46 protein-coding genes, 1 pseudogene and 1 riboswitch (1 of these 48 running past the window's edge) are annotated in these 57,671 nt (G+C 54.9%); of the genes and pseudogenes, 37 read left to right on the top strand and 10 right to left on the bottom strand.

Features of this window, described 5'->3' with window-relative positions:
• Positions 1-1,131: the 5' portion of an O-acetylhomoserine aminocarboxypropyltransferase/cysteine synthase gene (locus P1S59_07550; protein ID MDF1526106.1), read on the bottom strand. 201 nt of this gene lie to the left of the window's left edge; 1,131 of the gene's 1,332 nt are visible here — the first part of the coding sequence; it begins with the start codon at positions 1,129-1,131; the stop codon falls past the left edge of the window.
• 997 nt (positions 1,132-2,128) lie between these two features.
• Positions 2,129-2,398, top strand: a riboswitch (cobalamin riboswitch).
• A gap of 181 nt (positions 2,399-2,579) precedes the next feature.
• On the opposite strand from P1S59_07550, the gene P1S59_07545 reads away from it, so the two are divergent.
• From P1S59_07545 to P1S59_07525, 5 genes are all read left to right on the top strand, one after another.
• Complete coding sequence (locus P1S59_07545) at positions 2,580-4,493, top strand: TonB-dependent receptor (GenBank protein MDF1526105.1); 1,914 nt, start codon at positions 2,580-2,582, stop codon at positions 4,491-4,493.
• Between the two features lie 51 nt (positions 4,494-4,544).
• A complete protein-coding gene (locus P1S59_07540; GenBank protein ID MDF1526104.1) occupies positions 4,545-5,525 on the top strand; it encodes an energy transducer TonB in 981 nt (326 codons plus the stop codon).
• Positions 5,526-5,602: 77 nt separating this feature from the next.
• The gene (locus P1S59_07535; protein ID MDF1526103.1) at positions 5,603-6,529 is read left to right on the top strand and encodes a helical backbone metal receptor; all 927 of its coding nucleotides are present in this window, start codon (positions 5,603-5,605) and stop codon (positions 6,527-6,529) included.
• A gap of 589 nt (positions 6,530-7,118) precedes the next feature.
• The gene (locus P1S59_07530; GenBank protein MDF1526102.1) at positions 7,119-7,913 is read left to right on the top strand and encodes an ABC transporter ATP-binding protein; all 795 of its coding nucleotides are present in this window, start codon (positions 7,119-7,121) and stop codon (positions 7,911-7,913) included.
• Positions 7,910-8,911 carry an iron ABC transporter permease gene (locus P1S59_07525; protein ID MDF1526101.1) on the top strand — a complete coding sequence of 334 codons (1,002 nt, stop codon included), beginning with the start codon at positions 7,910-7,912 and terminating at the stop codon, positions 8,909-8,911. The genes P1S59_07530 and P1S59_07525 overlap by 4 nt, the downstream gene beginning before the upstream one ends.
• Positions 8,912-9,034: 123 nt before the next feature.
• On the opposite strand, the gene P1S59_07520 is transcribed toward P1S59_07525, so the two are convergent.
• Positions 9,035-10,903 (bottom strand): penicillin-binding protein activator, encoded by a 1,869-nt coding sequence (locus P1S59_07520; GenBank protein ID MDF1526100.1) that lies wholly within the window; start codon positions 10,901-10,903, stop codon positions 9,035-9,037.
• Between the two features lie 61 nt (positions 10,904-10,964).
• Between P1S59_07520 and P1S59_07515 the strand changes: the two genes are divergently transcribed.
• The 8 genes from P1S59_07515 to P1S59_07480 all read left to right on the top strand — a co-directional run bounded on the left by P1S59_07515 (position 10,965) and on the right by P1S59_07480 (position 20,636).
• Positions 10,965-11,315: a hypothetical protein gene (locus P1S59_07515; protein MDF1526099.1), complete on the top strand. Its 351-nt coding sequence runs from the start codon at positions 10,965-10,967 to the stop codon at positions 11,313-11,315.
• A gap of 107 nt (positions 11,316-11,422) precedes the next feature.
• Positions 11,423-12,238: a 16S rRNA (adenine(1518)-N(6)/adenine(1519)-N(6))-dimethyltransferase RsmA gene (gene rsmA / locus P1S59_07510; protein ID MDF1526098.1), complete on the top strand. Its 816-nt coding sequence runs from the start codon at positions 11,423-11,425 to the stop codon at positions 12,236-12,238.
• Positions 12,239-12,354: 116 nt separating this feature from the next.
• The gene (locus P1S59_07505; GenBank protein MDF1526097.1) at positions 12,355-14,010 is read left to right on the top strand and encodes a ribonuclease J; all 1,656 of its coding nucleotides are present in this window, start codon (positions 12,355-12,357) and stop codon (positions 14,008-14,010) included.
• Positions 14,011-14,151: 141 nt separating this feature from the next.
• Positions 14,152-14,925, top strand: coding sequence for an undecaprenyl-diphosphate phosphatase (locus tag P1S59_07500; GenBank protein ID MDF1526096.1), 774 nt, complete (start codon positions 14,152-14,154; stop codon positions 14,923-14,925).
• A gap of 126 nt (positions 14,926-15,051) precedes the next feature.
• Positions 15,052-17,238 (top strand): DNA translocase FtsK, encoded by a 2,187-nt coding sequence (locus P1S59_07495; protein MDF1526095.1) that lies wholly within the window; start codon positions 15,052-15,054, stop codon positions 17,236-17,238.
• 221 nt (positions 17,239-17,459) lie between these two features.
• On the top strand, positions 17,460-18,143 hold the full coding sequence (locus tag P1S59_07490; protein MDF1526094.1) for an outer membrane lipoprotein carrier protein LolA: 684 nt from the start codon (positions 17,460-17,462) through the stop codon (positions 18,141-18,143).
• Between the two features lie 256 nt (positions 18,144-18,399).
• A complete protein-coding gene (gene rimO, locus P1S59_07485) occupies positions 18,400-19,755 on the top strand; it encodes a 30S ribosomal protein S12 methylthiotransferase RimO (GenBank protein MDF1526093.1) in 1,356 nt (451 codons plus the stop codon).
• A gap of 176 nt (positions 19,756-19,931) precedes the next feature.
• A complete protein-coding gene (locus tag P1S59_07480; GenBank protein ID MDF1526092.1) occupies positions 19,932-20,636 on the top strand; it encodes a methyltransferase in 705 nt (234 codons plus the stop codon).
• A gap of 93 nt (positions 20,637-20,729) precedes the next feature.
• Here P1S59_07480 and P1S59_07475 read toward each other — a convergent pair whose 3' ends face one another.
• Entirely contained in the window at positions 20,730-21,059 is a 330-nt protein-coding gene (locus P1S59_07475) for a DUF721 domain-containing protein (GenBank protein ID MDF1526091.1), read from the bottom strand.
• 263 nt (positions 21,060-21,322) lie between these two features.
• On the opposite strand from P1S59_07475, the gene P1S59_07470 reads away from it, so the two are divergent.
• The 13 genes from P1S59_07470 to fdhD all read left to right on the top strand — a co-directional run bounded on the left by P1S59_07470 (position 21,323) and on the right by fdhD (position 40,705).
• Positions 21,323-21,997 carry a GntR family transcriptional regulator gene (locus tag P1S59_07470; protein MDF1526090.1) on the top strand — a complete coding sequence of 225 codons (675 nt, stop codon included), beginning with the start codon at positions 21,323-21,325 and terminating at the stop codon, positions 21,995-21,997.
• 39 nt (positions 21,998-22,036) lie between these two features.
• On the top strand, positions 22,037-22,732 hold the full coding sequence (locus tag P1S59_07465; GenBank protein MDF1526089.1) for a GntR family transcriptional regulator: 696 nt from the start codon (positions 22,037-22,039) through the stop codon (positions 22,730-22,732).
• Positions 22,733-23,109: 377 nt separating this feature from the next.
• Complete coding sequence (locus P1S59_07460) at positions 23,110-25,917, top strand: molybdopterin-dependent oxidoreductase (GenBank protein MDF1526088.1); 2,808 nt, start codon at positions 23,110-23,112, stop codon at positions 25,915-25,917.
• A 113-nt stretch (positions 25,918-26,030) separates the two neighbouring features.
• On the top strand, positions 26,031-26,951 hold the full coding sequence (locus P1S59_07455; protein ID MDF1526087.1) for a formate dehydrogenase accessory protein FdhE: 921 nt from the start codon (positions 26,031-26,033) through the stop codon (positions 26,949-26,951).
• A 503-nt stretch (positions 26,952-27,454) separates the two neighbouring features.
• Positions 27,455-30,556: a formate dehydrogenase-N subunit alpha gene (fdnG, locus tag P1S59_07450; GenBank protein ID MDF1526086.1), complete on the top strand. Its 3,102-nt coding sequence runs from the start codon at positions 27,455-27,457 to the stop codon at positions 30,554-30,556.
• Positions 30,557-30,572: 16 nt separating this feature from the next.
• A complete protein-coding gene (locus tag P1S59_07445) occupies positions 30,573-31,391 on the top strand; it encodes a 4Fe-4S dicluster domain-containing protein (GenBank protein MDF1526085.1) in 819 nt (272 codons plus the stop codon).
• The gene (locus P1S59_07440; protein MDF1526084.1) at positions 31,391-31,993 is read left to right on the top strand and encodes a formate dehydrogenase subunit gamma; all 603 of its coding nucleotides are present in this window, start codon (positions 31,391-31,393) and stop codon (positions 31,991-31,993) included. Before P1S59_07445 ends, P1S59_07440 begins: the two co-directional genes overlap by 1 nt.
• Before the next feature lie 271 nt (positions 31,994-32,264).
• A complete protein-coding gene (gene selA, locus P1S59_07435) occupies positions 32,265-33,683 on the top strand; it encodes an L-seryl-tRNA(Sec) selenium transferase (GenBank protein MDF1526083.1) in 1,419 nt (472 codons plus the stop codon).
• 319 nt (positions 33,684-34,002) lie between these two features.
• Positions 34,003-35,940, top strand: a complete 1,938-nt coding sequence (gene selB / locus P1S59_07430) for a selenocysteine-specific translation elongation factor (protein MDF1526082.1) — start codon at positions 34,003-34,005, stop codon at positions 35,938-35,940.
• 419 nt (positions 35,941-36,359) lie between these two features.
• Positions 36,360-37,598, top strand: a complete 1,239-nt coding sequence (locus P1S59_07425; protein MDF1526081.1) for a molybdopterin molybdotransferase MoeA — start codon at positions 36,360-36,362, stop codon at positions 37,596-37,598.
• 183 nt (positions 37,599-37,781) lie between these two features.
• On the top strand, positions 37,782-39,794 hold the full coding sequence (gene ligA, locus P1S59_07420) for an NAD-dependent DNA ligase LigA (protein ID MDF1526080.1): 2,013 nt from the start codon (positions 37,782-37,784) through the stop codon (positions 39,792-39,794).
• A gap of 13 nt (positions 39,795-39,807) precedes the next feature.
• Entirely contained in the window at positions 39,808-39,930 is a 123-nt protein-coding gene (locus P1S59_07415; GenBank protein ID MDF1526079.1) for a hypothetical protein, read from the top strand.
• Complete coding sequence (gene fdhD / locus P1S59_07410; protein MDF1526078.1) at positions 39,917-40,705, top strand: formate dehydrogenase accessory sulfurtransferase FdhD; 789 nt, start codon at positions 39,917-39,919, stop codon at positions 40,703-40,705. Before P1S59_07415 ends, fdhD begins: the two co-directional genes overlap by 14 nt.
• Positions 40,706-40,838: 133 nt before the next feature.
• Here fdhD and P1S59_07405 read toward each other — a convergent pair whose 3' ends face one another.
• The 4 genes from P1S59_07405 to P1S59_07390 all read right to left on the bottom strand — a co-directional run bounded on the left by P1S59_07405 (position 40,839) and on the right by P1S59_07390 (position 42,346).
• Positions 40,839-40,997, bottom strand: coding sequence for a hypothetical protein (locus P1S59_07405; GenBank protein ID MDF1526077.1), 159 nt, complete (start codon positions 40,995-40,997; stop codon positions 40,839-40,841).
• A gap of 112 nt (positions 40,998-41,109) precedes the next feature.
• On the bottom strand, positions 41,110-41,613 hold the full coding sequence (locus P1S59_07400; GenBank protein ID MDF1526076.1) for a hypothetical protein: 504 nt from the start codon (positions 41,611-41,613) through the stop codon (positions 41,110-41,112).
• A gap of 85 nt (positions 41,614-41,698) precedes the next feature.
• Positions 41,699-42,121, bottom strand: coding sequence for a type II toxin-antitoxin system VapC family toxin (locus P1S59_07395; protein ID MDF1526075.1), 423 nt, complete (start codon positions 42,119-42,121; stop codon positions 41,699-41,701).
• A 6-nt stretch (positions 42,122-42,127) separates the two neighbouring features.
• Positions 42,128-42,346: a hypothetical protein gene (locus P1S59_07390; GenBank protein ID MDF1526074.1), complete on the bottom strand. Its 219-nt coding sequence runs from the start codon at positions 42,344-42,346 to the stop codon at positions 42,128-42,130.
• Positions 42,347-42,521: 175 nt separating this feature from the next.
• On the opposite strand from P1S59_07390, the gene P1S59_07385 reads away from it, so the two are divergent.
• The 9 genes from P1S59_07385 (at position 42,522) to P1S59_07345 (ending at position 50,495) form a co-directional block, all read left to right on the top strand.
• Entirely contained in the window at positions 42,522-44,039 is a 1,518-nt protein-coding gene (locus tag P1S59_07385) for a hypothetical protein (GenBank protein ID MDF1526073.1), read from the top strand.
• A 174-nt stretch (positions 44,040-44,213) separates the two neighbouring features.
• On the top strand, positions 44,214-45,197 hold the full coding sequence (locus P1S59_07380; protein ID MDF1526072.1) for a hypothetical protein: 984 nt from the start codon (positions 44,214-44,216) through the stop codon (positions 45,195-45,197).
• Positions 45,198-45,521: 324 nt separating this feature from the next.
• Positions 45,522-45,965: a hypothetical protein gene (locus P1S59_07375; protein MDF1526071.1), complete on the top strand. Its 444-nt coding sequence runs from the start codon at positions 45,522-45,524 to the stop codon at positions 45,963-45,965.
• Positions 45,966-46,186: 221 nt separating this feature from the next.
• The gene (locus P1S59_07370) at positions 46,187-46,690 is read left to right on the top strand and encodes an RNA polymerase sigma factor (protein ID MDF1526070.1); all 504 of its coding nucleotides are present in this window, start codon (positions 46,187-46,189) and stop codon (positions 46,688-46,690) included.
• Positions 46,687-47,280: a hypothetical protein gene (locus P1S59_07365; GenBank protein MDF1526069.1), complete on the top strand. Its 594-nt coding sequence runs from the start codon at positions 46,687-46,689 to the stop codon at positions 47,278-47,280. Before P1S59_07370 ends, P1S59_07365 begins: the two co-directional genes overlap by 4 nt.
• A 1-nt stretch (position 47,281) precedes the next feature.
• A complete protein-coding gene (locus tag P1S59_07360) occupies positions 47,282-47,698 on the top strand; it encodes a hypothetical protein (protein MDF1526068.1) in 417 nt (138 codons plus the stop codon).
• A 41-nt stretch (positions 47,699-47,739) separates the two neighbouring features.
• Positions 47,740-48,681 (top strand): hypothetical protein, encoded by a 942-nt coding sequence (locus tag P1S59_07355; GenBank protein MDF1526067.1) that lies wholly within the window; start codon positions 47,740-47,742, stop codon positions 48,679-48,681.
• Between the two features lie 191 nt (positions 48,682-48,872).
• Positions 48,873-49,148, top strand: coding sequence for a hypothetical protein (locus P1S59_07350; protein MDF1526066.1), 276 nt, complete (start codon positions 48,873-48,875; stop codon positions 49,146-49,148).
• Between the two features lie 69 nt (positions 49,149-49,217).
• Positions 49,218-50,495 carry an HD domain-containing protein gene (locus P1S59_07345; GenBank protein ID MDF1526065.1) on the top strand — a complete coding sequence of 426 codons (1,278 nt, stop codon included), beginning with the start codon at positions 49,218-49,220 and terminating at the stop codon, positions 50,493-50,495.
• A 123-nt stretch (positions 50,496-50,618) separates the two neighbouring features.
• On the opposite strand, the gene P1S59_07340 is transcribed toward P1S59_07345, so the two are convergent.
• The gene (locus tag P1S59_07340) at positions 50,619-51,209 is read right to left on the bottom strand and encodes a DUF2179 domain-containing protein (GenBank protein ID MDF1526064.1); all 591 of its coding nucleotides are present in this window, start codon (positions 51,207-51,209) and stop codon (positions 50,619-50,621) included.
• 254 nt (positions 51,210-51,463) lie between these two features.
• Between P1S59_07340 and P1S59_07335 the strand changes: the two are divergent.
• Together P1S59_07335 and P1S59_07330 are read left to right on the top strand one after the other, a co-directional pair.
• Positions 51,464-52,456: pseudogene (locus P1S59_07335) on the top strand (aldo/keto reductase).
• Positions 52,457-52,550: 94 nt separating this feature from the next.
• Entirely contained in the window at positions 52,551-53,297 is a 747-nt protein-coding gene (locus P1S59_07330; GenBank protein ID MDF1526063.1) for an NAD(P)H-dependent oxidoreductase, read from the top strand.
• A gap of 308 nt (positions 53,298-53,605) precedes the next feature.
• Here the strand turns inward: P1S59_07330 and P1S59_07325 are convergent, their stop codons facing one another.
• Both P1S59_07325 and P1S59_07320 read right to left on the bottom strand, forming a co-directional pair.
• On the bottom strand, positions 53,606-55,627 hold the full coding sequence (locus P1S59_07325; protein ID MDF1526062.1) for a biotin attachment protein: 2,022 nt from the start codon (positions 55,625-55,627) through the stop codon (positions 53,606-53,608).
• 9 nt (positions 55,628-55,636) lie between these two features.
• Positions 55,637-57,034, bottom strand: coding sequence for a biotin carboxylase N-terminal domain-containing protein (locus tag P1S59_07320; protein MDF1526061.1), 1,398 nt, complete (start codon positions 57,032-57,034; stop codon positions 55,637-55,639).
• Between the last annotated feature and the right edge of the window lie 637 nt (positions 57,035-57,671).

The raw sequence follows: 57,671 nt of genomic DNA, 5'->3' as shown, positions 1-57,671 counted from the left end.
GATCACAAGGCTCTTGGCATCGCCAATGTTGGCAAGGTGGGACAGGAGTTTGAGGCTGTCGATAAATGTGATCCCTGCCTCCTTGCCTCCCCTGACCCCGAACCCGACAATGGCCCCGAAACCCTGGGGCAGATACTTTCGGGCGTTATCGTAGGTCGGGTGATCCTCCAACCCAGGGTAGGTCACCCATGTGACATCGGGATGCGTCTTCAGTCTCCTGGCGATTTCAAGGGCGTTGTCGCTGTGCTTTCGGATCCTCAGGGGCAGCGTTTCCAGCCCCTGAATGAAGAGAAAGGAGTTAAAGGGGCTGAGTGCCGGTCCGATGTCCCTCAAGAGCTGGACCCTGGCCTTGATAATGTAGGCCAGGTTCCCCAGCGCTTCGCTGTAAACCAGGCCGTGGTAGCTGGGGTCCGGTTCGGTGAACTCGGAAAACCGTCCCGAGGTCCAGTCGAAATTACCCGAGTCCACGATGGCCCCCCCGATGGAGGTCCCATGTCCGCCAATGAACTTGGTGGCGGAATAAACGATGATGTCGATCCCGTGGTCGAAAGGCCTGAAAAGTAACGGGCTTACCGTGTTGTCGAGGATAACCGGAAGCTTTTTCTCGTGGGCTACCTTTGCGATGGCCTCGAAATCAGGGACGTCAAGTTTGGGGTTCCCGATGCTCTCCAGAAACACGGCACGGGTCCGCTCGTTAATAGCTTTTCGGAAGTTCTCGGGATCGGATGGGTCCACAAAGCGAACCGTTATCCCCAGCTTTGCAAAGGTATATTTGAACAGGTTGTAGGTTCCCCCGTACAGGCTCGTGGCCGATACAATCTCGTCCCCGCTCCCGGCAAGGTTGAGAACGGCAAGGGTGATGGCTGACTGGCCGGACGCGACGCCCAGGGCTCCCACACCGCCGTCAAGCTGAGTGAGGCGCTGTTCGAATACGTCAGTTGTGGGGTTCATGATCCTTGTGTAGATGTTGCCGAACTCCTTGAGGGCGAAAAGGTTCGCGGCGTGTTCGGAATCCTTGAATAGGTAGGAAGTGGTCTGATAGATGGGGACAGCCCTGGCGAGAGTGGTTCCATCGGGCTCCTGGCCTCCATGCAGTGCGACAGTATCGGTTCTAAATCCGTTGCTGGACATTTTTATACTCCTTGATAGGTACCGCCAAAATAAACGACGGTGGACGTTCCCAGCCAAAAAACCGTGGAACGGGTTAAAAGGATCAGCGATCTGTTAAACGGGGTCGGTTCAGAAGATGCCCTAAGATCCGCGTAGCGGTCCTTAGAGCTTGATCATGGCACATGAGGTCATGTCCATGGCGCAACAGGCCGGATTGGAAGTATATCCGCAGGTTGCAGGTCGTTCGGTTCTGGAAGTGCTGTGAATTGCGTGAATTGTCATGGTTTAAAAGAATCCATTCCCTACTGTAGGGGTAAAGTTAGATTGGGAGTCTAGCCGAGCAATGTCTCAGAGTCAAGTATTATATAAATGTTGTATATAAATGCCGTGAATAGTGAACTGTGAACAGTGAATAGGGAAGAACGGAAAAGATACCAGACACGGAGGATCTTTAGATTTGGCGATGGAGCGACTGAGCGAAAGGGCAAGAGCAAGAGTTAACAGGGGTGAAGGGGTAGAGAGAAGGTGAAATAAACGCGATGACCCGTCGTCGCTCTAATGAGCTTCCGTCTTCGTTCTATGAACTTCGCCGTGACAAGTCGCCGTGGCAGGCAGACTAGGCAGGATTCCGGTTTAAGGCAGTCCCTGGTCCCTGGTTCATAGGTACAAAGTACTAGCCCGGACTATTCACGAGGTTCTTTTCCGTTCTGGCTGCGTTGCTGTGTCGTTCCCTTGTGCGGAATACTAAAGTATGCTTCCGCGCTCACTGGACAGTCGCCTTGCCGGAACGAAAAACTCCTCTCGTGACTATGTCCGGGCAACCCCGCATAATTCATGATGTTTATCGTGCCATTCCCATTTATCCATATTTGCCACACAGTTAGCTGACATCTCATCACCATCATGAATAATGCGGGCTAGGTCCTGGAAACTTTGTCTTTTTTATACCGCGCTCCACCTCTACACACTGCACTTTGCACTCTGCACTGTTCCCTTAGCTCATGGTGGCCCCAGGCTTTTGTTGACAGGCCAGATGGGTTGCCATATGCTAGGTCCACCATGGGCTAAGGGAAGACGGTGCGAATCCGTCGCGGACCCGCCGCTGTAACCGGGGACGAAAGCCGCAACAATCTGCCACTGACTTTGCGCGGCAAAGTCACCCTGAGCAAGTCCAGAGCTTATTGAGGACGCGTCGAATGGGTGGCCCAGCGCTTTTAAGAAGTCGGGAAGGCGCGGCGAGTAGGACGATCCGGAAGCCAGAAGACCTGCCCATGGAACCCATAGCGGGACGGACCCTCGAGGACAGGGTGTCTACGCGCGCCGGAGGATAAAAAACGGAATCCCCGGACCTTTCTACAGGTCCGGGGATTTTTCTTTTCTCCCCCGTCGGCGGCGCAAGGTGCTCTTTCCATTCCGTACCCGGAAACCGTACTTTGCATCCCCGAGGTGGGAGGAAAGGAAGAAGACCCATGAGAAAGGCCCTCGCAACCGTCACTATCTTTGCCGCGCTGTTTTTGTGCGGCATCGTCCATCCCGGTAGCGCCCTGTCCGAAACCCGCACCGATGAAGATATACCCCAGGTCGTGGTCACCGCCACACGCCTGGAAACTCCCGCGGACGAGGTTTCCGGTACGATCCTCGTCATCTCAGCCGAAGAGCTGGAAAAGAAACAGGCCCGCACCGTTGCCGATGTTCTCAAGGGCCTTCCGGGGATCGACCTGGTCAACCAGGGCGGGGCCGGGAAGGTCTCCTCGGTCCTCCTGCGGGGCGGCGACACCCGGTTCACACTGGTCCTGGTGGACGGCGTCGAGGTCAACGATCCAAGCAACCCGGAACGGACCTACGATTTCGCCCACATGAGTACCGAAGATATCGAACGCATCGAGGTCCTGTTCGGGCCCCAGAGCACCCTGTACGGGTCCGACGCCATCGGGGGCGTGATCCAGATCATCACCAAAAAAGGCACGGGAGATCCCCACGTGGACCTGTCGGTGGAAGGCGGTTTTTTCGGCACCCGCCACGGCAGCGTGTCCGCCCGGGGCAGCAGAGGCCGCACGGCCTGGTCCCTTTCCGCCTCGAAGATGGAGACGGACGGGATATCGGCTGCTGCGGAAGCGGACGGCAATACCGAGAGGGACGGCTACGGGAACGTCACCTTCTCGGGCCGCCTGGAACAGGAGATAGGGTCGGGAGGCAATCTCCAGCTGAACATCCGGTCGGTGGACGCGACCAACGAACTCGATCACTCAGGGGGTCCGGGGGGGGACGATCCCAACTACACCGGAGACGCCAGGCACCTGGTCCTGGATGCGCGGCTGGCATTGTTCCTGGCCGAGATGTGGGAATCCACCTTCTCGGTATCGAGGAGCGCCCACGACCGTCACGATCTCAACAGGCCCGACCCTGTACGCGATTTCCTCATGGAACTGAAGTTCGAGGGCCGGTCTGAAAAAGCTGAATGGATCAATAACCTGTACCTTGGTGAGAACTCGGTACTGACAGTTGGAGTCGATTCCGAGAAGGAGACGGGCAGTTCGTCCTACTATTCCAGCGAGTTCGAACCCTATACTTCGACCCTGGACGAGACATCGGCCACCATCAACGGGGTCTTTCTCCAGGAACAGTACAAGGCGGTATCCGGGATGACCGTGACCCTTGGAGTCCGGGCCGACGATCACTCCGACTTCGGCGGAGAGACGACCTGGCGCGCCGGCTTCTCGGTGCCGGTCAGCGGGGCGACCCGTTTCCGGGCTGTCTATGGAACCGGCTTCAGGGCTCCGTCCATCGATCAGCTGTTCAACCCGGACTACGGGAGCCCGGACCTTGAGGCCGAAAGGAGCGCCGGCTGGGATGTGGGGCTGGAGACGGCCCTGGGCAGCAAGGCCACGGCCTCTCTGGCCTGGCACCAGACCCGGTACGACAACCTCATCGCCTGGTACGATCCCGACGGCGACCCCTACACCTGGGATGGTGGCTACCAGAACGTCTCCGAGGCGAAGACCGAGGGAGTGGATCTTTCCGTCGCCGCCCGGGCAGGGATGTTCTCCATGGGGCTGAACGGCTCCCTGCTGCGCACGGAGGACGACCAGGGAGAGCAGCTCCTTCGCAGGCCCAGGACCCGGTTCGGCGCGCAGCTGGGCTTCGATCCATCGGAAAGAGCGTCCCTGGAGCTGGCCGCCGTCCGGGTGGGTGAAAGGAAGGAGTGGGGTGACGTGACCCTGGAGGAGTACACCCTGGTGGACCTGGCCGCATCGTACCAGATTACCGACAGGGTGGAACTCACGGGCCGGGTGCAGAACCTCCTGGACGAGGAGTACGAGGAGGCCGCCGGGTACGGGGTGCCGGGAAGGGCCGCGTACGTGGGGATAAAGGCAGGAATGTAGTGCAGAGTGCAGGGTGCAAAGTGCTGAGTGCAGGGTGCAGAGGGAATAATTATGGCCGCCATTAATAGATCACCAAATGCATGGTCCAGGAGTATTGTAATCTCAGTGGCCATCCACTTTGCCGCTGTGGCGTGGATGGGAGTGAATTACGCTCCGGAAAATGCCCGTGAAGCCGGGCCGGTGGTGATGTGGCTGGAGGGGGAAAGAAGCAGTACCAGGCCCGCCACCCATAGCCTCTTGTCATCCGTCGCTCAGGCGAAGGATGATGGCGACGGGTGGTACCAAGTACCAGGTACCAAGGAGTCAGGAGACAGGAGCCGGGAGAAAGGAGACAGGGGGGTGCCCACGGAGCAAATCGCTATGGTTGCGTCCGTGGAAAAGGAACGTTCAGCTATGATCGATCATCCAGCCGTTCTGGTTGAGACACCGGCTGAAAAAGAGCCGGTGTTGCGGGAATCCGAGGCTTCCTCGGAGGCTGTCGAGCAGGTGGTGTCGGGGACCGATGTGAAGGAAGAGCTGTCCTCACAAATCCTTCCGGACGGAGAACCGGCTGCTGAAGACCCGGCAGAACCCGGTGGTACGGGAGCCCCGGTGGAGGATGCAACAGGGCCGGTCGAAACGCGGACTTCCACAATTGCCGTGCAGGCTTCCGCTGAAGGAGTCGAACCTGAAAGTGCAGAACCGATCACCGATCGTCTTGCCTTCGCCGGCGTTCCGGCCCACCTCGGGATGATGATGGACGAAGCCCTTTATCACGCTTACGTACAGGCGGAACCTGTGGTCTTCAACGAGCCGGAATACCCGCTTCTGTCGCGTCGCCGTGGAGAGGAAGGGAGGGTGGTGATAACAGTCCAGATCAGCGCAAAGGGCGAAGTGCGAAGCGCCAGGATACGATCCACGAGCTCTTTCCCGAGGCTGGATCATGCGGCCCTGGAGGCGGTGGAAAGGGCCGTTTTTGAGCCGGCTTCCAGGTTCGGCGTGCCTGTGGGATCGGAGAGGACGATCGCCTATGTGTTCAGGTTGGAACAATGAGATCCAGAAACCAAAATCCAAGATCCAAAAAGGCTTTTGATCTCAGATCTCAGATCTCATATCTCAAAGGTTGCGTTTTGCCACGCTTCACGCTTCACGCTTCACGCTTTACTGTCTGGAAAACAGCGGTAATAATTTTACTCGCTGTTTTCCAGGTCTCCTGTTCCGATCCCCCCCTCTCCCCCTCTCCCCCTCTCCCCCTCGTGGATGCGCCGGTACGGCGTATTGTATCCCTCGCTCCCAGCGTCACCGAGATCCTGTTCGAGCTGGGGTTGGGCGAAAAGGTGGTGGGCGTGACCAGGTATTGCGACTACCCTCCCGAGGCGAAGAGCAGAGAAAAGGTGGGGGGGTACCTCGACGTCAATTACGAGGCGGTGGTCGCCCTTCAGCCGGACCTGGTGATCCATATCACCCAGCACGAGGAGGCCCGTGACCGTCTCCATGAACTGGGGATCGCCACCCTGGCCGTGGACCACAGCCGGGTCGACGGGATCGTGAACTCCATCAACAGTATCGGGAAGGCGTGCGGTGTGGCCGCCGTGTCACGGGCCTACGTGAAGGATCTCAAGGCCCGCCTTTCAAGGGTCGTTTCCGGGTACAACTTCAACTTTACCCCGCGTGTCCTCGTAGCGGTGGGCAGGAGCCTCGAACCCGGAGCGTCGGGGGAGATCTACGTTTCCGGACGGGACGGGTTTTACGATGATCTCATCAGGCTGGCCGGCGGGGAGAACGCTTACAGCGACGAGACCCTCAAGTTCCCGGCGCTGTCCGCGGAGGGGATCGCCAGGATCGATCCGGATGTCATCCTGGAGATGATCCCCGATCTCGGGCCGGATGAGGACATGCCGGCTCTCCTCTCGCGGTGGAACGACATCCCGGGTCTGCGGGCAGCGAGGACGGGGCGGATTTACATCCTGGGCGAGGACTACGTCGTTATCCCGGGACCCAGGTTCGTGACCCTCCTCGAGGAAATGACTGCTTTGATACATAATGAACCAAAATAGTGGCGCCACGCCAAAGCTTGAAGAGCGGCCTCACGCAGAGCCGCAGAGACCACGGAGAAGGTCAAAACAATCAGGGGGGAGATCTCTGGCGTATGCCGATAATGCCTCTTAGAGCATTTACCACGGAGTCACGGAGGACACGGAGAAAGGCGGATACGTCGGGGGGAAATCACGCCGTCATTGCGAGGAGCAACGAGTTCGGCGAGTGCGACGCTTCAATCCCGGCACGGGACTCTCTTCACTATTCGCATAAAGCCTCGGTGGACAAGTCGCATAGAGTCCGGCTCGCGATGGCATTCGCAAGAAGTGGTTTCGCGCAAAAGCACGAAAGGCGGACTCACGCAGCTTGTCCCGCCATAGCTCAAAGAGCGACGGCGGAAGCACAAAGAACACATAAAGAATCTCCACCTCTCACCGGCTCATTCCAACAGGAATGAGCCGGTGAGGAGGAATCTTTTCTCCGTGTCCTCCGTGACTCCGTGGTGAAATTGGTTTTGGAGCAATTGGGACATGCGTCGATGAATTTCCGTGTTTCACAGGTACTCTCTGTGCCTGTGTCTGTGTGAGACAGGTTCAGGTTGTGTTAATTATGAAAAACGATCCGATCCTTGAAATTGATAACCTTTCACTCACCATCGGCGGGAATGCCATCCTCAGGGATGTGACCTTCGTCGTCCCCGAAGGCCAGTATCTTTCCATCGTCGGTCCAAACGGGGCGGGTAAGAGCTCCCTTTTGAAATGCCTCATCAGGATCCGGTCGGACTGGACCGGCAGCGTGCGTGTCCAGGGGCGGTCCACTCCTGACATGACGCAAAAAGAGCTGGCGGCCCGGCTCTGCTACGTTCCCCAGGCCGACGGCAGCGTCTTCCCCTTCACGGTCCGCCAGTTCGTTCTCATGGGACGCTACCCCCACCACAGCCCCTTCACATTCACCGGGGCTGAAGACCTCCGGATCGTGGACCGGTCCCTCGCCATGACGGGAACGGCACGCTTTGCCGAAAGGGATATCCGGACCCTGAGCGGAGGAGAGCGGCAGAAGGTCCTCATCGCGGGGGCCCTGGCGCAGGGCGCCGGAGTCCTACTCCTGGACGAACCCACGACCTTCCTCGACCCTCTCCACGCCGGAGAGGTCCAGTCCCTCCTGCTGGAGCTCAACCGCGACTCCGGAGTCACCGTGCTGGCAGTAACCCACGACATCAACCACGCGGCCCTCTATTCCGACCGGGTGGTGGCCCTCGTGAACGGGGAGGTCGCTTTCGACGGTTTGCCTGATATGTTCATGGACAATGCTGTTCTCGAAGGCATCTACGCGCGGCCCTTTACCTTCGTCGGGCACCCGGTCACAGGCCGCCCCATGGTGGTGCCGGAAGGGCCCGGTTCATGAAGGCCGGGAGGGTCACCCTTGTCCTTGGTATGCTGGCCGCGGCCACCATCCTCGTCCTCGGGATGGCCCCCTTCGTGGGGATGACCCCCATCTCCCCCTTCGACATCCTTGGCGGAGGGGCGGCCCCCGGCAAGGAGTACGATATCTTCTGGAAGATCCGGCTGCCGCGGGTTCTGGCGGCCTGGCTCACGGGCGCGGGGCTGGCCGTCGCCGGGATGGCGTTCCAGGCCCTCTTCCGCAACCCCCTGGCGACCCCCTTCACACTGGGGGTCGCCTCGGGCGCCGCCCTGGGAGCGGCCATGGCCATCCGGTTCGGAGTAGCCGTGACCCTGCTGGGGATCTCCGGAATCTCCATGGCGGCCCTTGCCGGAGCAGCCCTTTCCGTTCTTCTCGTCTACGGGATATCGAGGGCGCTCACCAGGTCAGGAGCCATGCTCACCACGGCCACCCTGCTGCTGGCGGGAGTGGCGGTGAACTTCTTCTTCTCCAGCCTCAACCTGTTCATCCAGTATATTTCCGACTTCACCCATACCTTCCGGATCATCCGCTGGCTCATGGGTGGGCTGGAGGTGGCCGGGTTCAGGTCTGTTTTCCAGATGATCCCCTTCGTCGCCCTGGGGACGATTCTTATCCTCATCAGCTGGAGGGAACTGGACCTGCTCACCACGGGGGAGGAGATGGCGGCAAGCCGGGGTGTGAGCGTGGCCAGGATGCAGCGAAGGCTTTTCTTCGCCACTTCCCTGCTGGTGGGGGGGGTCGTTGCCGTGTGCGGCCCCATCGGGTTCGTGGGGATCATGGTTCCCCACATATGCCGTCTCATGGTGGGGCCCGGTCACAGGGCCCTCATCCCGGCCACGATCCTGTTCGGCGGGGTATTCCTCACCGTGTGCGACACCTTCGCCCGCACCGTCATCGCCCCGGCGGAGATCCCGGTGGGGGTGATCACCGCCCTGCTGGGGGGGCCGTTCTTCCTCGCTCTTCTGATCCGGGATAAATAAAGCGCGACGTGATCTCAAATCTCAGATCTCAGATCTCAAAAAGAGCGGCAGATTAATAATTTGAGGAACTGGAATTGAAACTTTGAGATTTGAAATTTGAGACATGAGATATGAAATTCGCTTCTAATCAAATTCTATTTCAAACCGCTGGATCTTCCCATCGACGATGGTGAGCAGGTAGGGTTTTTGGAGAATATCACCGTTCTCATCGGTGGTCAGCAAGCCCTCTGCGGAGGGGAAGTCCTTCAGGTTCATGAGGTATTCGCGCATGGTGGACCTGTTACGGACCATTCCCGACGCTACCCCCTCCCGTATGATCCTGGCCGCGTCGTAAGCCTGAACTGCCAGGCCCTGGGGGTCCTCGCCGAAGGTGAGCCAGTATTTCTCGGACATTTCCCTTATCGCTGTGTTTTCAAGATCCTGGACAAATCCGCCTGTAAACAGGGCCCCCTCCACGTAGTGTTCACCCAGCTCCACCAGCCAGGGGCTGTTCCAGCCGTCCGATCCCACGAGGAGCACTTCATTGACATCATAGTATGCAAGCTGCGGGGCCAGGAGCCCTACTGTCTGGTAATCCGCCGGGATAAAAAGGGCGTCAAAATCAATGATGGGGGCAAGTTCTACATCTCCCCCGGCCTCCTTGAAGGCCAGCTCTTCCTGGGTCATTTTACGGTTCAGGCCCACCATTGCACGGATCTGGGGGCCGAAATCGGTCTGGCCGGGAGGAAAGCTTTCCGCCGCTACGATCTCGCCTCCCCGCTTGTCCACTTCATCCCAGAAAAGGTTCATCATCTCCCGACCATAAGGGCTGTCCGGATAGAGGAAGGCGAAGCGGTTCATCATGAGTCGATCGTTGAGGAGGCGCACGATTGTGGTGATCTGCTGAGAGTCCAGCAGGCTCCTTCTGAAGACGTTCCTTCCGAGGGCGGGTATCTCCGGGTCGGGGGAAAGAGAGATGATGGGCGTACCCGATTCCTCCGCCGCTTCCGCGGCCGCCCGTGTCGTGCGGGAGAATATGGGGCCGATGATGCTGATCACCTGGTGGGTCTCGGACAGGTCCCTCACCGCCTGGGCGGCCTGAACGGGATCAGCGCCCGAATCTTTCACCAACAGCCTGAACTCTGTAGCAGACTGTTCGTCAGTTGGTGCTCCCAGAAAGCCCAGGGCTGCCTGAATGCCCTGCAGAGCTTTCTGGCCATAGACGGCGAACCGGCCTGATAGAGGAAGGACCGCACCCAAAGTGTTGGTCTGGCCCAGAAGATGGTCGCGCAGTCCGGCATAAATATTTTGGATCCTCTCTTCCGGGATCTCACCGGGATAGTGAACGAGGAGGTCCATAAGGTTGGCCATGGCCTCGGCTTGGTACCCTTTTTCTATGTCCCTCTCCAGACGAACCATGGCGATGAGGGCATAGGGCCGGCTTCCATCCGACTGTGACATGATGGTCTCAAGTTCGTGGTCTTTCAACTCGGATGCGATGAGCTCCAGGGCCTGGACTGCTTTGGCATGCATCTCATCGCCTGAAGTGAGCAGGTTGGCCTGGATGGCATCGTCAACAGCTTTCATTCGATCCTTCTTACGGAACCGGCAGACAGCCCTCATGGAAAGGGCTTCAACCTTTTCATCAGGTAGCGTGTCAAAGATCAGGACGTTGTCACCTGCTTCAATGCAGTCTCTCCACCTCTCCTCTGAGAAATAGATCCGCTCCAGTTCCAGGTTGGCTGCCTTCCTCAAGTAGCTTGCCGGAAAATCGTGGAGCAGCTTTATAAGAATGGAAACAGCCTTCCCGGATTCCTCCTCGAAGATCCTGATGCGCGCCTGCTCCAGAAGGGCATCGTCCGCAAAGGAACTGTTCGGGTGCATCCTGAGGAAACCCTCGAGCATCTGGAAGGCTTCCATCGTTCGCTTCTCCTCCCTGAACAGCCTGACAGCCTCCTCGTATTTCAGAAGTTCCTCCCGTTCCTTTGCGGTGTCCCTCGGTTTTTCTTTCATCGCCACGATCGGCGGGGTGGATTTGGAGGAAGGAATCGGTTTCGCGACCGGAGGTGCGTAAATGTCGGCTGAAGTTTTCGGCGCGGCGGTTTGGGCCGGCGGCATACTGGCAGGAGGGACGGTGGCGCAGGCGCACAGTGTTGCGACCAGGACCGTTGTGGGGTATAAACATCGGAAATACCTGGGAAATGAGAGCATTTTGGAAATGTGCCCGACCCTTTCCCGATTGTCAATCGGGAAAGGCAGTGCAGAGTGTAAAGTGCAGGGTGTAAAGTGCAGAGTGCAGAGTGCAAAGGTAAACTCATTACGCAAGCAATCTGAGGCATGTCCCCCCAATATTTTTGTGTCAATATTTTTACACTATTTTTTATCATTCTCGATACCGGAACAGGAAAACTCTATTGATAATTAATCAATCCGACATAATAGCCAGGGCCAGTTCTTTCAGTTCAGAGAATTATTCTCTGCACTCTATACCCTGCACTCCTTCTCATGGTCCCTTGAATGTTGGAGAAGGCCGTGAGTAAGCGCCCCTACGCCCCTCCAGCTTACGGTCAGCATTTTCTCCACGATAAAAACATACTTGGGCTTATCGTCAGGGCTGCCGATCTGGTTCCAGGTGATGAGGTCCTGGAGATCGGTGCCGGTACGGGAAGGCTCACCGAAATGGTCCTTGCTGCGGGCGTGAAGGTGACCGCTGTAGAAGTTGATGCGGGTCTTCACCCGGCCCTGGAGGAGAAGTTTGCCGGTAACCCTTCACTCAGGCTGGTCAAGGGTGATGCACTGAGGGTGCCGTGGGATGATCTGCTTCCCCCTGAGGGCAGAGTTGTGGCCCTTGGCAACCTCCCCTATGCCATTTCCACCCAGATCCTGTTCAGGGTCCTGGAAAACAGGGATCGGGTTCGACGGGCCGTTTTTCTTGTTCAGTGGGAAGTGGCTGTGCGCATGGCAGCGGATCATGGCGGCAAGGAGTACGGCATCCTGTCTGTGGCGTGCCAACTCTTCGGAAAACCTGTGATCGTGAGGAAGGTTCCACCTACAGTGTTCCTGCCCCCGCCCAGAGTGGATTCAGCCCTTGTGCGGTGGGATGTCCTCGAGGAGGCCCTGTACCCGATGCCGGACAGACTATTCACTATGAGCGTTGTCAAGGCAGCTTTTGGCCAGAGAAGAAAAAAACTGGTCAACAGCCTCGCTGCCGGTTTCCCCACAGTTGGCAAGGAAAAACTGGGACAGATCATTCCCGGGATGGGACTGTTGCCAACCGTCAGGGCGGAGCAGTTGTCGGTGGAGCAGTTCGCGGAATTGGCGATGCGGCTGCAGGGGGTCGTCAAATGACTTTTCCCTGCAGCTCAGGTGTCGGGGTATCGGGGTGTCGGGGTACCGGGGTAGAGCAAAAGGTATTTTCTCCGATACTCCGATACAAGCAGAGTTGAGTGAAAAGGATAGGGTTCATGAATAACTCAACTCTGCGTTTTATTCCCCTCGGCGGTGTGGGCACCTTCGGGATGAACTGCGCTGTACTGGAATGGGGGAATTCGTTCATCCTCATCGATGCCGGGATCAAGTTTCCCCAGGGCAACTTCCCTGGTGTGGACCTTTTCCTGCCAGACTTCACCTATGTCCTGGAGAACGCAGACCGGTTGAAAGCCATCATCCTGACCCACGGTCACGACGACCATGTGGGTGCTCTTCCCTCCCTGTTGAGTCAGGTGGATGTTCCGGTTTACGGGACAGCCTTTACCCTGGCCATGGCTCGGGAGAGGATGGCCAACGGATGGGGTGGAGCTCATCTGGAGGACCGGGATCTGAGGAAGATCCTTTTTGGACAGCCCTTCGAGGTCGCCGGAGCCAGGATCGAAGCGGTTCCGGTGGATCACAGCATCCCTGATTCAGCTTCCCTGATCATTCGGACACCAGCCGGGACTGTGGTCCATTCTGGGGATTTCCGGCTGCCGGAGGGAGATGATGGTGATTATCTCGAACCGTTGAAAATCGTCGGCCGCGAGGGTGTTGATCTCCTGCTTTGCGACAGTACCAATGCGGATCGCCCCGGTATCACACCTCCCGAGTCCGAGGTGGCCAGTGCTCTAGCCGATCTGTTCGAGAATACATCGGGCCGGGTCTTCGTTGCGACCTTTGCTTCCCATATCCAGCGGATGGGTGCGGTGATATCTGCGGCTGCCGCTTCAGGTCGAAAAGTTGTCCTCGAGGGCCGGCGAATGATCCAGAATTTTGAGATCGCCTCGAAACTGGGATATCTGGAACCGCCACCCGGTGTTATAGCTTTCCACGGGACGCTTGAAAAAAATGAGGCCGGGAAGGTCGTGTACCTGACCACCGGGACCCAGGGAGAACCTTTCAGCGCCTTGAGCCGTATCGCCCGCGGGGAGCATGCCCAGGTCCAGGCAGGGCCGGGAGACACGGTTATCTTTTCGTCCCGTATGATACCGGGCAATGAACTGGCTGTTGGTCAGAATATCGACAACCTTTTTCGAGCCGGAGCCAAGGTGCATTACCAGGCTCCCCCCAGGGTTCACATATCCGGGCATGCGTCCGCTGGCGAGATCTCCGCTATGATCCAGATGACCTCGCCGCGTCACTTTGTCCCTGTCCATGGAGATTACCGAAATCTGGTGGCCTGCGCGGATGTGGCGCTCAATAACGGTGTGGGCAGCGATGGTATTCATATCCTGGACCCGGGCCAGGTGCTCGAACTGGGTCCTTCGGGGACCAGGACCGAAGAATCAGTACCCTCCGGCCGCATGCTGGTGGATGGGTCCATGATAGGGACCATGGGCGACCCGATACTCGGGGATCGCAGGCGGATGGCCCGTGAAGGGGTCGTGGTCGTTGCGGTATCCCTGCCCGCAAGGGGAGACAAACTTCCCGAACCGGTGGTATACAGCAGGGGAGTGATCGTAGGCCCTCACGGGGAGGAACTGGACCTGGAGGCAGCCGGTGCTGCGCGGCGGGTTTTGAAGGCCTGGCGAAAGGAAAAGACTTCCCTTCCGGAGCTGAAGGAAAATTTAAGGACTGCGGTGCGAGGAATATATAGGAAAGCGCTTGATAAGAAGCCCACGGTTCTTCCAGTTATTCTGGAGGAATAACCGGCAGGTGTCGGAGTGTCGGCGTAACGGCGTATCGGGGACAGAGCCAAACAATATCGGCACGTCGATTAAAAGCCTTTTCGCCGATACCCCGATACCCCGATACGTTCTGTCAGACCATGAATATGAGGTAATTAAGATATGTTTGAATCGATTTTATTGGGAATTCTTCAAGGTCTGACAGAATTCCTCCCTGTCTCCTCCTCCGGCCACCTTGTCCTGGCCCAGGAGCTGCTATCCGGATTCAATACGCCGGCTGCGGCTTTCGATGTTCTGCTACACGGCGGGACCCTTGCGGCGGTGCTCATATATTTCAGGCGCGATCTGGTTCAATTGGCCCATGACATGGCCCGGCCGTCTGAAGGAGGATGGCGTCTGCCTGCCCTTCTCGTCATCGGCTCCATCCCGGCTGGGGTTGTGGGTGTGTTTCTGTCCGAAATGATAGAGCCTCTTTTTTCGGCCCCGAGAGTAGCGTCAGTCGGCCTGCTTCTGACAGGGTGCATCCTGGCGGCAGCCTGGCGAATAAGGGGCAGGGGCCATCGAACCGTTGTCGACATCACTGTGTCTGGCGCCATCCTGATAGGTCTTGCTCAGGCGCTGGCCATTGTTCCCGGTATATCCAGGTCCGGATCCACTATCGCCATGGGTATGTTCATCGGATATTCGGGTAGGGAGGCCGCCCGGTTTTCCTTCCTGCTCTCAATCCCTGCCATTGGCGGAGCCCTGTTGCTCGAGTCCGGTGTGCTCACGGAAGGCGGGCTACCCCTGTCTTTCCTTGCGGGCGCCGTTTCGGCTGCTCTGGTTGGATGGGCATCTGTCGCCTTCCTCATGAAACTCCTCGGCCGTGAAAACCTGCTTCCCTTCGCGGTGTACTGTCTGGCTCTAGGTTCTCTTTCTTTGGTGTTTCTGGTATAGAAAGAGAATCTCAAATCTCAAATCTCAAATCTCAAACATGCTGAATTCACGATTGTTTTTTCGCTTTAAATCTGAGATCTGAGATCTGAGATGTGAGATCAAATCTATCATGAATTGAAGGTGCCCATGGCCAAGAACGAACCTCGAAAAGAGAAGAAGCTGTCTCCCGCGTCCCACTCCCGCTGGCGTGAGATCGTCGGTGTGGCTCTTGTGGCTGTGGGGCTCTTTTTTCTCCTGGCCCTGGTTTCCTACTCGCCCCGGGACATATCTCTCAATAGTACTGGCACCGGGCAGAGCCAGGCGAGCAACATGGGCGGCATCGTCGGCGCCTACCTGGCGGACGCGAGTATCCAGGCTCTTGGCTGGACCGCTTTCATGATCCCGGTTTTCTTTTTATTCCTCGGTGTGACACGTTTCTTCCACAGGAACTGGGGTAGCTGGGCATTGAGGTCGGCGGGTGCTGCTCTGTTTGTTTTGACCTTGTGCGTTCTGGTCCAGTTGAGGTTGGGTCCGATAACCTTTACAGGGGGCAAGGTCCAGGCCGGCGGTACCATCGGCAAACTTGCTGCGGACGGTCTGATATCCTTTTTTAACGTGGCAGGGGCCCATGTTATCGTTCTGGCCCTTCTCCTGGCCGCCACTCTGATCATGACCAACCTTTCCCTGAGGGCCGCGGCAGCCTGGCTGGCCGGGTTGATCGGTGCGTTGTTTACTCTGGTGACCAAGAAACGAGAACGCACCCGCCGGAAAAAAGTTGTCAGCCGCGCAAAGGAAATTGAACAGAAAATCAAACCGCCGACGATAGAGAGTAAGCCTGCGGTTGTTAACCGGACCCGTGCAGCCTCCCCCAGACAGGAGGAGTTCGACACTCTCCCGCGCCCACGGGGCAAATTCTCCCTTCCCCCTCTTCACCTTCTTGACATGCCAGACGAGGATCACAGAAATGTGACGGAGGAAGAGCATCTCGCCAGAAGCCGGATGCTTGTTAAAAAACTTCAGGATTACGGGATCCACGGCCAGGTAACAGCGGTCAACCCGGGTCCTGTCATCACTGTATTCGAGTATGAACCGGGGCCTGGGATCAAGGTCAACCAGATCGTAAGCCGTACCGGTGATCTTTCCCTTGCCATGGGCGGGGTGGATATCAGGATCGTGGAGCGCATCCAGGGCAAATCAGCCATCGGGATCGAGGTTCCCAACATTGAACCTGAGACAGTTCGCCTCAGGGAGATCCTGGGCTCAGCCGAGTTTGAATCGTACAAGGGGATTCTCAGGTTCGCTATAGGGAAGGATACATCGGGTGTTCCCTACATCACCGATCTGGATTCCATGCCCCACATGCTTGTGGCCGGAGCTACCGGCACAGGTAAGAGCGTGGCCATCAATTCCATGATCCTGTCCCTGTTGTTCAACCTTACGCCAGACGATGTCCGTCTGGTTATGGTGGATCCGAAGATGCTGGAACTTTCTCCCTACGAGGGGATCCCCCACCTGCTGGCACCGGTTGTCATGGAGCCGAAGAAGGCAGCTTCTGCCCTTCGCTGGCTCGTGGCCGAGATGGAGAGAAGGTACCAGCTTCTGTCTGCAAGGAAAGCCAGGAATATAGACAGCTACAACACCAAGACCGCCAGGATCAAGGAAGAGCTGGGGGAGGATGAAGACAGGAAACTTCCGCACATCGTGGTCATCATTGACGAACTGGCCGATCTCATGATGACCACATCCAGGGATGTGGAAGAGTGCATAGCCAGACTGGGGCAGATGGCCCGTGCGGCAGGTATTCACCTTATTCTGGCAACACAGCGTCCCTCGGTGGACATCATTTCCGGGAGCATCAAAACTAACATCACCGGCCGCATGGCTTTCAAGGTCACCGACAAGTCAAACTCCCGGGTCATCCTGGACCACAACGGGGCGGAGCAGCTTCTCGGTCGGGGCGATATGTTGTTCATCAAGACAGGGATGACCGGCCTGACACGCTTGCACGGGTGCTTTGTCACGGAGGACGAAGTGGGGAGAGTTGTCAAATTTCTCAAGGACCAGGCCAAGCCTGAATACAGGGAAGATCTGTTCGACTATCAGCCCTCTATTCCAGGGGCAGAAGATGACGGAGAAGAGGACGAGAAGTACCAGGTGGCCCTGGATTTCGTCTACAACAAGGGTTATGCTTCGGCCTCCATGATCCAGAGAAACTTCAAGGTGGGTTATAACAGGGCTGCCCGCATGGTTGAGCGCATGGAGCTAGACGGTCACATCGGCCCGCCGGATGGCGCCAAACCCAGGCCGCTCCTGCGGAGGTATGAGGTTGATTGATATGCAATCCTGGCGATGTTTTTCAACGCAGAGGAAGGCTTCAATCTTGATAAAGTCGCAAAAAGTCCAATCCGGGACTTTTCGCTCCACGGAAAGGGAAAAGCGTCGTTTTCCCTTTCCTTACAAATCAATGACTTACAGTGCGAGTCATTGATTTGGGCGCCCCGCACGCGGCGCATTGATGGGCTTTTTGCGAGTCCATCAATCTTGGTGAAAAAGAATTGAACCTTTCAAAATTCAAAAGATCGGGCAATTGCGACACGCTGTTCGCATTCCTGGCTGTTATCGCTTTTCTGATAGCGTTTCCCTCCCCCGGGTTGTGCCAGGACGAGGCTGACCGGGCCCTTGCCCTGGCAAGAAAAACCTATGCTTCCCTGGTGGGTCTTCAGGCCGACTTTGTTCAGACTGAAGAACGGCCCGGAGTGGGTATGAGTTCCAGGGAGGAGGGGATCCTTTTCTTCAGCCCCCCGGACCGTATGCGCTGGGATTATGGCGGTAAACGCCCTCACTCTGTAGTCATAAACAACTCCAGGGTCTGGATCCATACCCCCTCCCGCAAACAGATCATCGTCAGGGAATTAACCCCTAAAGAGATGAGAATGGGTGCTGCCACCTTCTTCAGCGGACTGGACGGGATCGAGGAAGATTTCACCGTTCAGTCAAGGGTGACCGCTCCCGGTGAGAGTGTTCCTCTCGACCTGTTTCCTCTTGAAGATAACCTTCCCTACGACAAGATCTCCATCCTGGTGGCCTCCGACTCAGGCCTTGTGGAGCGCATCGCCATTCACCATAAGTTGGGGAATGTGACCACAATAACCTTTCATGGCATAAAAACCGGGGTGGAGCTTTCGGATGACCTGTTCAAGTGGGATGTTCCGAAAGGAACGGAAGTGATTGAGCCGTGAAATGTTATCGTGGAATAGGGAATGAGGAATAGGGAATAAGGGAGGAAAGACGTATTGCTTTTATTCCACCTCCCTTCTTCCACCTTCTATATTTATGAAAGTCACCGTCACCATGCTCCTTAAAGGTTCACAAGAGTGCGGCAGATACAAGGCCAGAGTTCCGAGGAACACCGGAGGCGTATATGCCGACATACGTCGAGGATTTCCGAGGGGCGATAACGCAGAAGATGCTGTGCTCTTGGGGACCGCATAAACAATGAAGGTTTCTGTTGTAAGTCTTGGATGTAACAAAAACCTGGTCGACACCGAGGTTATGCTCGGCCACCTTCACAAAGCCGGCTGTGTCGTCGTTGAGGAGCCGGAGGATGCTGATTGTCTCCTCATAAATACCTGCTCTTTCCTCACCGAGGCGGTGGAAGAATCCCTGGACCGCATCGTGGAGCTGGCTCAACTTAAAAGAGAAGGCGGCCCGACGCGTCTGGTGGTCACCGGGTGTCTGGTCAGTCGCTACGGGGACGAGATCCTGAAGGAAGTGCCTGAGGTCGACGCTCTCGTTCCCCACAAGGACCTTGAAAGTGTTGTGAGGGCGGTAAAGGGCGATGATCAGAACGCAGAACCCGGAACGCAGAACGCAGAAGAGCTCAATTCTCAATTCTCAATTCTCAATTCGGAATCATCTTTCCCTTTCCGTATTCGTTCCCACCCTTCCCATCGCGCCTACATCAAGATCGGCGAGGGGTGCTCCAACTGGTGCGCCTACTGCCTCATTCCCTCCATTCGAGGAGAGTTTACCAGCCGTCCGGCTGCATCCCTCCTAAGCGAAATGGAGTATCTTGTCGGCCAGGACGTCCGGGAGGTCACCCTGGTGGCCCAGGATTCTGGACGCTACGGACAGGATCTGGGAAAAGACAGTCTGCCGTCCCTCTTGCGGTCCCTCCTCGGCGTTCCTGGGGACTATTGGCTCAGAGTCCTTTATGTTCATCCATCCCGGGTTACGGATGAAATTCTCGAGGTTATAGGTTCCGACCCGAGAATCTGCCGATATCTGGATGTTCCTTTTCAGCACGTATCAGCCTCAGTCCTTGAAAGAATGGGCAGGGGGGAGGCACCCTCGCCCATGGATGTGGTGCGACGGGTCCGCAATGCCATACCTGGTGTTTACCTCAGGACGACTCTAATGACCGGTTTTCCGGGGGAAACGGAGGAGGACTTTAATGAACTCCTCCACTTCATTCAGGAGGCTGGTATCGATCATCTGGGTGTTTTCCCCTACAGCCTTGAAGAGGGGACACCGGCAGCGGGAATGAAAAATCAGGTGCCCTCTGATGTCGCGAGATCCAGGGCTGACAAACTCATGGAGGAGCAGGCCGGGATCTCAGCACAGAGGTTAAGCAGGCTGGTTGGGCAGGAACTGACTGTCCTTGCAGAAGGGTTCGACGAAAAAGGCCCCTTTGGCCGCCATCAGGGCCAGGCACCGGAAGTTGATGGTGTGGTGAGGCTCGACGAAGACATTGAACCGGGCACGTTTGTTCGAGTGCTGATCACGGATAGCGATATCCATGACCTTAAAGGGGAAGTGCTGGACTCAGACCCTGAAACACCTGCGGTCTGAGTCCAGGTGTCGGCGTAACGGGGTATCGGGGTATCGGTGAGAACCACGACAATCAGCTGACAGCTGATAGCTTTCAGCATGGCCTTTTCGCCGACACACCGACACACCGACACGCCGATACTTCAACTTGAGAGGATGCGGCAATTATATTAGACGAAATCAATGGTATAAAACTGTTGCAGACTCCCAAGGGTGTAAAGGCCTCCATCGATGGTCTCCTCCTTGCCCGTTTCATCAAGCCATCCCCTGAATGGAGGATTGCGGATCTTGGCTGCGGCAACGGCCTGGTGGGTCTTCTGCTCGCGAAGGAGAACCCCTTTTGCAGTCTTCTGGGAGTAGAGATCCAGTCCGAACTGATCGGGCAGGCAAGGCAAAGCGCCCGCATAAACAGCCTCGACAACATTCGGTTTGTTCAGGCTGACCTCAGAAACCACCCCTGGAAAGGAACTCTGGAGCGGTTTGACATGGTTCTGGCCAACCCGCCCTACAGAAAGGTGGGCACAGGCCGGATAAGCCCCGACCCATCCCGAGCTGCCGCACGTCATGAGATTCACGGCGGCGTTTCAGATTTTGCACGCTCTGCCTCCGCTCTGCTTCGAGACGGGGGATCGTCCACCTGGATCTACCTGGCGCGGCGTTTTGACGATCTTGCAGCAGCGGTGACCGCCGCCGGCATGGAGCCGGTGCGCAAACGGTACATCCTTTCAAGAGAAAATGAGGAGCCGTCCCTGGTTCTGCTGGAAGCCCTGAAGGGAGATGGGTTAGGGATCGTGTATGGAGAGGAACCGCTGGTCCTGTATCGGGAAGGGAAGGGGAGGGAATATACAGAGGAAGCGAGGGAAATAATTTATGGAAGGGCCAACGGGGAATCAGAACTGTGACTGGTGAAAAGTGAAGAGTGAACGGTGAACAGGAAAAACGTTCATCATCCACATTTCACAATTCACGGTCCACCTTTCACTGGCTGCAGATTTTCAATCCTGCGGCCGCTTTTTCTTTATTTCAAACTTTATATCTTCCACCACTCTTTCTCCCACCGCCCTTTCCAGGCGGTTAATGATGTCTGTTTTTCTCATGGAAAGCTCGTTGATCCAGGCTGGTTCAGTCACTTCGACGATAAGGGTCGATCCTCTGAAACGGAAAGGCTCCGCATAGGGCGCGGCATCACCGGCAGCCTCCTCCCAGGCAAAGAAAACCTTTCCCTTGGCTTCTATGTCCCCCGGCATCTGAAGCTTTGCCATAAGGGAGCCCAGTAGTTCGTTGACCGGGGTGAGGGTGGACTTGGTTCGTTTATGTCTGGACATGAGGCAATTTTCTCCAGGGTGAACTGTAAATCGTGAACCGTGAACAGAAATATCTATAAAAAAGAAGCGTCCCTTCATCTTCTCACATATTTACATTACTTCCACTTGACAAAGAAGCGCACAGATTGTTCGACTTCACGGATCACTATTCACCCTTTTATGATGGAATTTTATGGTTTTGCACAATGCAATAGAGTATAATTGTATACTGTGTACAAAAAAATGTTTCTTTTTAGACGGTAACATACTGGTAATAAAGGCTTATGCAATTAAAAATACACCAAACACTTCGTGAACAGATCGTATCTTCCCTGAGAGATTCGATCATAAAGGGTGAGCTGAACCCGGGGCAAAAGCTCACTGAACCGGAGCTTGCCAAAAAACTCGGGATAAGTCGCACCCCTATACGGGAGGCTTTCAGACAACTTGAAAGTGAAGGGTTTCTTACTGTCATCCCAAGAAGGGGTGCTGTTGTTTCCAGGATCACAAGAAAAGATATTGGTGATTTTTATGATCTGAAAAGCCTTTTGGAAGGCTACGCTGCCCGTATCGCTGCGGAGAAGATCACTGAAAAGGAGATCGAGAAGCTCAGGAAAATTAATGAACAGCTGGCCGTGCTGGCTGAAAAGGATGATGTGGACGGGTTTTTTTTCAAGAATGAAGAGTTTCACAATACTTTTATTTCTTATTGTGGTAATGAAAAACTCCTTGAATTTCATAAGCATCTGGTACAGCGGTTCATGAGATTTCGTCTTGGGGCTCTATCTGTACCTGGAAGGCTGCTGGCTTCCGTGAAACAGCACAGAAATATCATAAAGGCTCTGGAAGAAAAAGATGGCCCTCTTGCCGAGACAGTGGTTCTTGAGCATGCGCTGCTCAGCGGAGTGGAACTGGCCGAACGAGTAGAACAGGATGGTGAGGAGAAAAGTCAGCTGTAATGCCCATGTCAGGATTGTGTTTTACCAGGGAGTATTTTTATGAGTAGTTTCAAGATCAAGATAGATGAGCCCAAACTCCTTTCCGAGGATATCGCGGAGTCCATCAAAACGGCTATCATCAAGGGCAAATTCAAGCCGGGCGAGAAAATCCCGGAAGGGGAACTGGCCGATTCCATGGGGATCAGCAGGACGCCCCTGAGAGAAGCGTTCCACAAACTGGAGAACGAAGGGTTCATCCAGATCATTCCGCGGAAGGGAGCGGTGGTTGCTGCTATTGATGCCGATGAGGCGATTAACATTTATGAGATAAAGAGTACCCTGGAGGGCCTTGCCGCAAGGCTTGCGGCAAGAAATATGAAGCCAAAGGATATCGGTAAACTGGAAAAGATCAACGATGAACTCAAAGAACTCATAGACAAGAACGACCTGGAATCGTTTTACAAGGTCCACACAAAATTCCACGAGGGATTCGTAAAGATGTGCGCCAATAAACGTCTTATTCATATGATCTCCAATCTCAATGATCACTTCAACCGGTTCGGGATCATCTCCCTTACTCTGCCGGGACAGTTCGAAAACGCTATTGCACAGCATAACGAAATCATAGAGGGTTTCAAAAATGGTGATCAGAACCTTGTGGAAGAAAGGGTCAGGACCAACGTTATGACTGGCGGGCGTGTTCTTGTGGCCCACCTGACCAGGCTCCAGGGTCAGAAAGAGGAAGAAGAGGGGTAGTAGCCAGAAACATTGACAGGGTCGCAAAAAGTCCGTAATCGGCTTTTTGCTTCTCGGAAAGGGAAAAGCGTCGTTTTCCCTTTTTTTACAAATCAATGACTTACGGTGCGAATCATTGATTTGGGCGCCCCGCGCGGGGCGCATTGATGACTTTTTGCGAAGTCATCAACATTGATTCATAAACATTTCTCTGACATTATTGGCCGGTACCGCAAAAAAACGTGGTACCGTTTTTTTTTGCAGTGAAAAGTGAAGCGTGAAAAGTGAACGGTCGTTAAGAGGTTAGAATACCTGTTCACGGCCAACTGTTCACTATTCACCATTCACTACTCACAATTCACTACTCACAATTCACTTTTCACGAATCACGGAATTCAATGAAACTCAAACGCCGCACTTTTCTGAAAACTGGCGGGACGATCCTTGCCTCCCTCTTCATCGGTGGTAAGGTCCGGCCTGTTCAGGCCTCCTCATTTTCAAGACTCCTTCATGGCCGGGAGGTGCCCGGCCGTTGTCCACTGTGCAGCCTGGGGTGTGGAGTGATCTACCAATCCAGGGAACAAGGTCGATGGAACGTGGAAGGTGACCCTGACTGCCCCGTGGCTCGCGGTTCACTGTGTTCACGGGGAGCAGCACTCACCGGATCACTTGGTGAGGCAGATATCGCCAAACCTCTGTATCGCCCCCCCGGGGGAGACGATTTCATAGAGATCGGATGGGATAAAGCCATTCACCTTGTGGCAAGGCGGCTTAAGGATCTCAGGGACAGAGACCTGGGGCTTTTTTCAGCCGATGGCGAAAAGATATCTAATCGTTTTGACAGTCTTGGTGTTGTAACAGGAGGATGTCTTACCAACGAAGAGGCATACACTATTTCCAAATTTTATCGTGCTCTAGGTGTCCTGAGCATGGATACATCGGTAAGAGCGGGACATGGCATGGCCGTTTCCGGACTTCTGGATACCCTGGGACTGCCCGGCGGAACCCATCCGGTCACTCAGGTCTCTTACAGTGACGTCGTTGTCCTCGTCGGCTGTAATCCTGGACAAACGGCCCCGGCATTGTGCCGTTTCCTTGATGAGGTCAGGGAAAGAAGGGGCGTCGTAATTGTCCTTGATCCCCGGAAGTCTGAAACGATAAAAAATGAGGATCTCTGGTTGCAGCTGCGTCCGGGGACAGATAATGCTGTTCTGGGCGCTTTTGTCCATTGGGTCTTGCAGTATGCTGACATCAGGAAGTCTGACCTTGTCGAACATTCGGATGTTGCCTATATCGTACTGAGTGAGATCATGGGCTCATATGAACGGCACCCCTCTGGAAAATACAAGAACTGGACGATAGTGGACGACACCATGTCAGAACCTTACTCAATTTTCCAGCGAATGAAGGAGCATTTTAACCGTTATGACCTGAGGAAAACCTCCAGCATTTCCGGAGTGGACGTGGATCTTCTGCGTCGAGCATGCACCCTGCTGGCAAGGACTGCCAGCCCCGATTTTTCAGCTACTTTTATTCTTGGTTCCGGGGTGCTTGCCAGCCCCTCCGGGGCGGATGCTATGAGAATGGCCTCTGCTATCCAGGCCCTTCTTGGCAACCTGGATAAGAAGGGAGGCGGCATTATTCTCCCCTCTGCCGCAGGTAACGCACAGGGTGCGTGTGATATGGGTCTTCTTGCACCTTACTTACCGGGTTATCTGCCGCTGCCGCGGCGGCACCAGAAGGTAGTGACACTACCAGATGACCAGGAACCCCTTGATGCTCTGGTGGGCGCCTGGTACCCCTCCACCGATACCAAAAAGGCTTTGGATTACCTCCCTCACCTTGAAGCGGATGAAAATCCATCTATCAGTACCATTATCCAGGGTGTCGGCGATGAACAGATCCAGGCCCTGATAACGATCGGATCGGATCCACTCAGCAGTCTTTCGGATAACTCCTCGATCCTGGAGGTTCTGTCCCGCCTGGATCTCCTTGTTGTCATGGACTGTATCCCCAATCGAATAAGCAGATTCTGGAAACAGTTTCCCGGTAGAGAATCCACCATTAAAACAGAGGTTATCTTTATTCCCACTGAACCACCGGCTTTGAAAAACGGTTCCATGACGGATCCAGGGAGGCGGGTAAGATCTGTCAGGCCTGTAGACGCCGGGAACAACCTGCCTCCGGGTCTTCTGGAGTTTATGGTAAATCTGGGTAATTCCGTGCGTTCCAAATATAGGACCGAAGGAGGTGTCCTCGCAGGTCCGGTGCTGGATCTGAGCTGGCCTTTGACCCAGATACCTGAGGAGGTCGCGGCTGAGATCAATGGGTGGCGTCAGGATGCCATCCAGGAAACGGTTCTGCCTCCTGGAAAACCGTGGCAAAAGGGGGACCGGTGCGGGAACCACCTCTATCGCGGCTGGATGAATGGTAAAGAATGGTTGGCCGATCGGAGAGATCTGGCCGACCCTGATGGAGTGGGACTTTACGAGATGTGGGGCTGGTTCTGGCCATGGGGTATTGCCGACCCCTTTTCCTGGATAAGGGAACCAGGAAATGAGAAAGGCGCCTATCTCAGATGGAAAGGGCAGGGTCATACGAAATACTCCGCTGTAGATGTCCTGCCTTTAAGACCTCAACTGCCGGTGAAGTTCTGGAGACTTGTGGACAAGGGTAATCCCTTCCCGGAACACCATGAACCGTTTCACAGCCCTTTATCCGATTCTCTCACAGGTGGACGTTCCAACCCGAATTTGCAGCTTCGTAGAGAGGTTGGTGACAAATGGGGTTACCTGTCCAGAAGGCCGGAGGAGGTCCTGTCTGAGTATCCCGTGATCATCATGATGCACAGGACAGGCAATATAATGGGAACCGGTGGGATCACAGCCCAGCCGAACAGTGCCAGGGAACTCGGAGTGGACAGGATCGTGGAAATTGGGAAAAACCTTGCGCAATCATTGGGAGTTAAGAGTGGCCACAGGATTATCCTTCATTCTCCCTATTACGATGATGGTGTACCAGCAACGGCCCTGGTGACTGGCAGGATAGGTTCGTTTGAAAATAGCGGGGCTATTTATCATGTAGCCTCTGTGACCCTCTATGGACATGACGACGTGGGAGTTAACGCACTAACACCGCCGGCTTTCGACTATGTAACTGGTGGCATGGAGATAAAGGTGTTTATGGGGAAGATCGTGAAAGCGTAAAAAAACCAGGGACAAGGGACAAGGTACAGGGAAAAGGTGTTCGTTTTAAATGGCCCCTTGTTCCATTTACCTTGTACCTCGTACCTAAACTGCTTTACCCGGAGGTTTTTCCAATGTCAGACCAAAACACAAGACGAGAATCCGCCCGCCAGGCTCTTTTTTCAGGAAAACTGGACATCGAAGAAATGGATGATGTCCTGGCACTGTATAGGGATCTGTTCGAGTTTAATGAAAAAACGTCCCTCCCGGCCAGGGATCAGAAAGGATTAACCAGTGATCAGGCCAAAATGAGGCTTACTGAAGGGTTTTCTCTCATCGATCCGGGAGACCTGCTTCCCGACCCGGAAGCAATGGCTGCCATGGTCAAAGATGTGGTTCGGATCCTGGGCCGACATTCTGAAGATCCCGACGCACTGATGGAGGACATGGCCAATCTGACTGCTGAACCCGCAAGACTCAACGATCTTGCCCGGACCTTTCTGACTGAAGGCGAAGAGGCCCTCAGAAAAGAGCTTCTATTGATCAAAGGGGCGAACCCGGAGGTATTGATGTTCGTTCTTTTCAATGCTCTGAAAGGCTCTTTCCTGTTCGCTGCCGGCAGGTGTGAAGGGATCGACATTTCAGCCTGGGAAAAGGGCAGTTGCCCGGTGTGCGGCGGTGAACCGGCGGTGGGGTATATGATGGGTGAGGGTGGCAAGCGCTACCTCATCTGTTTCAGATGTGAGTCACACTGGCAGTTCAAGAGGCTCACCTGTCCGTACTGTGATCACCATAGCCCGAAGGAGAGCGGCTTCCTGTTTTCAGAGGATGCCGATTACAAGACCCTGTCGGCCGGTGTCTGTAATGAATGCCAGGCCTATATTAAAGGATGGCGATTAGAAGGTGATGAATTGGGTGATATGCATCCGGAAGTGGAAGATCTTAAAACACCAGGTTTTGACCGCGCTGTGGAGGAAGAAGGGTTTTCCAGGGGCGCCCCAAATATCTTCGGGGTGTGGATAGGTGCTGTGACTGAGGAGGAAAATGCCGATTAAGGGCACGCAGGCCATTTCTCTCTTTTTTGTGTTGGTGTTTCATTTTTTTCAGTTATTTCTTGAAAAATAAAACACCGTAAGATATTCTGCAAATGCACTTCAGGGGAGCTTCGGCCAGGTGCACCAGTATATATAACAGGTGAGTCATGTTTATATATCTGGTGTGCAGTGTTTATATACGGTATACAGTATTTCTGCATGCTAATACATACGGGCTATCATGTCCGCCAGATCGCCGACTCAAAAGTCAGCTAAGGGTCTTCCGATCTCGTACCGTCCCTTCGGGATGGGCGGGACGATAGGGTGCCGGGAGCAATTCCGATGCCTGCCTTTCTTGCAAAGGAAGCCATGAAATGCGCATGGTTTCCTTTGTGCGTTTTACGGATCGAATCCAGCGAGAGGAAGGTATCCGTTTCGGAAGGAGGTGACCCCAACGCTTGTCCGGCAAAATTATCGTACGCTATCTGGACTTTAACCCGTAAGAAAGGAAGGTGTAGACAAGGATGAACGTAACCAGGAGAGATTTTATCAAGATCTCCGGTGCGACCGTGTCTGGTGCCGCGCTTGGTGGCCTGGGCCTCCGAGGCACAGCGATGGCGGGGACCCGCAAGGGTAACGTCGCCATCAAGTATGCCAAGGAGTCCACCACCATCTGTCCTTACTGTGCCGTGGGCTGTGGCATGATCGTCAGTGCCCACGCCGGTAAGGTCGTCAACATCGAGGGAGACCCTGATCATCCAATCAACGAGGGTTCCCTGTGTTCAAAAGCGCAGGCTGTCAGGCAGGTCTCGGAGAGTGAGTGGCGCATTACCAAGCCTCTTTATCGTGCGCCTCGCAGCGCAGAGTGGAAAGAGGTATCCTGGGACTGGGCCTATAATGAGATCTCAAAAAGGGTCAAAAAGAGCCGTGACGCCGGGTTCACCAAGGTCAACGCCAATAACCAGGTGGTCAACCGCACCGATACCATCGCTTCAGTGGGCAGTGCGGCGCTCGATAACGAGGAGTGCTATGTACTCCAGAAATGGCTTCGTGCCCTCGGCCTGGTGTATATCGAACACCAGGCGCGCATATGACACAGCGCAACCGTAGCGGCTCTGGCAGAGTCGTTTGGAAGAGGCGCGATGACCAACCACTGGATCGATATCCGGAACTCGGATGTCATCATAATTTCCGGAAGCAACGCTGCTGAGAACCACCCCATCAGTTTTAAATGGGTTATGAAGGCCAAGGAGAAGGGTGCCAAGCTTTTGAGCCTGGACCCGCGGTTCACGAGAACCTCATCCAAGGCCGATGTCTACGCTCCCATCAGGTCGGGTTCAGATATCGCCTGGTTGGGCGGGATGATCATGTACATCCTCGATAACGAGCTGTACCACAAGGATTATGTCCGCCTGTACACCAACGCTCCTTTCATCGTGAATACAGACTTCAAGATGCCAGGTGAACTGGACGGCGTGTTTTCGGGGTACGATCCAAAGAAGAGAAGTTATGACAAAAAGGCGTGGGCCTTTAATACCAATGCCAACGGAGAAGTCAAAAAGGATCCGGAGATGAAGGACCCGATGTGCGTCCTCCAGCTCCTGAAGAAACACTACTCCCGATACACGCTGGACAAGGTGTCCGCCATCTGCGGGACTCCTGTAGATAAGCTGCGCGAGGTCTACAAGATCTTCGCATCCACAGGCAAGCCCAACCGCACAGGTACCATCATGTATGCCATGGGCTGGACCCAGCACACCGTGGGCACCCAGAACATCCGGACAATGGCCATGATCCAGCTGCTGCTGGGCAATATCGGCATGGCGGGCGGCGGTGTGAACGCGCTGCGGGGTGAATCCAACGTTCAGGGGTCCACGGACCACTGCCTTTTGTTCCATATTCTCCCCGGGTATCTCAAAACCCCTCGGGCCAAGGACACGAACCTCACAACCTACAATAAGAATTACACACCCTCTACGAAGGAGCCCTATTCCGCCAACTGGTGGAGCAACTATCCGAAGTACAGCAACAGTCTTCTCAGGGCCCATTTTGGCCTGAGCGCCAGCCTGGACACCCAGTACACATGGCTGCCGAAGCTTGACGACGGGCAGAACGCCTCATGGCTTATGATCTTTGATGAGATGCTCAAGGGCAAGTTCAACGGTTTCTTCGCATGGGGCCAGAACCCGGCCTGCTCCGGCGCCAATGCAGGCAAGGTCAGGACAGCACTCGGCAAGCTGGACTGGATGGTGAACGTCAACCTGTTCGACAACGAAACCGGATCCTTCTGGCGCGGCCCGGGTGTGGACCCCGGTCAGATCAAGACAGAAGTGTTTTTGCTCCCCTGCGCCATGTCTTTCGAAAAGGAAGGCTCTATAACCAACTCCGGCCGTTGGGCCCAGTGGCGCTACGCTGCGGTCGAGCCCCCGGCTCCCACCGACGCGGACATCGTCAACGAACTCCAGTGGCGTGTGAAGAAGCTCTATTCCGAGCAGAACGGGGTCTTCCCCGAGCCCATCGTGAACCTTGCCTGGGATTACGGCCCCAAGGGCCCCGACGGCAAGACCTCCCACATGGACACACATTTCATTGCCAAGGAGATCAACGGCTATTACCTTGAGGACATCAAGGACGATAAGGGCAACGTTATCGCCAAGAAGGGCGACCTCGTTGTATCCTTCGCCGCCCTCAGGGACGACGGCAAGACCTCGTCGGGTAACTGGCTGTATTGCAACTCCTATAATGAGAGTGGCAACAATATGGCCCGGCGCGGTAAATCCGACCCCACCGGCACCGGCTTGTACAACGGCTGGTCCTGGTGTTGGCCGGTGAACCGCCGGATAATTTACAACCGGGCCTCTGTGGATGAGTACGGTAAGCCCTGGGCCTCCCACAAGCCGGTCATTTACTGGAACGGTTCAAAGTGGATCGGCGATGTGCCGGACGGTGGATGGCCTCCCCTGCGAAAGCCGGACGGAACCTGGAACGAGAGGACCAGACTGGCTTACATCATGAAGCCCCACGGTGTCTCTCATATCTTTGGTCCCGGGCTCGCCGACGGACCCTTCCCCGAGCACTACGAGCCTCTGGAATGCCCCATTGAGCGCAACCTCATGAACCCCCAGAGGATCAACCCGGTGGCGAAGATGTTCACCGGCAAGATGGACCAGTTCCTTAACTGCGACGACAGATATCCGCTGGTCGCGACCACCTACAGGGTCACGGAACACTGGCAGACCGGTGTTCTCTCAAGGTGGCTGCCATGGCAGGCGGAGCTGATGCCCGCAAACTTCGTGGAAATGAGCGTGGAGCTCGCCGAGGAGAAGGGCATCACTAACGGACAGAAAGTCGTCGTTACCTCGGCCCGTGACAAGGTAGATGCCGTTGCCATTGTGACCAAACGGTTCAAGCCGTTCCAGGTCGCTGGCGCTACTATTCACCAGGTGGGACTCCCCTGGTCATTCGGTTGGGCGACAACAAAGGAGCACGACGTCATGGCGAACGGGAAGGCTTATTCCAACCCGACCTATGGCGATTCGAGCAACCTTTTGACGCCCGGCATCGGGGACGCCAACACCATGATTCCTGAGACGAAGGCCTTTATGGTCAACGTCGAGAAGAAATAGGAAGGGGGTGATTTGAGTGGCTGAAAAAATGATAGTTATTGATACTTCCAAGTGTACTGCCTGCAGAGGCTGCCAAACGGCCTGCAAGCAGTGGAACAGTCTTTCGGCGGAACAAACCGAATGTAAGGGCAGCTACGAGAACCCCCAGAATCTCTCATACAACACCTACACCAGGATCCGGTTCAACGAGGTAGAAAACGGTGGAGAGATCAGTTGGTTCTTTGGCCAGCATCGTTGTTTGCACTGTACGGATGCAGGCTGCATGAAGGCTTGCCCCGTTCCCGGTGCAATCACTCGTGACGCTGCGGGCTCCGTGGTGATCAACCAGACGCTGTGCACCGGGTGCAAGTACTGCGTATTCGGCTGTCCCTTCGACGTCCCCCGCTATGACGGGGCAAACGCTGAAAAGTTCGGTGTGGACAAGGCGTTCAAGTGCACTCTGTGCTTCGACCGCCAGGAAATGGGCATGCAGCCCGCCTGTACCAAGACCTGCCCCACTGGTGCACTCTTTTTTACCGATAAGGGTAAACTGGAAGGGATCAGAGCATCTGCAAAGGATCGGGGCCTCACGGTCTACGATGGCGGGTCTCTGAGCACAAACGTCGTGTTTCTGCTCGAGGACAAGGCTGGCCAGTACGGCCTGCCCTCCAAGCCCGCAATCCCGACAGCTACTTTCCTGTGGCGCACTGTCATGAAGCCGGTGGGTGTCATCGCATTTCTGGCAGGGGCTGTGGGGCTTCTCGCCCATTACGTTACCGTCGGTCCCAAAGACGCCGACGAAGGGGGCGGAGCAGCACCCCCGCCCTCCTCACCCGGGGAAGGAGGTGAGTACTGATGTCACATCATCTCTTGAAAAGGTTTTCGCCCCGTGAGCGGCTTGTTCACTGGATCCACATGCTAACCTTCATCTTCCTGACACTGACCGGCCTCGGGTTGTATGCTAAGTCTTTCTTTGGCCTGACCGGGGTGTTCGGCGGTGTGGATGTGTCCAGGGTTATCCACCATTGGGCTGGTGTCCTGTTCATCGTTACGACCGTGGTCATTTTCATGCAGTGGATCAAGGAGATCACTGCTCCTGGAGATGACACGGTAGTTGCGGTGGTCAAGGGTTACTTCGACTCGAGTTACAAGGCGGCCCCTTCAGGGAAGTTCAACGCAGGCCAGAAAATGGCCGGTTGGGCAGCTCTGATCCTGGGGCTCTTCATGGGAGGCACTGGTCTTGCCATGTGGTTTCCCTTCCAGCTGGGTAAGGGTCTGCAGCAGTGGATGTATTTCCTGCATAACCTTGGCTTCATCGTGTTCCTCGGTTTCATCATGCTCCATGCCTACCTTGGAACCTGGGGCGTCCCTGGTACGTGGCGCGCCATGACAAGGGGTACAGTTACCAAAGCCTGGGCGCAGAAGAATCATGCCAAATGGGACGGTGAAGAAGCGTAAATAGCCTAAACAGCCTATCAAGGTATGGGGCCCCGAAAGGGGCCCCTTTTTTTTAGTTTTGAACGGCTGTTTAGGCTTCCAGTGCAGAGTGCAGAGAAAATTCGGGGGCTGGGGTCTGGTGTCTGGGATCTGGAACACAGAACACAGAACGCCCCTCGACTGAGCTCGGGACAGGCAGAACACAGGCGAGTACCAAAACCTGGAACCTGGATATAGTGCCAGGAACCAGGTACTAGGAACAAGGAACTTATTCCTCTATAATCTTACGGTTATGACCAAAAAAATCCCGAATAAATCCCTATTACGCCATATCCCCAAGGTGGATTCGATTCTGGAGCACGCAGCCGTTAAACGTCTTTTCGGCAGCGTGCCTGAACTGACTATAAAGGCTGCGGTCCGGAGCGAGATCGACCGTATCCGGAGTCTTCTGCTGGAGGGGAAAATAACCGATAAGGCCGATCTTTCCCTTGATACTACAGCCGAGGCGGCCGTTCACAGGATCTTGAAGATGGATCGGCCGAACCTGCGGCACGTCATTAACGCCACCGGGGTTGTGATCCACACCAACCTGGGGAGGAGCCCCCTGTCGGATGACGCTATCCGTCAGGTCGCCATGGCTGCCAGGGGGTACTCCAATTTGGAGTATGATATCGAAGGCGGGCAAAGGGGGTCCAGGGACGACCTGGTGGAGGAGCTTATCTGCCGGCTCACCGGGGCCGAGGCGGCCACCGTGGTCAATAACAACGCCGCGGCGGTCATGCTTGTTCTACGGACCATGGCCTCGGGAAAGGCTGTTGTCGTATCCAGAGGTGAACTTGTGGAGATCGGCGGAAGTTTCCGGATACCGGATGTCATGGAGGCCTCAGGGGCACAGCTAGCCGAGGTGGGAACGACAAACAGAACGCGGATATCGGATTACCGCAAAAGGATCACCGCAGAAACGGGCCTGCTGCTCAAGGTGCACACCAGCAACTACCGCATCGTCGGGTTTGCCGAAGAAGCATCTGTTGAAGAGCTCGCGGCTCTCGGAAAAGAGCACGACCTTCCTGTTGCTGTGGATCTGGGCAGCGGCTGTCTTGTGGATCTCAGGGAACTGGGGCTTAAGCACAGCGAACCAACAGTCAGGGGGGTTCTTGCCCAGGGTGCCAAGGTGGTGACCTTTTCGGGTGACAAGCTTCTGGGAGGTCCCCAGGCCGGGATCATCGTTGGTACCAGGGAGTACCTTCAGGCAATAAAAAATAACCCAATGAAGAGAGCCCTGAGAGTGGGCAAACTCACCCTGGCCGCGCTGGAATCGGTTCTGAAGGCCTATCTTGACCCGGCTACAGTGGTTGAAAAGATCCCCACTTTGAGAATGATGGCCGCTAAAAAAGAAGCTGTTGCGGCCCGGGCCAGGCGTTTGGGAAGAAGGCTTTCCGATCTTCCCGTCCGGATCTCGACTCTCTCCTCAGTGTCCAGGGTGGGGGGAGGCTCCCTGCCCCTTGAAGAGCTGCCCACGATGCTCCTTGCTCTCGATCCGGAAGAAATGTCCGCCCACGACCTGGAGGGCAGGCTTAGACTTCAAGACCCGCCGGTGATCGCGCGCATTGTGGATGATAGACTGTGTCTCGACCTGCGCACGGTACAGTCGAGACAGTTGGGAGACCTGGAAAAGGCTATCATAGGAGCGCTCCTTAATGCAAAGCAGTAGGATCGCTCGTATCGGTGTGTCGGAGTATCGGCGTGTCGGGGAAAGAGCCAGATCTTGAAACGGGGAAACGGGGAAACGGAGAAGCGGTGACGCGGAGAAAGGCATTTATGTCCATAAGACAGAGAGGCTTTCAAGAAGGGTTCAGCCATTCGGCAGGCTCAGGCCCCGAGCTATGTCGAGGGGATGCAAGGCCTGAGAGAGGAGGTAACCGGAGGCGTATGAAAGACGACAGTATGGGTGTGTGGGTGTGTGGGTGTGTGGGTGTAAAACCCCGATACCCCGATACTCCGATACCCCGATACCATAGAGGTCAGAGGCGTTGACCACCCAGGGCCACATAATAATTGGTACGGCCGGTCACATCGACCACGGCAAGACTTCATTAGTCAAGGTCCTGACCGGTGTCGACACCGACCGTCTCAAGGAGGAAAAAGAGCGGGGCATTACCATCGAGCTGGGTTTCGCTCCGTTCACCCTCCCCTCCGGTTTGCGGTTGGGCCTTGTGGATGTGCCGGGTCACGAACGTTTCGTCAGGAACATGGTAGCCGGTGCCACAGGGATCGATCTGGTGCTCCTCGTCATTGCTGCAGATGAGGGAGTAATGCCCCAGACCCGTGAGCATCTCGATATCTGCCAGCTCCTGGGTGTCAAGAACGGGGTTATTGCCCTCACCAAGACTGATATGGTCGATGATGAGTGGCTCGAGATGATTACCGAGGACGTAAGGGATTACCTCTCGGGCACCTTCCTCCAGGATGCACCTATTGTTCCCGTTTCCTCTATCACCGGCAGCGGTAAAGAGGAAGTGGTTGCTGCTATTGAAGCTGCTGCCCGGAAAATTCCGGGAAGAACCGACAAGGGCATCTTCAGGCTGCCTGTGGACAGAGTTTTCACCATGAAGGGGTTTGGCACAGTTGTCACCGGTACCCAGACTTCGGGAAAAATTTCCACCGGGGAAGAGATCCTGTTCCTTCCGGGGGACAGGAAGACGAAGCTCAGGGGCCTTCAGGTCCACGGCGAATCAGTTTCGTCAAGCTCGGCCGGGACCAGGACCGCCCTTAACCTGCAGGGCATCGATAAGGATGAGATCCACCGTGGACAGACAGCGGTGAGAGCCGGCGTTCTGCGCTCCACTCTCATGCTTGACGCCAAGGTCAGTCTTCTCCCTTCAGCCCCTCGACCGTTAAAAAACCGCGAGCGGGTTCGCCTGCACCTTTACACGGCTGAGATCATGACGCGGACAATCATTCTCGATGGTGAGGTTATTCAACCTGGCGAAGAGGGTCTGATACAGCTGCGCCTGGAAGAGCCGGCCATTGCACTTCCAGGTGACCGGTTTGTCATTAGAAGCTATTCTCCCATGGCCACCATCGGGGGTGGCCACATTATTGATCCCCTTCCCGGGAAACATCGCCGGAACCGTCCACCCGTGATCGAGCGGTTAAAGCGCCTGGAGGAGGGCAGTCTCCAGGACCGTGTGGAAGTCTACCTTGAAGAGGCCGGGGACTTTGGTCTTGAGGCGGCGAATCTGTCTGTAAGGACCGGGCTTGATACTCCGGAGATGAAAGAGCTGCTGACCCGCATGGACGATGATTCAAAGGTTGTCCTGGCAGTAACCGGTGACGGGACACTGGCCTACTCTGCCGCCTCCTTTGATAAAATAAAGGAGCGGCTGTTAAATGCGTTGGAAAAATTCCACCAGGCCAACCCTGCCAGGGCGGGAATTGGTCGTGAAGAACTCAGGATGAGGGTCGCCCGCCAGCTGCCGGACCGCCCCTACAGGAACCTTCTGGCAACACTTCAGGAACAGGGCGCGATCGCCTTGGACGGGGATATCGTACGTATTGGAAGCCATGAAGCTACTCTGACCCCTGACCAGGAAGCCCTGGCAAAAAAAGCGCTGGTCCTCCTTGAGAAGACACAGCTTTCCGCACCCTTTCTCGCAGATATCAGCGAGGACCTCAAAGCCCCTTCTGGAAACCTCAAAACGGTTCTCAACCTTCTGGCTGACAAAGGTGACCTCGTCAGGATCAAAGACGATTATTTTGTTACATCCAATGCCCACACCGTTCTCATGAAAGGGGTGGAGAAGTATTTTGGGTCCAACCAGGAGATGGCCCTGGCCGATTTCAGGGAAATTGTGAACACCACCAGAAAATGGATGATCCCTCTCCTGGAGTATCTTGACCGAACCCAGGTCACCATGCGTAAGGGGGATGTGAGGATAAAAAGAAAAACGGTGAGGGGTAATGGGTAATGATGAGAATGAACCCTTCGACGCGTTTCACTTGCTCAGGGCAGGGAATGCAGAATGCAGAATGTAGAATGACAATCAGGACACAGGACACAGGACACAGGGCGCAGGGCACAGGACGCAGTAAAGAAAAATGGTGCGTTGTCCGTCATCGCGAGCAGATACCCATGCGAAGAGATCCCGATCTGATTTCGCAGAAATCCCTCTCCCTACAGGAGAGGTCAGGTGAGGAAGGAATTACAGGTCTTCTCCGCGACTTCAGCGTCCTCTGCGTTTAGAAAGTCTTAACCTTTTTTAAAAGAAAGTGCTTTGGTTTCAGGTTTTTCCAGCGGCCCTCTGTGATAATGCCTGAGAGGCGGCGTTCCAGCCTGCCCTGAGCTTGTCGAAGGGCGGCCCTCAGCGTTGAAGCTTTAGGAGATTGAATGATAAGAGTTTCGGAAGCAAGAAAGATCATCCTGGACAATGTGAACCTTCTGGGCAAAGAGGTTGTGAGCCTGGACCAGTGCCTGGTCCGGGTCCTCGCCGAGTCGATATTTGCCCGTAGAGACGTCCCGCCCCAGGATAATTCAGCCATGGACGGCTTCGCCCTTACCGCAGTAGCCACAGAGGGAGCTTCCGATAATACGCCCGTCTCTCTTCCCATCGTCAGGACTATAAGGGCAGGAGACCTGGCTGGTTCTCCTATTGCTGAAAGCGAGGCGGTGAGGATCATGACCGGAGCGCCTGTGCCTGGCGGTGTGGATGCGGTTGTCCGGGTGGAAGACACCTATGTGGAAGCTGAAAACCTTTTCCTCACAAGTCCTGTAAAAAAAGACGCCAACATCCGGCGGTCCGGTGAGGATATCAGATCCCTTGATGAGATACTGCCGGCGAGACGGCCCCTGCGTCCAGCCGACCTCGGACTGGTTGCTTCCCAGGGGATCGCTCAGCTCAAGGTTTATAGAAGGCCGGAAGTGGCGATCCTTGCCACCGGGGATGAGGTGGTCAGCCTGGGCGAGGTTCCCCACGAGGCCCAGATCTACAGCAGCAATTCCCACGCCCTGAGCGCTCTGGTGAGGGAGTGCGGCGCTATTCCCAGACAGCTCGGAATCGCCCGGGACGAACCCGACCATCTTGCTGCCATGATCGAAGAGGGACTCCAGTCAGACGTTCTCGTGACCACGGGGGGGATCTCTATGGGTGATTATGACTTCCTGAAGGATGTTTTTGGTACGGTAGGAATTGAGGTTCTTTTCTGGAAAGTGGCCCAGAAACCCGGAAAGCCCATGACCTTCGGAGTGCGCCACGGCAAACCCGTGTTTGCCCTCCCCGGCAACCCGGTGTCAGCCACACTGTCCTTTGAACTGTATGTTCGTCCGGCTTTGAGAAAAATGATGGGACACACCCGGCTGTTCAGGCCCACGGTGAAAGCTGTCCTGGAACAGGATATTAAAAAGAAAACCGGGCGTCGCAACTTTATCAGGGGGATCGTTGAGCGGAAAGAAGACGGGGTCCTCTACGTCCAAACTACCGGGGATCAGGGTTCCGGGATCCTTCGCTCCATGTCGGACGCCAACGGGATCATTGTTTTGTCAGAAGATGCCGAAGGGGCGAAAGCGGGGGAAAAGGTGGAAGTGTATCTCATTGATAGTGAAGAGGCTTTATGCTCCGATGGAGACTAATCCTCACTATCGATGAAGTGTAGAGTGCAGGGTGTAGAGTGTAGAGTGTAGAGAGGAACACCATTTCATTTGTCATCGCGAACCGTCGACTGTGTGAAGCGATCCCGGTTACTATAAAAGCGAGTTTTCTCACCGCAAAGGACGTCACGCCAGAGGCGTGATGACCTCTGTATTTAGAAAATTATGGTTGATCTTAAAAAAATAAAAGCAGAAGCAGAAAATCTCCGAAATGCCATTTCCAGGCACAACCGCCTGTACTATGTTATCGACGCGCCGGAGGTGTCTGACGCCGAGTATGATGCGCTCCTGCGTCGTCTGGTGGAGATAGAAGAAACTCACCCCGAACTCCGCACTCCGGACTCCCCCACTCAAAAAGTTGGCGCCGCGCCCAGTGAGCAGTTCGCCCCCGTTCGGCACACTCTTCCCATGCTTTCTCTGGGCAACGCCATGGATGAGGAGGAGGCGGTTCAGTTCGATGCCAGGGTGAAGAGGTTTTTAGGCAGCGACGAAACGGTCACCTACGTAGCCGAGCCCAAGCTGGACGGACTCAGCGTGGAACTGGTTTACGTGAACGGTGTCTTTGTCCTCGGATCCACCCGCGGCGACGGGGTGACAGGGGAGGACATCACTGCCAACCTGAGAACTGTTAAGTCCATACCTCTCAGGCTTGCCGGTGAAACGATACCGGCACGTTTGGAAGTCCGCGGCGAGATCTTCATAAACAGGACCGATTTCGATCTCCTGAATCAAGAGAGAGAGGCTGATGGACAGGAACCTTTTGCCAACCCCAGGAACGCCGCCGCAGGCAGCCTGAGACAACTTGACCCTGCTGTCACCGCCACCCGGCCCCTGGACGGATTCTTTTACGCTTTAGGTGAGATCGAGGGGGATTTCTTAACCAGCCAAAATGAGCTTTTGGAATATCTCTCAGCCTCTGGGTTTAAGGTCAACCCTATTAAAAAGGTGTGTGTGGGGATCGAGGAAGCCCTGGCCTATTATGAAGAGCTAGGACGGGTAAGGGATGAACTTCCTTACGAGATCGACGGTATGGTCATAAAGGTGGACCGGTTCGATCTCAGGGATGCCATCGGTAGGACCTCCCGCAGTCCCCGGTGGGCTGTGGCATACAAGTTTGCTCCTGAGCAGGCCAGTACAGTTGTCGAGGACATTGCGGTCCAGGTGGGCCGTACGGGGAAGATCACTCCGGTAGCTCACCTGAGACCTGTCAGGGTGGGCGGAGTTATGGTGTCCCGTGCCACACTCCACAATCAGGACGAGGTGGGTCGCAAGGATGTGAGGGCAGGGGACACGGTGGTCGTCCAGAGAGCAGGAGATGTGATCCCGGAAGTGGCGGAGGTTGTTTTTGAGCAGCGTCCGAAGGGAACGTTCCCCTGGATAATGCCGAAAACCTGTCCTGTTTGCGGGAACAGTATCGTACGGATGGAGGGGGAGGCGGCTCACCGCTGTACAAACATCGCCTGTCCCGCTCAGGTCAAGGAACGGATCTTCCACTTCGCCTCCCGGGGCGCCATGGACATCGAGGGACTGGGAATGAAGACGGTGACCCAGCTCGTGGACGGTAAGAATGTCTCTGTTCCCTCGGACTTAAACAGTTTGACGATGGACGATTTAATGGGCCTTGACCTGTATGCGGAAAAGTCGGCCCTGAACCTTTTGGATGCGATAAGTGAGGCTAAAGGATCCAGGACTGCGGATCGTCTACTTTTCGGGCTGGGCATTCCCATGGTGGGGAAGGTCGGGGCACGATTGCTAATGGGCCGGTTCAGGACGTTGGATGAACTGGCAAGTGCCGACATGGATGGTATGCTCAAGATCCACGGTGTCGGTCCTGAGATCACGGATCAGGTCCTGTCTTTTTTCCGGGAACCGGGAAACGCTGAGGAAGCCAAGAGGCTGTGGGAGATCTTTCAACCGCAGGAGGTCTCGGTCCCGGAATCGGAAGACCTGGCAGGAATGACTTTCGTCCTCACAGGCACTTTGGAGAATTTCACCCGTGACGAGGCAAAAAGACTCATTGAAAACCGTGGCGGCAAGGTCATCGGTTCTGTGAGTAAAAGGACTGGCTATGTGGTTGCCGGTGCCGACCCAGGCAGCAAACTGGACAAAGCTGTGAAACTGGGCGTGAAGGTGCTCAGTGAGGAAGAGTTTGTGGAGATGATAATCCCTAATGAATGATGAAGGATGAAGAATGAAGAAAGGCCTGTCATTCCTCCTCCTCTCCCTCGACCAGCTTCGGGACCCTGAGCTTGTCGAAGGGCTTCCCAATTCCTCCTTCTGCCATGGAGACCAGAGACCCTATGTCCGACCGTAAACACCATACCCGTGATGTCATCCAGATAAAGGGTCCGGATGCCCAAAATGAAGAGCGCTCTATCGTCCAGGAGGTCCCCCTTACCGTTTTCCTGAACGGGAAAGAGCTCATCACCCTGCTCACCACGGGGGATGCCAATGGGGAACTGGCTGTTGGGTTCCTTCTTTCCGAGGGGTTTCTCCAAAATAAAGAGGACCTGAAGAGCATCCGTGTAGATGACGAAGCGGGTACTGTGGAAATAGAGCTTTCAGGAGACCTTGATCTTACCGAAAAGCTCTGGGGGAAGAGGACGGTCACCTCGGGCTGCGGAAAGGGGGCCACTTTTTACCACGTTCTTGATTCCATTCAGGCCAAACCTGTGACTTCCGAACTGACCGTGAGTCCTGGTCAGGTGTACGGCCTGATGAAAGAGCTCAATCGGCTATCGGATCTTTACAGGGAGACCCGCGGTGTCCACAACAGCGCTTTGGCTGATGGGGAAGAGGTACTGGTTTTCAGGGACGATATTGGAAGGCACAACGCTGTGGACAAAATACGGGGGGCTTGTTTCCTGGAGGATATTCCCCTGGGAGATAAATCCCTTGTTACCACGGGCAGGATGTCTTCGGAGATCGTGGTCAAGGTGGCCAAAATGGGGGTCCCTATCCTGATCTCTCGCTCAGCGCCCACAAGCCTCGCCCTGGATCTTGCAGAGCGCATAGGTCTGACGCTTATAGGCTATGTGAGGGGAAATAAAATGACCGTGTATACGGGAGCGCAGCGAGTCCTGCTTTGAGTTGGCAGGACTCGTTAGTGCAGAGTGCAGGGTGCAGAGGGGAAACAACGGATTGCGAATTGAGCATTCCGGATTGAAGATTGAAGTGTCTTGAAGCCGCTGCTTTTCGTGCTCAATGCTGAATGCGGAATTCTCAATCTTTCAGTTCTTCCAGCTCCTCCCCATCATCCGTATCCTCAATAGGTTCGGCCTCTGCTTTTCTTCTTTCCAGCAGGGGCCCCAACCATGCGAAGCGCTCAGCTTTGCGTCTTTCAGCTTCCCTTTTTGCTTTGTCTTCTTTATTTTCGGTCATATCGGGCTCCAGGTAATACCAGTATCAGTATCAGTATGAGTAGAAGTATAAGTATAAGTATAAGTTGAGGTAGAAGAAAGGGCGAAATGCTCACTTCCTAATGCTAATACTTCTACTTTTTTATTCTTTCCCTCAGGCTCTCATCAGACAAGGTCTTCTTCGTTTTTTTAGGCATCTTTTTCAGTGGGTCCCCAAGAGGGTGTTCGTGGAGACGGTTTACAAACCGCAGCACATTCCAGTCGGTTCGCTGAAGGCTTTCCTCCCCAATGTGGCTTGTGCCGTGAATGATCCTCTTCCTCAGATCCACAGCTTTGAGGATCTCCGGCCACAACTGCAGCGCCTCCAGCGGAAGGGATTCTTCCCACACATCTCCCATAGTAATGCCCGAAAAAAGTTCAATGAATCTGCCATTATCTATTCTTTCCTCCATGAGAACGTCCCTGGCCTGCTCTACGGTCCAACCCTCCCTCTTGCACGCCAGCACCAGGATCCTTCTGCGGATCGCCTCCCACAGCGCCCAGGACAAGGGGAAGGCGGTGAGACCGTCGGGCGGTTCGGCGTTGAGGGCACGCTCTGCCCCGCTTTTTAACTCCAGGAGGTATTTTGGGTTTGACATAAATCTAATCTCAAATCTCAGACCTCAAATCTCAAATGACCGGGTGCTTTTTCTGAGATGTGAGATATGAGATCTGATATCGGTTTCACCGGATGTCCCCCACCCACTTTACATGAACAGAAAAGGGAGTTTTCTGCACTTTTTCATAAAGGGTTCTGCTGGCTGTGACAAGCCGGCAATCACCATGGACCGCGACGGCAAGCCCGAGGCCATCCCCAAGGGGTAGGTCAAGGAATGCGGCGATACGCAGGGCCGGTTCCAACAGCGGTTGTGAAGGCTGGAGTTTCACAGGAACAGACTGAACAGCCTGGATGATCTGGGCTCCCTCATCGGGTGACAGTTCACCCAGGCGTACCTTGGCGGTAATGAGCCTTCCGGCGTTGAACCAAAGGGTATCCGGCGCCATCAGTTCGTTGCCGCCATCCAGAAGGCGGGCGGCAGGGTTTGAATATTCCTCCGGAAGGAACCACTTTACAGCGATACCAGGTTCTACTACAAATCGGGCCATCGGGATCTAGGTTCCCATCAGGTCAGCGCTGTCTGTGTGTTCTCTATCTCCCAGCATACGGCGTATCCTGGCCGATAATAGCGCGGCATCGAGAGATTCCATCCTGGCAGCCCCTTCCAGGATGTTTTTCAGTTCGGATTGCATGGAACGGCCGCTTCTGTGTGCCCTGGCTTTTAACATCTTGATCGTTTCGGGGGAAAGGTCTCTGACGAGGATGTTGGGCATATCGTTCCTCCTGGCATATTTGCTATCAATACGATAGCATTATTTCACTTGGAAAAAAAGGGGACAAAATTTTTGCCTTCACGCTTCACGATAAATCGACTACTGGCAACTTCCCCTCTTTCTCGTTAAAATACCCGACAGGAAACCTTCTTCAGAGCACTCCCCGGAGGGGACTATGAATCAAGGATCATCAGATCGGATACCAGTCAGTTCTCTCATTCTGTTCGCCTCTCTTGTTTTTACACTCACCACCTATTTCACCTTCAAGGTTTTGTGGAAAGTTGATATCCAGGCCCTGTGGCTTTTTGCTGTTCTCGGGCTTCAGCTCGCGGTTTTGCTCCTTGGGGGCAGCAAGGTTCTGACCCGGCTTGGCGCGGCAGCTTTATCAGCTCTCATTGCTGTGACCGTCTGTATTGGAGCTTTATTTGTTTTCTTTCCTCCCATACTGGAATTAAGGATAGCGGGCGCCGCCGGCGGAGGCACCGCACTGATTTTTATTTTGGCTTCCTTTGTTGCGGCTTCGAGAGTGGATCCGATTCCTTCTGGTGGATTTGAACCCCTTGTCATGGGAAAGATTGAGGATGACCAGACGGCTGAACTGATTAAATATGGGGCAGTCCAGGCTACTGATCCCATCGACACGCAAGAATCACCCCTGTTTGAAGAGTCAGACGAAGAGATATTTGAAGTGGGACAGTCTGTCCAGAAGGGAGCTGAACCGCCTCCCAATGTTAAAGAGACGGTTTACGAGTTTGATGAACTTTCCGAGAGCAAACTGGGGTTGTCCCTGGGGGTAGAGGAAAGTGTTCATGGGCCAGCCTTTGTGGCTCTTGACGAGGAGATCGTGACATCACAGATGGATGAGGTCCTGTCCCCCGAAATATTAGATGCTTCATCAGAACCCTATCCTGGGGATGAACTTGTCATACCTGAGGACTGGGTCGAGGAGACAGCCCGATACATGGCATTTGAGACGGCTGTTGATACGGCCATTGATATACCAGAGACTAAACCAGAAGGTACGGATGTCGCCAGAGCAGTCGGTGGGGTGCCCCTCGGGAAAAGGCCTGTAACCACTGGAAGTATACCGGGTTCTGGAATGAGGACCCGCTACAAGGTTCTTGATGCAGCAACGGGGGAGCATTACGAGACCTACTTTGGTGATGAAGGGTTTTCTACCCTGGATCCGGTTTCCCTGTCTGCGCTTCTCTCTCCAAAACTGGCACCTGGTGAACTGAGGATCGTCAAACTGGATTGGTCCAACTTTGATGAGGTCGAGGTTCATATCAAGGTTGATGAGGTTGTGCCAGTGGAACTGGAAGTTGATGTTAAGGACGATATAGATGAAACGAAGATCCTTTCAGGAGAGGAAAGCCAACCGGAGATTGAAGCCGTGCCGGGATCCGAGGCAGTACCTCCCGTGGCGGAGCCGGCCCCTGAGTCACAGGATGTAAAGGCCGAGCCGGCTGCCAACTCTCCCGGTTCCCGCTACATGATCTATGATCGAAGGACAATCCAGCCCATGGGAGAATACTTCCCGGAGGGGGATCTTTCCCGCATCGATCGCCTGACCCTGTACAAGATGTTCCCGGAGTACAATTTCAAAACCTTCGAGATCGATTCCATTCGGTGGGAGGATGACGAGGTTCGGATTTTGATCAGAGGAGAGAAAAAAGATAAAAAAAGTGTCTAGGGTCTGGGGTCTAGAAATACCGAACGCAGAACGCCCCTCGACTGAGCTCGGGACAGGCAGAACGCAGGAGAAGATCAAAACCTGGAACCTTGGTCTCGACCTGGGTCTGGACATGGACTAGTCCTCCTGGCATGACCATGATAAGGATGATTATTCAGCATTGGAGCTGATACCATGAAAACGATCCTCTCTCTTCTTTCCTCCCCTCGCTTCCTGGCCGCCCTTGTGGCGGTTCTCCTGGTTCTGTCCTTCATCCCTACTGCCAACGGTCCGGCCCTGGAGGTGATTTTTTCCAACTCCGGATTGGGGAAGGTCAGCGAGGCAGCGGAAATGCACCTCGAACAGCAGCGCGAGCAGGCCCTTAAGGGGTTCCTGCTTCTTTCGGCTCTCAAGGTAGGGCTCGCTGTCCTGAAAAGTTCCGAGGTGGGTTTCATACTCAACGTCAAGGTCGGGGACCTTGCCGTAGCGGTTTACGACTACGTCGATTTCGGTTGGAAGGTCCTCCTTGCGGCCGTAGCCTACTATTACATCGCCGAATATTTACTGGACCTTGCCGCAGTCGTTAACATCTGGTTCCTGTGGGCTGCACTTGTCTGCGCACTGGCCTGGCTTCTTATTAGGGATGTAGCTCCGGATAATTCGCCTTTTAGATCCGCTTTTGCCAGGAGCAGTGTGGTCGCATCGGTTCTGGCACTACTGCTTTACATCGGTCTGCCGCTGAGCGTCGTGGGTGCCGGATGGGTATCGGATCACATAACAGGCGAACCGATAAGTGAGGCAAACAGCCTATATGAGGATATGGGTCAGACCATGCCCTCACTGCTCGAGGGTGATGGCCAGGAAGAGACGGAGGCGGTTTCATCGGGTATACAGACGTCAACGGTTACTGTGCCGGTTCCCTATGACGGTACTGATCCTGCCCTGGCACTTACAGAGAGACCGGAAGGGAGCGGTGGGAATATCTTAACCGCGCTTGTTTCCGGAGAGAAAATCAGGGAATTTAAGAAATACATTCAAAAGCGTTCAAAGGCGCTGGCCTCAGCTGTTCTGCGCCAGACGGCCGCCTACATATTCAACATCGCTGTTTTTCCACTCCTGATGATCGCTGCCCTGTATCTTGTCAGTAGATATCTGATGGGGTTAATGGGGATCAAGTGAAGGCCGTGGCAAACTGGGAACGCTTCGATCCCGCCAGCGGCGGGACTCACCGGGGGCGACCTCAGGGCAGGCGCTAAGCAGTGAACCTTAAAATCAAATCGTTCCCCATGGAAAAATAAATGAGCTCCCTTCGTCTGACGCTGGCGATCCGTCGCCAGCAGATTTAACCTTCCGCCAGACATATCCATCTTTTCCTGTAACGAAAACGCAGCTTGAATGTCTGAACTGTTAAACCGTTGCAATTCATGGCCCTGCAGGGTTGACGTGCAGCCCGAGACTGTCAGGCCGTGAAAATCCGGATATGAACGAATGGAGGTATTTAAGATGGAAAAGGCGAGATTATCAGTCAAGAAGATGCTTATGTTCTCTGGTATGGCGGTTCTCATCGCACTGGTTTTTGCCATGGCTCCTGCCATGGCAGACAGCATCAGCGGTGATGGCGTCGCGGAGGCTGCCACTGAAGCAGTGGAGGCGGGGATCTCAACTGAGTTTGTCGATGCGGCTGTTGGGAAAGCCCGCGCAGCCGGATTGGATGAGGGAGACGTTGAGGAGATGCTCGAAGACCTCAAGGAGGCCTACGAGGACGGCACCGGAGAGGATCTGAATACCATCGTTGACGATCATATCTCGGGGAATGATTCGGGTGATGATGTGGATGACGATGACGACGGCGACATGGACGACGATGACGACGGCGATGATGATGGTGACGGCGAGGATGATGGCGATGATGGTGACAGTGATGACGGGGATGACGACGACGATTAATCCTTTTTATCCCAATTTGTAAACACTCATGTTCTGGATAAAAGACCGGCCGCACCCGCATGGGGCGGCCGGTCTTTTTGAAGTAACTCTCACCTACCTGAAGTTTTAAATCTTGGATCTTAATTTATGGCATTGTATTTGTTCACAGTTTACTGTTCACTGTTCACTTTAAAAACCATGTAACGTTTTACATTCCCCGCTGTCTAGGTAAATAGTCCAGTATGGATAAAACGCAATTTCATTCCGAATATGAGCAGGTTTCCGATCAGCTCTTTACTTTTTTGTTAAGATCGGTGGGCGATCGAGACCTTGCCGCGGATCTGTTACAGGATGCGGCGTACAGGGCATACCGTTCCCGGCGCCAGTTCAGAGGGGATTCGACATTTAAAACCTGGATCTACCGCATCGCTGTAAACACCATGAAGAACAAGTGGGCCCGCGCGAAAAGGGAAAGGAACTGGTTCGAAGGGGTTCGGGATCTGGACACTGAATCCAGTCCCACTCCTGAGGAGCTTTTTACGGGAAGAGAGAGTGCCATGGAGCTTTCCCGGGTCCTTATGCTGCTTGAGGAAGGATATAGAGTGCCGTTCATGCTAAAGCACGTTGACGGACTGTCATACAGCGAGATCTCGGAAGTGCTCGGGATAGCTGTGAGCGCCGCCAGGGTCAGGGTTTACAGGGCCCGGCATGCTCTTCGAAATCTGCTCAGAGAGGATATGTCGTGAGAAATAATGACATTGTCCTGGCCAACTTGTACCTGGATGGGGAGCTTGATCTTAAAGAGGCAGATGCCTTTGAACAACGCCTCAAGTCAGATCCCGACCTGGGGATATACGTGCAGGGAATGAGGGAGTTGACAGCTTCGGCAGAAACGCTGGATGTTTACAAGGCACCCCGGGTAAGGTTGTCGGGCGGGATCAGGCTGTCTTACTTGAAAGTGGGTTCAAGACTCAGGCCGTTTTTCGCAGGTGCTGCAGTGGTTGCGGCATGCCTCCTTGTCGGGATCGGAGTGGGATTAAAGATGCTCAACCCACCTGCAGAGGGGGGCAAAATGGAGGCGTTCAGGATCGTCTATTATGCCCCGGGTGCGGGCTCCGTTTCAGTGCTGGGTGATTTCAACGGCTGGACAGGTGAGATCCCTTTAAAACAAAGAGGAGAAGGTGGATACTGGCTGGTGGAACTTAACGTCGAGCCGGGTGAATACAGGTATGTTCTCATGGTCGATGGCAAGGAGCGGCCCGGAGATCCGCTAGCGGATTATGTTGTCGATGACGACTTCGGCTCAAAAAATTCGGTGGCCAGGATCGGTCTATAAGATGGTTTTGAGGCTTCTGGCAGTGCTTGTGGTCCTGGGACCGATCGCCGCCTGCTCCCACATTCCGGCGGAGCGTTCCCCTTCTGACGTGACGAACAGTACGGTCAGGGAGTTAAAGGATAAGGGAGTCGTGCGTTTTTCCATCCATTCGCCCGAGGCGGATGGGGTGACGCTCGTACTTATGAGGACTTTTGTTGCCTCACCAGTCACCTTTGAGGCGCAGGCCAGCCAGAGACCAGACGGTACCTGGACAGCGGAACTGGACCTCATGCCGGGAGATTACAGGTACTTCTTTGTCGTGGATGGATCGGTAACGGTTGAAAAGGGACGGGGAAGAGTTGAACAGGACGATTTTGGAGGCGTAACGGGTGTTCTGAGCGTGCACAGGACACCGGAAGGAGCTTTGAGGATATTTTGACAGATTCGGTCGAAAAGCCGGGAAGGCGGGAGGATAGAAGAATGAAGAATCGGTCCCGGATCGTTATTCGGATAAAAATGTCTCTTTGTCTCCCTGCTGTCCTGATCTTGTTGTCGATGACAGTAGTGCCTGGATGGTCGGCGGCCATTTCCCAGGAACTCAAGATGACGATCATGAACCGCATGCCTGTAGCTGTGGAAAGGGGCATGGTTCTTCAGAGTGCTGCCAGGGCTGTTGAGAATGGATATCCGGAAGATCGCCTTGCACCCGTGATCGAAAAGTCCCTTGACAGCCACGTTAGTCCGGATGCTCTTTCGAAAATGATCGATACCCTGGATGCGGCCCGGGGAAAAGGCCTGCCGACTCAACCTTACGCCGAGAAGATCATGGAGGGGCTCGCTAAAAAAGTCAGTGAGGACCGGATCCTGGCGGCCTTGAAAAAGGTCGGTGAGCGCCTTGAATATTCCGCTGCCCAGGCCGAAAAGGTCGAGGGGAAAGGTGATTCCTCCCGGACCCTGATCGTGAGGACCAGCGATGCCATCGCTGCCGGGATGAACAAAAGGGACATTGAGAGGGTCTATGAGACCATGGCCAAGGACAGGATCAACCGAAAAATAGAACCCGAGGACATCATGGAGATGGTCAAGGCGGCCAGCGGTTACGGCGTAGATTCAGGCTCGGTGGGTGACTACGCTATCTCCCTCATGAAGAACAAAAAAGCGGACCTGAATGACATCAGGGATTACCTCCAAAGACTGGCAGAAAATTTCCACCGCCGCGGAAGCGGCATCGGTTCGGGCGATGCCGGAGATCGTCATTGGGACCAGGCGGATGATGAAACGAAAGATGATGGTGACGATGATGGCGATGATGGTGGTAGCGATGATGGCGATGATGGTGGCGGTGATACGGAACAAGAGGATGAACCCGGGGATGAAGATAGTGAGCCGGACGATGATGAGTCGGAGGAAGAAGGACACTGATATTTTTCCAATGGAAAGATCCAAATGGAGACTTGAGGGTCATCAGGGATCGAGCAGTATGCGTTAACGGCTGTTCCAGCCTTACACCCTGGATATATGGATTTATTCTGGTGTAATATGATAGCAGTATTTATGGACAATATCTGATGAGAAAAGTTTTGAAAGAATGACCGGTGGGGAGGAAAGAGGAAATGGCTGAAAAAGGAAGGGATGAAAGACGCACCGGGACACCTGACAGGCGGGGCAGCCAGATGGATCGGCGCCAGTTCATCGATATCGGTTGGATGATGGAAGATGAGAGAAGGGTCACCCCACGGACCGCAGACTGGGTTCGAAAGACCGGAGAAAGTAAAGACAGAAAACAGAAGAGGGTGATTAGATGGCCCGTCTATTTTTGTGATCGGCACCTGAAAACCGAAACCCCAAACGTGAAATCCCGATCCCTGAACCCATCAGCTAAACGTTAGCTCAGTCTGCTGGTTCCTGCTTTTACTCCTGCTTCTGCTTCTCTCTTACTTTTCATCTATACTTGATCTATGGACTCCCAGATATCTCCTGTTACACTTTTCAACCTGGTGGCTGTCCTGTCCAAGGCAATGGACCTGGTAAGTCCCCTGGTTGTGGATCACCACAAGCGTACAGCCTGGTTTGCGGTCCACCTGGCTGAGGAGATGGGGTTAAGAGGAAAATGGATAAACGAGATCCTTTTTTCCGCCCTTCTCCACGACATAGGAGCTTTCTCTCTCCAGGAGCGCCTTGATACACTTCAATTCGAGTTCAAGAACCCTCACCATCACGCCTGCCTGGGTTACAGTCTGCTCAAGGACATGGAATTTTTCAGCCAGGAGGCGAAGATCATTCTTGCCCACCACACCTGGTGGAAACCGGAACAAGATGAAGACATCGGTGGTGAGCGGGTTCCCGTGAGCAGTCACGTGCTCCATCTTGCTGACAGAGTGGCTATCCTTCTGGGGGAGGATGGTAATGTTCCTGACAGGACCGAGGATGTACTGGGTCCGATCAAGGCAAGAAAGGGGACCGTCTTCATGCCAGAGGCCGTTGACGCCCTTCTGGGTGCGGCCCATAAAGAGGAGTTCTGGTTGGGTGCCATGCAGCCGGATCTGGAGGATCAACTGCGTCTGAAGGTCGACCCCAGGTTTCTGGAAATGGGACCCATTGATCTTGAACCGGTGGCCCGTACCTTTGCCCGGATCATTGATTACCGAAGCCATTTCACGGCGACACACTCTGCAGCGGTTGCCTATATCGCTGAGGTCCTGGCAAGGTATCTGGGGTTTTCCGAAAATAACTGTAAAACCATGAAAATCGCTGGTTATCTGCATGATCTGGGTAAGATCGCCATCCCCACCGAGATCCTGGAAAAGGCGGGACGTCTGGACACGGGAGAATATCACCGGGTTCAGAATCACGTGGTACACACAAGGAACCTTCTGGAAAAAGTTCCTGAGCTCGGCTACGGGATACGCTGGGCATCTGAGCACCACGAGAGGCTCAACGGCAGCGGATACCCGGAGCACTCCGAGGGAGGTGAGATCGCATTCGGTTCCCGGGTGCTGGCCATGGCCGATGTCTTCGCAGCGGTCACCGAAGACAGGCCCTACCGAAAGGGTGTTGACCGGGCGAAGGCTCTTCGCTTACTCGGCCGCTTGACAAAGGAGGGGTATCTGGACTCCGAGATCTTTCAGGTTGTTAAGGATAATTTCGATGAATTAAGCCGGGTACGGGCCACCGCCCAGACGGATAGCCTAGAGGACCACAGGTTGCGCATGGAGTGCTTTGATGAAATGGGGTAGAATTTCCAAAAACCGGAATATAGAATTCAGGACGCAGGACGCAGGGGAGGCTCATTTTTACGCTGAACTGGTCTATTCATCTGTGTTCAACTCTCAATTTCATACCCCCATACCCCCATACCTTCACTTCCCCTTCCTCAGGCTTGGAAAGTGGAACAGTTTTGTTCCGCCAACCGGGTGCGGCCCTGGTGAGCTGACCGAACGCAGATCCTCGACAGTGTAATAAGCCAGGGGGTTGGTCGATTTTATCAACTTCACCATGGCGGGCAGCGCTTTGCGCTTAAGTATTGTGAAAAGGATCTTGACTGGCCCTCGGCCGCCTTCCGCGTCCACTGAGGTGACGACAAAGTTCGCCTTTCGGAGGTTTTCCTCCAATGCTGTACCATCCTTTTGGGTGATTATCCGGACAACGAGATATCCCATCGCGAGCTGCCTTTCGATGGTGATCCCGATATAATTACCCACGGCATAACCGCTGGCGTAGGCCCCGTAATTGATCCAGTTCCCGAGGTTGGACATGATCTGGCCAATGGCGAAAAGCCATATGAGGATCTCGAAAAAACCGGCGGCAGCGGCAACAAACCTGAATCCCCTGGACACGAATATGATCCGCATCGTACCGATGGTGACATCCGATACCCTGGCGAGAAAGATGAGAAATGGAAGGATCGCCAGGGAGAATAACTGGGAGTCCAGGAAAGCGGTATCTGTCATTACGGTTCCTTTCAGAGTGGTGTTCAATCGGACAATATGTCCTAACATAAAAATATTTTTTTTGCGGAGATAAAACATCAGGGACGGTTAATGCCGGATAAAAAAAGGGCCAATTGACATGGATGTGCTTTAAATTTATCTGTATGGAGGTACTGGAGTTCTTGGGGGACAAGTTAATCAGGTGCTATAATGGGCCGTGCCTCGAACTCCGAATCTCAAACTGTAAACTCTGGACTTTCTTTCGAGATATTGATATGAAGCAGAGAAAACTGGGTACACAGGGTCTGACCGTATCTGCCTTGGGTCTTGGCTGCATGGGCATGTCGGAATTTTACGGGAAGGCCGATGAACAGCAGTCCATTGCGACCATCCACCGTGCCCTGGAGCTGGGCATCAATTTTCTGGACACCTCGGATATGTACGGCATGGGACACAACGAGGCACTCCTTCGCAAGGCAGTAGCCGGTAAGAGGAATCAGTTCGTCATAGCCACAAAGTTCGGTGTCCTGCGCGGTGACGACGGCTCCTTTACCGGTGTTTCGGGGCGGCCGGATCATGTGCGAAGGGCCTGCGAGGGGAGCCTCCTGCGCTTGGGGACGGACCACATCGACCTTTATTACCAGCACAGGGTGGACAGGGAGGTCCCCATAGAGGATACGGTGGGAGAAATGTCCCGTCTTGTGGAGGAGGGCAAGGTGGTCTACCTCGGGATGAGCGAGGCCGGGCCCGAGAACCTTTAACGCGCCTCGAGGATTCATCCCATCTCGGCTTTGCAGACCGAGTATTTTTTCTGGACCCGTGACCCGGAGGAGAAAGTCATCCCCACCTGCCGGGAGTTGGGGATCGGCTTTGTGCCCTACAGCCCCCTGGGCAGGGCTTTTCTCGCCGGCAGGATAATTGACCGGGATGGTTACGCGAAGGAGGGAGATGCCCGCGGTGTCCGTTTCCCCAGGTTCCAGGGAGAAAATTTTGATAGAAACATGAAACTGGTTCAGGAACTCAGGAGCGTAGCCGAAAACAGGGGCTGCACTCCCGGCCAGATGGCCTTGGCATGGGTCCTCGGGCAGGGCCAGGATATGGTCCCGATCCCGGGAACGACCAGGATGAAACATCTTGAGGAGAACGCGGCGGCGGCCGACATCGTTCTGTCAGTGGACGAACTGAAAGAGTTGGCTGACCTCTTTCCGGTTGGTGTCGCTGCGGGGGACCGGTACTTTGAACACGGGATGAAGATGATAGATGAATAATGCAGTGCAGTAGTGCAAAAGTGCAGTAGTGCACTCATGCACTGGTTTACCTGCACTTATGCACTGAAATGTTGGACTTTTTGGAGGTTTGCTTATGACCCATACAGACAAACAGATCGAGCTGTGCGAAACCAGCCGCTGGGATTTCTCCGACCTGTCGGCCCTGTTCCTTAACTGTACTTTGAAAAAAACACCTGAGATGTCCCATACAGAGGGGCTTATCCGGATGTCCATGGGCATCATGGAAAAAAGCGGGGTCAAGGTGGAATCCCTCCGGCCGGTGGACTTCAACGTTGCCAGCGGTGTTTATCCCGATATGACTGAACACGGCTGGGATGCGGATGACTGGCCCAGGATCTATGCTAAGGTCAAGGCTGCGGATATCCTGGTCATCACCTCCCCCATCTGGCTGGGAGAAAAATCTTCCATCTGTACCAGGATCATTGAGCGCCTTTACGGCTCCTCGGGGGATCTCAATGAACATGGCCAGTATTCCTATTACGGGCGCGTGGGCGGTTGCCTCATCACGGGAAACGAAGATGGAGCAAAACACTGCGCCATGAACATCCTTTACTCCCTGCAGCACCTGGGTTACGTGATCCCTCCCCAGGCGGACGCCGCCTGGCTGGGGGGAGTGGGACCGGGACCATCCTACCTGGATCCTGGTTCGGGAGGGCCCCAAAACGATTTTACCAACCGGAACACGACCTTCATGACCTGGAACCTCATGCACATGGCCCGTATGATCAGGGATGCTGGCGGGATCCCTGATCACGGAAATCAGCGCTCCAAGTGGGATGCCGGCTGCCATTTCGGCAATCCGAACCCGGAGTATCGGTAGGGTGGAGTATAAGTATAAGTGGAACGTGGAGAGGTTAACCTGGTAACTGGATCCTGAACCTGGATTTGTCTATTTCTTGAACGTTGACTTAAGTCATTGGTCTGTCCTTCACCAAAACTATGGCTAGAGGGCATTGCCATCGATTCCGACCTTGTCAAGTGGCTGGCGGGCACTATTCTGGTGCTCCGGGTCGTCCTGAGATTTCCCGTTACTGCGTCCGGATGGAAGAGGTGGATGAAGGGAAAATAAAGTGTCTGGTGTCTAGTTCTAGTGTCTAGATTTTCACCTCAAACCTCAAACCTCAAACTTTACTTTTCCTCTTCCAGCACATACAGCAGCTGTCCTTCGATCACAGAGTCGTTTAACTGAATACAGATCTCTGCAATATGCCCTGTGAGGGTAGCCGCTATGACGTTCTCCATTTTCATGGCTTCGATATTGGCTATTTCCTCGCCCTCATGAACGATATCCCCCACGGCAAGGTCCCCACGTTTGGGGTTCCCGAGCCTCCAGATCGATCCGGTGATGGGTGATCCCACCTCGTTAGCTGCCCGGGCCATGCGGATCTCGGTTTTGACTACCCGCGGGGTCTCAACTGTAAATACCCTTGTCTGATTGTTGATCCTGAGGACCACGGAGATGTATCCTTCATGCTCCTCCCCTACAGAGACCATCTCCACGGTGTGGGGTTTGTCCATCATGGTAAAGTCCACCGTGTCTCCGGGTTTTTCCAGGCCCGAATGCCAGACGCTGGTAGGCAGGACCATGGAGGCTTCACCGTACTCCTCCCGGAAGTGGATCATATCCACCGTGTCCTTGGGGTGCATGAGGTAGAGGATGAACTCCTCCTCGGTGGGTTCCCACTCCAGCTTTGCCGCCAGGTCGGCGCGCACCGCATCGAGGTCCTCGTCCCGGGTCGAGTCCAGTGGTGATGCATCGCTCCTCTCTGCAAGCTTTTCCTTCCATTGCTCACCGAATACGCTCTCGTAGACCCAGTCGGCCGGCCAACCGGCCGGAAGCTTTCCGTACCCTCCCTGGATGAGGTTCTTGAAGTCGCCAGGCGCCGTGACAAAGAACTCCATGAGCTCTGCTTTTTCTTCCGGTTCCAGCCTCTCCAGATCCTGGTCTACCTCCTCTGTGAACCTGGTGAGTAGAGCGATGAGACGGTGGACGCCTGCAATTCCAAACTCCTTGGCGTACCGGTTCACGGTGCCGCTGCAGGTGACCCAGGTCATCTGGGAACCTGGCGTCACATCGAAATAATGCACAATGCGGTTATAAAGGGACATGACCTTCAGGATCATGGGCATAAGGTGGAGAAATCCGCCCTGCTCGGCCTGTTCGAATGAACTGGGGAAGGCCCCGCCGGGCATCCGGTGCTGGACTACCGTGTGGTCCGTCCCCTTGAAGGGCGACTCCGCCCAACCGTACTGCCGGATCCACTCACGGGCCGTTTGGACGGCTGCTTCGGTCTCGGGACGGTTCAGGTGCACCGGGATCCCGGCTTCTTCCAGGTAGGCATGGAGGGAGAGGATGGGCGGCTGACCGTAGAATCTCGTTAGAGAGTCCTCCTGGGCGTCGAGCAGTTTGGCCCCCGCCTGTGCCGCGGCAAGCAGTGCGGGAAGCCCGAGGCCGTCGGTGGAGTGGCGGTGGTACTGGATCACCATTTCCGGGTATTTCTGCAGCATGGTGTCCACAAGCTCCCGGATCCTCTCGGGGCTTCCAACGCCGGCCATGTCCTTGATGCACATGACGATCTCATCGACACCTCCGCACAGGTCCACCATGTCGTTGACCACATTGATGTAGTATTCGTTGGTGGCCCAGTCGGCCTGGGTAAAGGAAACTGCAGGCTGGAAATGGAGACCTCTTTCCATGACCACCTCACAGATGGTGCGCATGTTCCTGACGTCGTTGAGAAAGGAAAAACATCGCCAGATGTCGATATCAACCTGGGATATCACGAAGTTTATGACGTTTTTGGGGTAGGGCCGGTAGCCCCAGAGGCTGGTTTCCCGCACGAGGGTCTGCAGGAGGACGTTGGGCATTTTCTCCCTTAAAATGGCTGTTTCTTCGAAAGGGCTCTCCCGGCGGTTCATGATCCCCACGTGCCAGCGGGCGCCGCCATGGACCTCGGCGCTGAACAGGTCCATACGTTCATAGTAGGGCGCCAGGGTCTCGAGGTCGTGGATCCTCAGTCGATTCTTAAAGTCTGACTGCCCCGCATCCCTCATGCCGGTGGAGGTGATACCCACCCCCGGGAGGGAGCGCACCTTGTTTATGAGGTCTCTCGGGGACATGCCGGGCCTGAACATATTTTTGTTACTCATGATTATTCCTTATATCCAGGACCGCGGCCCCAGAGCTGATACCTCTGCCAGGTATTGGGCTATCTTCAGAAGTTCGTCTTCCGCTGTGGGTTCGCGGAACGTCTTGATGAGTTCCTTGATGTTTTCGTCGATAAAGCTGGTAGAAAAATCTCCCGCCCGGAAAGCCGGGTGGCGAATGATGCTTATAAGGAGGGGTTTAAGAGTTTTGACACCCTCCACTCTCAGGCTTCTGCCCAGTGCCCGGTCCATGACATTGAGGGCGTCCTCCCTGTCGTGCCCGGCACTCATGATGAGCATGAGAAGGGAATCGTAGTAGGGCGGGACCGATGCGCCCTGGTAGATCCCCGAGGCCACCCTTACGTTGGGACCTTCGGGTGTGCGCAGGCGGGAGATCCTGCCGAAGGATGGCCCCAGAGTTTCAGGGTCCTCGGCGTTGAGACGCACCTCCATGGCCCACCTGTTGGGTTTGATGTCCTCCTGGCTGATCTGAAGGGTCTTGCCCTCGGCCGCGTCGATCATCAGGCTAACCAGATCGTATCCGGTGATAAGCTCTGTTATGCCGTGCTCCACCTGAAGTCTCGTATTGACCTCCAGGAAGTAGTACTTGTTGGTAGCCGAATCGAGTATGAACTCCACTGTACCCACCGAATGATAGCCCATTGCTTTCGTCAGGTTAACGGCCTGGGCGCACATCTCCTGGCGCAGATCCTCACTGAGGGAAGGGGAGGGGGCCTCTTCCAGCACTTTCTGGTTGCGCCTCTGGATAGTGCACTCCCTCTCGTAAAGGTGGACCGTGTTGCCGGCCTGGTCGGCCAGGACCTGGATCTCTATGTGCCGGGCGTTCTCAATGAATTTTTCAAGAATGAGATCTCCGTTGCCGAAGGCTTTTTCCGCTTCGGAACTGGCCTGGTTGACGGCCTGCTCCATCTCCTCGGGACGGTCAACCCGGACGAGTCCTCGACCTCCCCCACCAGCCACCGCTTTGATCATGATGGGATAGTCAACACCCGAATCGTCCATCCACTTCAAGGCGTCTGCAGCGGAGGTGACCTCCTCCGTTCCTGGGATGACCGGGACACCGGCCTTGATGGCAACTTTCCTGGCCTGTGCCTTGTCACCCATTCCTTCTATTACCTCGGGTGGCGGGCCCACCCATATGAGTCCGGCGTCCATGACCATTCGGGCGAAGGCCGCGTTTTCCGCCAGGAAACCCCAGCCGGGGTGGATGGCGTTGGAGCCGGTTTCCAGGGCCGCCTGAAGGATCTTCTCCATGTTCAGGTAGGATTCAACCGGTGGCGCTTCCCCGATGTGGACCGATTTGTCTGCCATGAAAACATGGTGTCCCAGCCGGTCAGGGGTACTATAGACAGCTGTCGTGGGGATCTTCCTGTCCCGGCAGGTGTGCATGATCCTCACCGCAGCGACACCCCGGTTGGCCACCAGTAGCCGTTGGATCTTTTTGGTACCGCTCACCTTGTTTCTCCTTCCGTGGCCGGGTCTGTAGATCTTGACCGCAACCTGGGCGAGGAACGCCGAATCCTTCGGCTTCCCTGAGATGTCCCGGAACTGTGCTGCCTGTCGATGATTGGCTCAGTACAGGGGTCTTGGTCCTGGCCGGGTTCCTGGTCGAGCAAGTCGGAATTGCCCCGGGAATTTGAAGCAATGATTGAGGCAATAATTCATAAGATGTTAATTGGTCTGACCACGGAAATCAAGGGGGAAAATGGAGTGAAGGCATTCACGATTAAATAGTTGATGACTTCGCAAAAAGTCATCAACGCGCCCCGAGGGGGGCGCCCGGATCAATGACTGTCGATATACTAATCAGTGCGCAAGATAGTTTGCAAATAGCGCGAATTCAGGCTCTTCCGGGAAATGAGTACCCGGGTCATTCCGGTTCCTGTAAAAGCGGTAAAGGCTGCCTCTCGCAGGGACGCAGAGCCGCAGAGAAAACCTGCTCCGTTTGTCACGGCGTAGTCTAAAAGACGAAGACGGGCCTGCCACGGCGTAGTCTAAAAGACGAAGACGGGCCTGCCACGGCGTA

The organism is bacterium, assembly GCA_029210965.1.
Lineage (GTDB): Bacteria > BMS3Abin14 > BMS3Abin14 > BMS3Abin14 > BMS3Abin14 > JALHUC01.
This window is presented reverse-complemented; position numbering and strand designations above follow the sequence as displayed.

What these genes read in the sequence shown, in the direction of transcription:
- P1S59_07545 (MDF1526105.1), top strand. Translation starts at nt 2,580, where the DNA reads ATGAGAAAGGCCCTCGCAACCGTCACTATCTTTGCCGCGCTGTTTTTG.
- P1S59_07540 (MDF1526104.1), top strand. Translation starts at nt 4,545, where the DNA reads ATGGCCGCCATTAATAGATCACCAAATGCATGGTCCAGGAGTATTGTA.
- P1S59_07530 (MDF1526102.1), top strand. Translation starts at nt 7,119, where the DNA reads ATGAAAAACGATCCGATCCTTGAAATTGATAACCTTTCACTCACCATC.
- P1S59_07525 (MDF1526101.1), top strand. Translation starts at nt 7,910, where the DNA reads ATGAAGGCCGGGAGGGTCACCCTTGTCCTTGGTATGCTGGCCGCGGCC.
- P1S59_07520 (MDF1526100.1), bottom strand. Translation starts at nt 10,903, where the DNA reads ATGAAAGAAAAACCGAGGGACACCGCAAAGGAACGGGAGGAACTTCTG.
- P1S59_07515 (MDF1526099.1), top strand. Translation starts at nt 10,965, where the DNA reads ATGTCGGCTGAAGTTTTCGGCGCGGCGGTTTGGGCCGGCGGCATACTG.
- P1S59_07505 (MDF1526097.1), top strand. Translation starts at nt 12,355, where the DNA reads ATGAATAACTCAACTCTGCGTTTTATTCCCCTCGGCGGTGTGGGCACC.
- P1S59_07500 (MDF1526096.1), top strand. Translation starts at nt 14,152, where the DNA reads ATGTTTGAATCGATTTTATTGGGAATTCTTCAAGGTCTGACAGAATTC.
- P1S59_07495 (MDF1526095.1), top strand. Translation starts at nt 15,052, where the DNA reads ATGGCCAAGAACGAACCTCGAAAAGAGAAGAAGCTGTCTCCCGCGTCC.
- rimO (MDF1526093.1), top strand. Translation starts at nt 18,400, where the DNA reads ATGAAGGTTTCTGTTGTAAGTCTTGGATGTAACAAAAACCTGGTCGAC.
- P1S59_07475 (MDF1526091.1), bottom strand. Translation starts at nt 21,059, where the DNA reads ATGTCCAGACATAAACGAACCAAGTCCACCCTCACCCCGGTCAACGAA.
- P1S59_07470 (MDF1526090.1), top strand. Translation starts at nt 21,323, where the DNA reads ATGCAATTAAAAATACACCAAACACTTCGTGAACAGATCGTATCTTCC.
- P1S59_07465 (MDF1526089.1), top strand. Translation starts at nt 22,037, where the DNA reads ATGAGTAGTTTCAAGATCAAGATAGATGAGCCCAAACTCCTTTCCGAG.
- P1S59_07460 (MDF1526088.1), top strand. Translation starts at nt 23,110, where the DNA reads ATGAAACTCAAACGCCGCACTTTTCTGAAAACTGGCGGGACGATCCTT.
- P1S59_07455 (MDF1526087.1), top strand. Translation starts at nt 26,031, where the DNA reads ATGTCAGACCAAAACACAAGACGAGAATCCGCCCGCCAGGCTCTTTTT.
- P1S59_07440 (MDF1526084.1), top strand. Translation starts at nt 31,391, where the DNA reads ATGTCACATCATCTCTTGAAAAGGTTTTCGCCCCGTGAGCGGCTTGTT.
- selA (MDF1526083.1), top strand. Translation starts at nt 32,265, where the DNA reads ATGACCAAAAAAATCCCGAATAAATCCCTATTACGCCATATCCCCAAG.
- P1S59_07425 (MDF1526081.1), top strand. Translation starts at nt 36,360, where the DNA reads ATGATAAGAGTTTCGGAAGCAAGAAAGATCATCCTGGACAATGTGAAC.
- ligA (MDF1526080.1), top strand. Translation starts at nt 37,782, where the DNA reads ATGGTTGATCTTAAAAAAATAAAAGCAGAAGCAGAAAATCTCCGAAAT.
- P1S59_07415 (MDF1526079.1), top strand. Translation starts at nt 39,808, where the DNA reads ATGAAGAAAGGCCTGTCATTCCTCCTCCTCTCCCTCGACCAGCTTCGG.
- fdhD (MDF1526078.1), top strand. Translation starts at nt 39,917, where the DNA reads ATGTCCGACCGTAAACACCATACCCGTGATGTCATCCAGATAAAGGGT.
- P1S59_07405 (MDF1526077.1), bottom strand. Translation starts at nt 40,997, where the DNA reads ATGACCGAAAATAAAGAAGACAAAGCAAAAAGGGAAGCTGAAAGACGC.
- P1S59_07400 (MDF1526076.1), bottom strand. Translation starts at nt 41,613, where the DNA reads ATGTCAAACCCAAAATACCTCCTGGAGTTAAAAAGCGGGGCAGAGCGT.
- P1S59_07395 (MDF1526075.1), bottom strand. Translation starts at nt 42,121, where the DNA reads ATGGCCCGATTTGTAGTAGAACCTGGTATCGCTGTAAAGTGGTTCCTT.
- P1S59_07390 (MDF1526074.1), bottom strand. Translation starts at nt 42,346, where the DNA reads ATGCCCAACATCCTCGTCAGAGACCTTTCCCCCGAAACGATCAAGATG.
- P1S59_07385 (MDF1526073.1), top strand. Translation starts at nt 42,522, where the DNA reads ATGAATCAAGGATCATCAGATCGGATACCAGTCAGTTCTCTCATTCTG.
- P1S59_07380 (MDF1526072.1), top strand. Translation starts at nt 44,214, where the DNA reads ATGAAAACGATCCTCTCTCTTCTTTCCTCCCCTCGCTTCCTGGCCGCC.
- P1S59_07375 (MDF1526071.1), top strand. Translation starts at nt 45,522, where the DNA reads ATGGAAAAGGCGAGATTATCAGTCAAGAAGATGCTTATGTTCTCTGGT.
- P1S59_07370 (MDF1526070.1), top strand. Translation starts at nt 46,187, where the DNA reads ATGGATAAAACGCAATTTCATTCCGAATATGAGCAGGTTTCCGATCAG.
- P1S59_07360 (MDF1526068.1), top strand. Translation starts at nt 47,282, where the DNA reads ATGGTTTTGAGGCTTCTGGCAGTGCTTGTGGTCCTGGGACCGATCGCC.
- P1S59_07355 (MDF1526067.1), top strand. Translation starts at nt 47,740, where the DNA reads ATGAAGAATCGGTCCCGGATCGTTATTCGGATAAAAATGTCTCTTTGT.
- P1S59_07350 (MDF1526066.1), top strand. Translation starts at nt 48,873, where the DNA reads ATGGCTGAAAAAGGAAGGGATGAAAGACGCACCGGGACACCTGACAGG.
- P1S59_07345 (MDF1526065.1), top strand. Translation starts at nt 49,218, where the DNA reads ATGGACTCCCAGATATCTCCTGTTACACTTTTCAACCTGGTGGCTGTC.
- P1S59_07340 (MDF1526064.1), bottom strand. Translation starts at nt 51,209, where the DNA reads ATGACAGATACCGCTTTCCTGGACTCCCAGTTATTCTCCCTGGCGATC.
- P1S59_07330 (MDF1526063.1), top strand. Translation starts at nt 52,551, where the DNA reads ATGACCCATACAGACAAACAGATCGAGCTGTGCGAAACCAGCCGCTGG.
- P1S59_07325 (MDF1526062.1), bottom strand. Translation starts at nt 55,627, where the DNA reads ATGAGTAACAAAAATATGTTCAGGCCCGGCATGTCCCCGAGAGACCTC.
- P1S59_07320 (MDF1526061.1), bottom strand. Translation starts at nt 57,034, where the DNA reads ATGCACACCTGCCGGGACAGGAAGATCCCCACGACAGCTGTCTATAGT.